Genomic DNA, 56,116 nt, shown 5'->3' on the forward strand with positions numbered 1-56,116 from the left:
CGGAGGCCGTGGAGCAGATGATCGAGGTGCAGCGCATCGCCCAGGATTCGCAGCGGGAGGTGCGAGAGGTCGTACGCGGCTACCGGGAGGCGGACCTCGCCGTCGAACTCGCCGGTGCGCAGGGCGTGCTGGCGGCCGCCGGGATCGACTGCGAGGTCCGCGCGGAGGCCGCGGGGCTGCCTGCCGAGGTGCAGTCCGCGCTCGGCTGGGTGGTGCGGGAGGCCACCACGAACGTGCTGCGGCACGGGGATGCCGGGCGGTGCACCGTGGCACTGCAGGTGCTTGAGAGGCATGTGGTGCTCACGGTGGAGAACGACGGGGCGTCCGGAACCCCCGACGGGGGTGGGGGTTCCGGACTCGCCGGACTGCGGGAGCGGCTGGCCGCGGTCGACGGCACGCTGAAGGCGGGGACCGTCGGGGAGGACGGGTTCCGGTTGGTGGCGGAGGTGCCCTTGACGAGTGTGAGTGGAGTGACGCGATGAGATCGCCGGTACGGCTGTTGCTCGCCGACGACGAGCATCTGATCCGGGGCGCACTGGCCGCCCTGCTGTCCCTCGAGGATGACCTGCTGGTCGTCGCGGAGGCGGCGAGCGGGCCCGAAGCTTTGGCCATGGCCCGCTCGCACGCGCCCGATGTGGCCGTCCTCGATCTCCAGATGCCCGGCGCCGACGGTGTGAAGGTCGCCACATCTCTGCGCGCCGAACTGCCCGGCTGTCAGGTGCTGATCGTCACCGGTCACGGGCGGCCCGGGCATCTGAAACGGGCGCTCGCGGCGGGCGTGCGGGGGTTCGTCCCGAAGACGGTCAGCGCCCAGCGGCTCGCCGAGATCATCCGGACCGTGCATGCGGGAAACCGTTACGTCGACCCGGAGTTGGCCGCCGACGCGATCTCCGCCGGGGACTCCCCGCTGACCGCGCGGGAGGCCGAGGTGCTGGAGCTGGCGGCCGACGGCGCACCGGTCGCGGAGATCGCCGAGCGGGCCGCGCTGTCGCCGGGAACCGTGCGGAACTACCTCTCCTCGGCCGTCACGAAGCTCGGCGCGGAGAACCGTCATGCGGCAGTGCGTCTCGCACGCGAGCGAGGTTGGGTATAGTTGCTCTCGCGCCACGGCGCAACGCGGACGTAGCTCAGTTGGTAGAGCGCAACCTTGCCAAGGTTGAGGTCGCGAGTTCGAGCCTCGTCGTCCGCTCCAGCAAGGCCCCCGGTTCCCCGGGGGCCTTTTGCGTTACGCCCAGCTGGTGCCGGTCAGACGCTCGTACGCCTCCACGTACTTCTGCCGGGTCGCCTCCACGACCTGCTGCGGCAGCGGCGGCGGGGGCTGCTCGCTCTTCCTGTCCCAGCCGGACTCCGCCGAGGTCAGCCAGTCACGGACGTACTGCTTGTCGTACGACGGCTGCGCGCGGCCCGGCTGCCACTGGTCGGCCGGCCAGAAGCGGGAGGAGTCCGGGGTGAGGACCTCGTCGGCGAGGACGAGCGTGTCACCGTCGTAGCCGAACTCGAACTTGGTGTCGGCCAGGATGATCCCCCGGTCGCGGGCGATGTCCCGGGCGCGGGAGTACACGGCGAGGGTGGTCTGGCGCAGCTGGGCCGCGGTCTCGGCACCGACCTGGCGGGCGACCTCCTCGTAGGAGACGTTCTCGTCGTGCTCGCCGACCGCGGCCTTGGTGGCCGGGGTGAAGATCGGGCCGGGCAGTTCCGAGCCGTCGACCAGGCCTTCGGGGAGGGCGAGGCCGCAGACCGTCCGGGACTCGTTGTACTCGACCAGGCCCGAGCCGGTGAGGTAGCCGCGGGCCACGCACTCGACCGGGACCATCTGCAGGGACTTGCAGACCAGCGTGCGGCCCGCCCAGTCGGCGGGGGCGCCCTCGGGCAGCTCGGTGCTGATCACGTGGTGGGGGGCGAGGTCGCGCAGCTGGTCGAACCACCACAGCGAGAGCTGGGTGAGGACGCGGCCCTTGTCGGGGATCTCCGTGGGCAGCACCCAGTCGTAGGCGGACATGCGGTCGCTGGCGACCATCACGAGGTCGCCCGCCTCGTTCTGGTACAGCTCGCGCACCTTTCCGGTGTGCAGGTGCACCAGGCCCGGAACCTGGATCGGCTCGGGCTTTTCTACGAATCCGGACACGGTTCCTCCCCGTGGTTCTGTCCAAGTGCCTCGATTCTCCCTTATGCGGGCGATCGGTTTCGGCCAGGGGGGCGGTGGCGGTCTGCCGGAGGGCGGTGCCGGGCTGCCGGGCGTCAGTCGCGTTTGCAGATGCGGTCCAGCAGGTTCGCCGTGGCCCGCTGGATGCGGGGGTCCACATGGCCGGGGCGGTCCAGGGACGGGGACCAGGCGAAGGTGCCGGAGGCGAACACCCAGGCGCCGGAGGGGGCGCGGTACAGGGAGGTCTCCTGGTGGCGCAGGGCGCCGTCGTTGTCGGTGTAGGGGGAGTGGGCGAGCAGGATGCGCTCCTCGTGCTCGGGCAGCGGGGTGCGCGGGAAGTAGCGGTCCGCCTCGCCTGCGACCAGGCCTTCGATCTCGTCGCCCTCGTGGGCGCCGGTCGCGTCCCACAGCCAGTGCCCCGCGTTGCGGACGATCAGCGGGTGCGGCTCCGGGACCCGGCCCGCGTACTGGATGCCGACCAGCTGCTGCTCGGGGCGGTCGATCTCGCGCCACAGCACCGGACGGCCGGGGCCCTTGCGCTTGCGGCAGGTCAGCAGCCGGTCGGGGACGCCGGACGGGGAGGGGCCCAGCTCCACCTGCCAGTACATGGTGTTGGCGGAGAGGAAGACCAGCGAGGTGCCGCGGTCGCGGGCGTCCTCGACGGCGCGGCGCATCGACACCGACCAGTACTCGTCGTGGCCCGGGAAGACCAGGCCCCGGTAGCGGGTGGGGTCGATGCGGCCGGCGTGCAGATCGCGGGCGTCGGCGTAGGCGAGGTCGTAGCCGTAGCGCTCGGCCCAGCGGATGACGTCGTAGGCGTGACCGACGTGCAGGGGCAGGCCCGCGCCCGCGTACGGGCGGTCGAAGGAGACCGTCGTTGCCGCGTCCGCCTCGCCGAGCAGCCGGCCCTTCTCGTCCCAGGCGTGGTAGAGGCTGGCGCCGGTGCGGCCGTCCTCCGGGTAGAGGTTGTACGCCTGCCAGGTGATGTCCGGCAGCAGCAGGAGCAGGTCGGCGGGGCGGTCGTCGCGGACCGTGAAGGGCACGTGGGAGCGGTAGCCGTCGACGGTGGTGAGGACGGCCACATAGGCGCCGACGTTCCAGTAGGAGGGCACCTGGAGGCGCCAGGACAGCCACCAGTGGTGACAGGAGACCGTACGGTCGGCGGCCAGCGGCGGGGGCTGCACGATGCCGGACAGCCGGGGACTCGTGGTGATCTTGGCGGCGCCGTCGCCGCCGTAGTGGCCGATCCGGTAGACGTCCACGCTGAACTGCTGCGGCGGGTCGACCGTGATGTGGAAGTCGATCGCCTCGCCGGGCGCGACCGCCCCGGTGGCGGTGAAGCCCTTGATCTGGCGGTGCACGTCGTCGGCCGCGCGGGGGCCGGTGCCGGACGCACGCGGCGCGGGCACCCGCGGCCGCTCGCCCGCCGGCTGCTGCGGGGCCGGGTCGACGTACCAGGGCACGACGTGTCCCGTGTCGTCGAAGTAGGTCTCACTGCCGCGCAGCCAGGGGACAGGGCCCTGGCCGAAGGGGTCCGTGACGGCGTGCGCGAGTGCTCCGGACTCCCAGCGGCGGATGTGGTCCGAGGCCATGGTCGCTCCCCTCCCTCATACCCCCGTGTCGCTCTGGCGGTGGTGCTCGGTCGTGCTGTCGTATGTCGCATGCCTTTGCCATGTGCGCGGTCGGTCCCAGCACATCACATAACGCACGGGCTCGGTCACTATTCGTTGCGAATTGACCTGAACTGGAAGACGGTTCTCCGCTACGACGCCCAGGGCCACGGCGCGTGGAGGTGGCCGGTCTCAGACGAGCCGCACCGGCTTCTCCGGTCGTATCCCTGACGCGGCCAGCCAGTCGCGCAGCGGGCCCGGGTCTCCCTCCTCGATCAGGCTGAGCACCTTCGGCGAGAGGTCGGCGGCCCGCTCGCCGCCCAGCAGCAGGGAGGGGCCGTCCAGCCAGTCGAGGGCCGGGGCCGCGCCCGCCGTGTCGACGGCCGCGCAGCACACCATCGCCGTGACGTGGTCGACGAGCAGCTCGCGGGCGGTGCGAGGGGGTTGGAGCGGGACCAGGGGCAGCGCGCCGTCCTCCCACAGGGCGCTGTCGGGGGCCCGGCCGGCGGCGGTCGCGCCTCTCGGCGTGCGGACCTCCTCGCGGGCCAGCTCCGCGGTGAGGCTGGCCGCCAGGGCTGCGCTGCGTGCTGTGCCGGGGTCGTCGGCAGCCAGTTCCGCCTCGGCTTCGCCTTCGGCGGGTATGCCGTCCCCACCCGCACGACCCGTGCAGCTTGCGTGGTCGGGTGCGGGTGGCGCCTGGGGGGTGTTCTCACCGTCGGCGGCTTGCGTGGCTTTCGGTATGGCTGTTTCTGTGGCCGGCTCGGCGAGGTGGTCCAGGACTCGGGCCAGCGTGGGGCCGTCGGGCTCACGGGTGCCGGGGGCGGGGCGGACGCCCAGCGAGTCCAGGACGCGGTGCAGCCGGGCCGCGTCGGCGCGCCAGGTGCGGTCGACGACCTCCTCCGGATACGCCTGCCAGTCCACCGGTGCCCAGTCCGGGCCGCACTCCGCCGGGCCGCCGTGGAAGAGGCGGGCGGCGAGCAGGGAGGCGGCCTCGTCCACCACGCCGGGCTCCTCCAGAAGGTCACAGGCGGGGCGCTCGCCGAGGCGGGAGGCGAAGCCCTCGGCCAGCCGGTCGCGCCGGGACAGCTCGGTGAGCGCGGCCACGACGCCCGCGTCCAGCCGGGCGGGCCAGCGGCCCATCCGCCAGGCGGGCAGCGCCACCCTGGTCAGCAGGCGGTCCCAGCCCGCGTAGGCGAGGCCGACCTGCTCCTGGGCCACGATCCGCAGTCCGTAGTCCACGGCCTGCGCGCGCTCGGCCGCCGCCGCGGCGACCCCGCGCTCCATCTGGGTCGCGTGCTCGCGGCAGCAGCGCAGCAGCAGCCGGGCCACCCAGCCGAGGGCCGCGCACACACCCCGGGTCAGCCGGCAGCGCCCGGACGTCGAGGCCACGGCGACCGTCGCGTCCAGACCGCGCACGAAGCGGCGGGCCGCGGCTATGTCCGGCTGCGCGGAGGGCCCCGTACCGGCGACGACCGGGGCGAGGACCGCGCGCAGCTCGCCGACGCGCATCCACCACAGGAACGGGGAGCCGATGACGAGAACCGGAGCGGTGACGGCACGGCGGTGGGCGCCGAAGCCGGATCCGGGGCCCGCCAGCTCGTCGTCCGCCGGCCGCGGGGGCGGGCCGTGGGCCGGGTGGGTGCGGTCCTCCAGCCAGCTGTCGCAGTCCGGGGTGAGCGCTATGGCCGAGGGTGCGGGGACGTCCAGGCGGTCGGCGAGGTCGCGCACCAGCCGGTACAGGTCCGGGGCGGAGCCCTCCGGGATCGCGACCGTGGGGCTCACCGCGGGCCGGGCACGGGCCACGACCAGGGCGATACCGGCGGCGGCCAGCAGCACGAGCACGGCCGGCACGCCCACGACCCAGCGGGCGACGTCCCAGCCCGGGCCGGTGAGATGGCCGGTGGAACCGCCGGCCAGCAGGATCACCTCGGCGGCCGTCGGCAGCAGAGCCACGGCCAGCGCCCGGCCCCGGATACGCAGCACGGCCAAGGCCCGCGAGCGCGCTGCCTGCGCGCCCACCTCCACACCGATTCCGATCACGAGCGGACCTCACCCCCTCTGCGGATCCGTTGCTGTCCTGGCGTTGCTCACTCCCCCACTGTGGCACCCGCCACCGACATCGCAATGCCGATGGGCCAAGTGCCGGAATGCTTGCGCCGCACCCTAGTTGGGGCCCTGGCCCCCGTCAGCCGGATGGGCGATTGCTCACTCGATGGAATGGCTTTGGTCAGAGGTGGGTGACAGACAGCAAAGATCAGGCCCCGGATTGTCGTCCGGGGCCTGGGTGGGTTCGGGATGCGCGCGACCGGCGGTTCTACGCCTCCGCCGCCCCCGCGGCCGCCGCGGTGTCCGTGGCATCCGTCGCGCCCGCAACCTTCGCCGCGATGTCCGTGCGGTGCTGGGAGCCGTCGAGGCGGACACGGGCCACCGCCCGGTACGCCCGCGCGCGGGCCTCGGCCAGGTCCGTGCCGGTCGCCGTGACGGACAGCACCCGGCCGCCCGCGCTGACGATCGCATCGCCGTCCCGCTTGGTCCCGGCGTGCAGGACGTAGGCGTGCGGGGCGTCCTCGGCGGCCACCTCGTCCAGACCGGTGATGGGGTCGCCGGTGCGCGGGGTGCCGGGGTAGTTGTGCGAGGCCACGACCACGGTGACGGCCGCGTCCTCGCTCCAGCGCAGGGGCTCCAGGTCGTCGAGGGTGCCGTTCGCCGCGGCGAGCAGGACACCGGCCAGCGGGGTCGTCAGGCGGGCCAGCACGACCTGGGTCTCGGGGTCGCCGAAGCGGGCGTTGAACTCGATGACCCGGACACCGCGCGAGGTGATCGCGAGCCCGGCGTAGAGCAGGCCGGAGAAGGGCGCCCCCCGGCGGAGCATCTCGTCGACGGTCGGCTGGAGCACCGTCTCCAGCACCTCGTCGACCAGCTTCGGGTCGGCCCAGGGCAGCGGCGAGTACGCGCCCATGCCGCCCGTGTTCGGGCCCTCGTCGCCGTCCAGGGCGCGCTTGAAGTCCTGGGCGGGCTGGAGCGGGACGACGGTACGGCCGTCGGTGACGGCGAACAGGGACACCTCGGGCCCGTCGAGGAACTCCTCGATGACCACGCGCTCGCACCCGGCCGCGTGCGCCTTGGCGGCCTCCAGGTCGCGCGTGACGACGACACCCTTGCCGGCGGCCAGGCCGTCGTCCTTGACGACGTAGGGGGCACCGAAGGCGTCGAGGGCCTCGGCGACCTCTTCCTCCGTGGTGCAGACGTACGACCGCGCGGTCGGCACACCGGCCGCCGCCATCACGTCCTTGGCGAAGGCCTTGGACCCCTCCAGTTGCGCGGCCTCCCGGGAGGGGCCGAACACCGGGATGCCCGCCTCGCGCACGACGTCGGCCACACCGGCGACCAGCGGGGCCTCCGGACCGACGACGACGAGGTCGGCACCGAGGTCGCGGGCCAGCCCGGCCACGGCCGTGCCGTCGAGCGCGTCGACCTGGTGCAGCTCGGCGACCTCGGCGATGCCGGCGTTGCCGGGGGCGCAGTGGAGCGCGGTGACGTCGGGGTCGAGGGACAGGGAGCGGCACAGGGCGTGTTCGCGGGCGCCGCTGCCGATGACGAGGACCTTCACGGGGTTCAGCCTACTGGCAAGGTCGCCGAAGGTCGGGAGCCGGGGAAGCTGTGCGTTCCTACGAAGCGCGGGTGCGGGGTGTTGTGGGTGCGGGGTGCTGGTGCGGGCGGGCACTGGGGGCTGCCGCCCCCGGGCCCTCGCCATCGGCCCTGGACGGGCCTTGTCCTCAAACGCCGGACGGGCTGGTTCTACCGGCCGAGCTGATGTGGCTGACCGGGCTGGTTCGGCCGGCGGACGTCACTCGTTGGAGAACTCCTCCACCACCGTCGCGCCCAGCTCCCGCACGATCAGTTCGTGGCCGGACAGGGCCGACTCGTCCAGATCCGGGTCGTCGTCCTCGGGGATGTCGTCCTCGGGGGCGACGGGGGGCGGCTCGGGCGCACGGGTGGCGGGCTGCGGGGCAGCGGTGGCCGGTACCGCGGCAGCCGGTGCGCCGCCCTGGGAGGCAGCGGGTGCGGGAGTCTGCTGGGGTGCGGCCGGACGAGGGGCCGCGGGGGCGCCGTAGCCACCGCCGGCGGGCGCACCGCCGTAACCCGCGCCGCCGGCTCCGCTTGCGCCCACGCTTCCGGTTCCGCCTCCACCGAAGCCCGGGGAGCCGCCGGACGGCGGGAGCGCGGAGCCGCCCGAGGGGTCGACGATCGCCTCGATCTTCCACTGCACGTTGAACTGCTCGGCCAGCGCCTGCCGCAGCACGTCCTCGCTGCCGCTGCTCGCGAAGTTGTCGCGGGCACCGGCGTTGACGAAACCGAGCTGGAGGGTGGTGCCGTCGAATCCGGCCACCTGGGCGTTCTGGCTGAGCAGGATCCAGGTGAAGCGGCGGCGGTTCTTGACGGCCTCCAGGATGTTCGGCCAGAGCATGCGGGGGTCGAGACCGCCGGCGGGGGCGGCCGGTGCCTGGGCCGTGGCCGGGGGTGCCGCGGAGGCAGGGGCTGCCTGGGGCTGGGGCTGGGGCTGGGCCGGAGCCGGGCCCGGCTGGGCGCCCCCCGGAGCACCCGCGGCCGTGGGCCAGCCACCGGGGCGGCGACCGCCGCCGGCGGGGGCTGCGGTGGGCCAGGCGCCGGGGGCGGGGGCTTGGGCTGCGGGGGTTGCAGGGGTTGCCGGGGTTGCCGGGGCAGGGGGCACCGGAGTCGGCGCAGGGGCCGGAGCCGGCGCAGGGGCCGGAGTCGGCGTAGGAGCAGGCTCAGGAGCCGTAGGCACCCCGATAGGCGCAGGAGCCGTAGGCACCCCGCCAGCAGCACCACCAGCGCTGCCAGGACCACCCGGACCACCCGGGCCGCTCTGCGCACCCGAGGCTCGTACGGCCGCACGAGCGGCGGCAGGCCCGCCACCAGGCGCGACCGGCGCACCCGCCTGGGCCATGCCCGCGTGAGCCTCGGGCCCGGGTACGTACCCCATGGCGGGCGCACCGCCCCCGCCCGCGAAGTTGACGCCGCGCTCGAGACGGTCGAGGCGGGCCATGACGGACCGCTCGTCTCGGTAGGCGGCGGGGAGCAGGACGCGTGCGCAGATGAGTTCGAGCTGGAGGCGGGGCGAGGTGGCGCCGCGCATCTCGGTGAGGCCCCCGTTGACGAGGTCGGCGGCGCGGCTGAGCTCGGCGGCGCCGAAGGTGCCGGCCTGGGCCTGCATCCGCTCCAGGACGTCGGCCGGGGCGTCGATGAGCCCCTTCTCCACCGCGTCGGGCACGGCGGCGAGGATCACCAGGTCCCGCAGCCGCTCCAGCAGATCGGCGACGAAGCGACGCGGGTCGTTGCCGCCCTCGATGACCCGGTCGACGACCTCGAAGGCGGCGGCCCCGTCACCGGTGGCGAAGGCCTCCACGACGGAGTCGAGCAGGGACCCGTCGGTGTACCCGAGGAGGGAGGTGGCCATGGCATAGGTCACACCCTCTTCCCGCGCACCGGCGAGGAGCTGGTCCATGACGGACATGGAGTCACGCACGGAGCCGGCGCCGGCCCGCACGACGAGCGGAAGCACACCCTCCTCGACAGGGATGTTCTCCCGCCCGCACACCTCGGCGAGGTAGTCGCGCAGCGTCCCCGGAGGCACGAGCCGGAACGGATAGTGATGGGTACGCGACCGGATGGTCCCGATGACCTTCTCGGGCTCGGTGGTGGCGAAGATGAACTTGAGGTGCTCCGGCGGCTCCTCGACGACCTTCAGCAGCGCGTTGAAGCCGGCCGACGTGACCATGTGGGCCTCGTCGATGATGTAGATCTTGTAGCGGCTGCCGGCGGGGCCGAAGAAGGCCTTCTCGCGCAGCTCACGGGCGTCGTCCACACCACCGTGGGAGGCCGCGTCGATCTCGATGACGTCGATGGACCCAGGCCCGTTCCTGGCGAGGTCCCGGCACGACTGGCACTCCCCGCAGGGCGTCGGGGTGGGACCTTGCTCACAGTTCAGGCATCGCGCCAGAATCCGCGCGCTGGTCGTCTTGCCACACCCGCGCGGCCCGCTGAACAGGTACGCGTGATTGACCCGGTTGTTCCGCAGCGCCTGCTGCAGCGGGTCGGTGACATGCTCCTGCCCGATGACCTCGGCAAAGGTCTCCGGGCGATAGCGGCGGTACAGCGCGAGAGACGACACGCATACGAGGTTATAGGCGCCCACTGACAACGGGCTCCGCCCGCAGCCCCCGGGAAACACAAGGGCCCCCCACGCACCCGCCAGAGCCGACCTACCCTTGCTGCCTTCCGGCCCTGGGGGAGTTCAGTCAGATAGCGCCGCGTGAGGGGCTGCGCCCAACAGTACCCGATCGCGACCCGCGGGCTGCACCCGATGCAGGCCTGCGGGAACGAGTTCGCGAGCACTCCCCTCGGTCATGTAATGTTTCCGGCGGAGGATTCGCCTAGAGGCCTAGGGCGCACGCTTGGAAAGCGTGTTGGGGGCAACCCCTCACGAGTTCGAATCTCGTATCCTCCGCAGCCGCCTGAACAGGCGAAACCAGGACCCCGGACCGCTTAGGCGGCCGGGGTTCTTGGCATGCCTTGGCCTCAGTTGCAGTCTCATTTATTACGGAATCCGCCCTACCAGCCCGTTCCATGTCGGACGCGGGCGCAGATGCGCGGCCCGGCCCCTCTGACGTTGCGCTCAGCTACTGGCGACCGGTCGTCAGTCCCATCGCCTCGCGAACTCGGCTCCGGCCAGCAGGTCGCCGGTCCGCACGATCGGATCATCGATCCCCATGGCCACCATCACATCGGCAGGAAAGGCTACGTACTTTCCCTTCACCTTCGTGACACGGCAGGGGAAACGGCCCGCCCTCACCAGCCCAGACGCCTTCGCCGCATCGACGCCGAGGAGATCTGCCACCTTTCGTAGGGGCATGGGCTCGGCCAGCCACTGCGACAGTCGCCATGCGCGCGCCCTCGGGCACCAGCTCCGAACCCGAGGCAACGACACCGGGTGACCGAGTGAAACGATGTGGCCCAGCGATCAACGGTGGGGAGGACTGCGGGATCAACCTTCCGCATCCTGAGCCCGACTGGTTCAACGATCCCGGTAAGGGTGCTTACACCAGGAGTATGGTCCCTTGTATGGCGACGAAAAAAGTCACGGTGACGATCCCCGAAGATCTCCTCGACGAGATCCGCGCCGACGCGGCTGAGCGGGGCCTTTCGGCGTATGTAGCCGAAGCGCTGCGGTTCAAGCGCGATCGGGACCGGCTACTGGAGCTGGTCGACTGGCTGCAGGAGGAACACGGACCGGTTACCGAGGACGAGCGCGCGGCAGCCCTCGCGGAACTGGACGATCTCGACGCCGAGCACGAACGCCGCCGCACCGCCGGAGGACCCGATGCCGGAGAGGCGGCGTGAAGAAGCGCGCCGGTGAGCACAGGCAGCAGCCACTGCGCGTCTTCGTACTCGACTGCGAAGCCCTGTCCCTGGCCGTGCGCGGCGACCGCAAGATGATCGCCTGGCTCGACCTCGCGGCCGGGGGTGAGGCCGAGGTGGTGACATCTCCCATGACGCTCGTCGAGGCGTACGACGGCAGAACCACCGAACAGCGCTGGGACTGGGTGCTCTCCCGGCTCAAGGTCGCCGACATCGGAAAGGACGAGGCCCGCCAGGCCCGGCGTCTCCTGGCCGACGCCAAACTGCACGGTCACACGTACGCGATCGATGCCGTGCTCGCTGTCATCGCACGCCAGCAGAAGGGGCAGGTCACCGTCTTCACCTCGGACGTAGACGATCTGGAGAAGCTCCTACCGGACACCATCGTCGTCAAGAAGGTATGACCCGGCGCCCTAGTCTCGGTTCTGGTCTCATTCATGGGAAGAAAGATCGAGCCGGCCCTCCACCACTGGCCCTTACGGGCCTGGACAACCGCGGAGGCCGACGCGACCTGTATGCCTACTTGTCGTCTCCGTCCCGGCCATCTTCGAAGACGAAGAGTGGCTTGCCGCCATGAGCGGGTGTTTCGGCGAACGAGATGGCTTCCGTGAAGCGTTCGAGCGGGAACGGCCGGCCTTGGGGGATGCTCAGCACGTCATCAGCGACGAGGCTGCGAACCTCGGACAGCGTGCGCAGCGCATCCGCGGGTGAGGCCGTGCCGAACCAGCGGTTCAGCCAGAAGCCACGGACCACTTTGGTCTCGTAGATGACCGAGCGCGCCTGCAGCGGAATCGTCAGTGCCGCCGGGTCGGTCTGCCGGTGGGTGGAGAGCGCGCCGTAGACCACGACCTCTCCACCCGGAGCCAATGCCTGGGACACCTGTGCGCCTACGTGGCCCGCGACACAGTCGAGGGCCTTGCGCACGCCGGCCGGTCCTGCAATCTCAGCCACACGCTGCACCAGGTCCTCGTCCTCAGTGCAGATGACCTCATCGCCACCGAGCGCCTTGATCTCCTCAACGGCATCGCGCCGCCGCACCACATTGATCGTGCGCATACCCAGATGCCTGGCCAGCTGAATGACGAGCCGGCCGACGGTGGAGCCCGCCGCCGTCTGCACCAACCAATCTCCCGGCTGTACGTCGAGTTCGCGAGTCACCAGGAGCAGCGCGGTCAACGGATTGACAGCGAGTTGGCAGGCGCTGGAGTCGCTCAGACGATCGGGGACCGGCAGAAGCCTGTGTGTATCGGCGACAAGGTATTCCTGCCAGGTGCCGGCCACACGCGGCCCGGGTACCGCCGGGACAGCGACGGCCACCACGCGCTCGCCGATCTTCAGTCCCTCGGTATCCGGGCCCAGGGCCTGAATACGGCCCACGCATTCCATGTGGCCCCCGACAGTGGGGAACTCGGGGGAGAAACCGTAGCGGCCGCGCAGCACGTGCAGGTCGCTGGCGTGAATCGGAGTCGCCTTCACACGGATCAACGCCTGGCCGGCTTCCGGCGTGGGAACAGGCCGGGATTCCAGCCGCAGGACATCGTTCGGCTCGCCGACCTTTCCGGCTACGAGCGCGCGCATGGATTGCGGCATGAGTGACCTTTCGTCTCTCAGCACCCGACCAAGCTCGCCTCGCCTGATCGATCGCCAGGTGTCACGCCTCCACTCCTCCCAGCTTGCGCTCGTTCGCGAGCGCTGTCCTGTCGTAAGCACCCGCGGATCACGGGGATACGCCATCCTGGAACCGGGCGCCGGGGCTCCGGCCCCGCTGCGATGCTCCCTAGTCTCGTCTCACGAGGTGCCCCCGCATGAAGTCCCCATCGACGCTGGCGACATGGCTGGGCAGCCTCGACGGCTCTCGTCTGGCACGCGTACTCGGGACGCGGCATGACGCCGTGTCCTCTCCCGAGCCGCGCTCGGTGGGGGAACTGGCGGACCGTCTTCAGCGCCCGGGATCGGTGGCACTGGTCCTGCCGCGGCTCGCGCTGCCGCACCTCCAGGTGGCCGAGGCGCTGGCGGCGTCGGGTGCGCCCGCATCGCGCGATGCCCTGGCGGAACTGCTGGGAGCGGCGGACGACGAAGCCATCCGCGAACTGGAGGCCGTGCTGGAGGCACTGGCCGATCATGCTCTGGTCTGGCCGGACGGCGCGGACAGGCTCCGCATGGCCGAACCGCTGCGGCAGGCGTGGGACTCGCCCCTGGGGCTGGATGCACCGCTGGAGGATCTTCTCGCGGGCACGACCTCCGACGAACTGCGCGGCATGCTGGCGGCACTGGGCGTCAAGCCGCCGGGCACCAAGGCGCAGCGCCTGTCCGCACTGGTGAATCACCACAGCCACCCTGAGCAGATCGCCTCGGTGGTCGCCAAGGCCCCTGCGGCGACCCGGGAGCTGCTCGAACGCCTGGCAGGGGCTGCGCGGGGAGAGCCCTCGCGGTCCCTCATGTTCGGGCATCCGGGCCCAGGCCTCGATCCGGGCGCTCCATGGGCACTGGAACGGGGACTTCTGATCCAGGACCGTCACCGCTACGGTCCGGCCCGTATGCCTGCCGAGGTGGCACTCGCGCTGCGCGGGCCCGGCTGGCACGCCCCGTTCCAACCCGCCCCGCCTTCCACGGGATTGGCGTCCGTCACCGCGAGGGAGGTGGACCGCGAGGCATCGGCCGCGGCCGCTGCGTTCGCCGCCCGTGCCGCCTCGGTCCTGTCGGCCTGCTCGACGGCTGCGCCGGCCCGGCTGAAGTCCGGCGGGGTCGGTGCGCGTGAACTGGCCCGGATCGGCAAGGCCGCCCAGGCCGACGACGCCGTCGTACGCCTCACCCTGGAGACCGCGTACGCCGTCGGCCTGCTGGGGCGGGACGGCGATCGCGTGGTGCCTACCGAGGCGTACGACGCCTGGGCGGAACAGGAACCCCCGGAGCAGTTCGCCGTACTGCTCCAGGCATGGCGGAACCTGTCGCTCACCCCCACCCGGGCGCGCGACGAGGACGACAAGGCGCTCCCCGCCCTCGTCGGCGCACCGCCCTGCAACGGCTGCGTGCAGGCCCGCCACGGGCTGCTCGCCGCAGCCGCACACCTCCCGCCAGGCCAGGGCGTGAGGGTCACGTCGGATCTGGGGCCCCTGATCGCCTGGCACCGCCCGCTCGCCGACTCATGGCCCCAGGACGGAACGCCGTTCGCCGCCGTGATCCGTGAGGCCGAACTCCTCGGCGTACTTGCGCGCGGTGCCCTGTCCGCCCTCGGCATCCACCTGCGGACCGGCGACACGGAGGCGCTGGACATCGAGTGCCGGCGACTGCTGCCCTCGGCGACCGCCACGGCCCGGATCGGCGCCGACCTCACCGCCGTCGTCACCGGCACACCGTCCGCGCGACTGGCCTCGCTCCTGGGCTCCGTCGCCGACCGGGAGACCAGCGGCACGGCATCGGTGTGGCGGTTCAGCGCCGGCAGCATCCGCCGGGCTCTGGACGCCGGGCGTATCCCCGAGGAGATCACAGCCGATCTGGCCGCTGTCGCCGCCGGGCCACTGCCACAGCCGCTGTCGTACCTGATCGCCGACACCGCACGCGGCCACGGGCGCGTGCGCCTGGCCCCCGCCGCCTGCGTCCTCCACGGCGACGAGCCCGCCCTCCTGGCCGAACTCGCCGCCCACCGCAGGCTGGCCGAGCTAGGACTGCGACAACTGGCGCCAACCGTGCTGATCAGCCGCAGCCCGCTCGACACGACTCTCGCCGCACTCCGGGCAGAGGGATACGCCCCTGTCGCCGAGACGGCCGAGGGCACGGTACGCATCGAAAAGGCCCGGCCGCGGCGGGCGGCCGCTCCCGTGCCGGCTCCGCGCGGCTCCGGCGTGAGGGATGGCGGCCGGATCGCTGCCAGGAACGCGGCGACGGCGCCCGTCGCCGTCGACCCGCACACCTTGGCGACCCGACTGCTGGCCGCCCCGCCGACGTCCGAACCAGCGCCATTCGATGGAGGAGTGCCCTTCGCCACGGACACCGAGGAGATCGTCGCAGGGTGGGCGAAGCGCCTGCCGTACAGCGACGTCAGCCAGCTCGCCCATGCCATCGATGCCGGTCAGGCCATCACCGTCGAGTACGTCGCCAGCTCGGGCAACCGGACCGTGCGCACCCTCAGCCGTCTCATGCTCGACCCGCCGTACCTCGAAGCCTGGTGCCACCTTCGGGACGCCGAGCGGGTTTTCACCCTCTCCCGCATCCACAGCGTCATGCCTGCATGAGAATGCGCCCATGGTCGTACAGTTCCTCGCTGCAGCCGGTGTGCTTGCCGTGCTGACCATGGTTCCCGGGCCGGACATGGCTGTCGTGACGAAGCGGGCCGTTGCGTGCGGGTGGCGGGATGGTCGGCGCACACCGGTATGGCACTCCTGATTCTGCTGCACGCGGCGCTCACCGTCGTCTGGCTCGGGAGCTAGGTGATGGTGCTGGCCAAGGCGCGCGCGTTCTTCGAGAGGCCCGGTGTGCGCCGCGCCATGGACCGGGTGACCGGGGTCGTACTGATCGGGTTCGGCGCCAAGGTCGCCGCCACCTAGCTGCCCTGATCGACGGAGTCTCAGTCTCGTCCGGCGCCGCCCGGTTCGGCGCTGTGCCAGGACGCGTCCGGCCGGTCAGGTGCGGGATGCGGCAGCATCGCCCCGGGCCCGGTCCACCGGGGCCACAACGCCGCGACCCGCCCCGCAGGGGTTGGCGTGAGGCCGTCGTTCATGCGAAGTCCCCGGCGTCTACGGGCAGTTCGGCCAGGCGCCACTCCAGCATGCCGTCGTCGAGGCGGATCGCCCGGCGTCCGCGGTCGGTCAGCAGCCGTACGGCGTCGTAGGCGAGCACGCAGTACTCGCCGCGGCAGTACACGACGATCTCCGTCTCCTCGGGCAACTCGTCGATCCGGTCGGCCAGTTCCTCGACGGGGATCGAGACCGCGCCCGGGATGTGCCCGGCCCGGTACTCCTCCGCGGGCCGTACGTCCAGCACCACCACGTCCCCGGCCGCCACCCGGGCGCGCAGTTCCTCACGGCCGACCTCCGTCGCGCCGTCCTCGCCGAGGTAGGCGTCCCGGGCCGCGGGTACGGCGGCCTGGTGGGCCTCGGCGACCTTGCGCAGCAGCGCGAACAGCTGGGCGACGTCCTCGCCGGCGAGCCGGTAGTGGATGCGCACGCCCTCGCGGCGGGTGGCGACGAAACCGGCCTGCTTGAGGGTCTGCAGATGCGCCGAGGCCGTCGTCAGGTTCAGCCCCGACGCCTTGGCCAGGGCGTCGACCGTGCGCTCGCCCTGGGCCAGCAGATCGAGCAGTTCCAGCCGCTTTCCGCTGGCCAGCGCCTTGCCGCTGGCCGCGAACGCGTCGTACAGCTGCGCCTTCGTGCCGGCAGTGCCGTGTCCCGCCATGGCTTCCTCCATAAATCCATGGAATAGTGTAGAGGAAGGCGGGCGCCGCGACCACAGCCCCGCCTCGCATCCGCACCCTGGAGGTCCCGATGGGCTTCGCCGACGACCACCTCATACCCCTGGTCGATGCCGGGCTCGGCAACAGCGCCTACCTCGTCGACCTGGGCGACGGCCGTGCCCTGGCCGTGGACGCGAGCCGCGACCTGCGGGCGCTGCGGGCGGCCGCCGGGCGGCGCGGTCTGGTCGTGGCGTACGCGGCGGACACGCATCTGCACGCCGACTTCCTCTCCGGTGCCGTCCAGCTCGGTCACGACGACGGGGCCACCGTGCTGGCCTCCGCCGCCGGACACCGTGCCTTCGCGCACCGCGCTCTGGCCGACGGCGACGAGGTCGATCTGGGCGGCCTGCGGCTGCGGGCGCTCGCCACCCCCGGCCACACCGACGAGCACCTGTCCTTCCTGCTCCTGGACGGCGACCGCGAACTCGGCGTCTTCACCGGCGGCTCGATGATCGTGGACTCCGCCGCCCGCACCGACCTCCTCGGCGCCGACCGCACCGAGGAGCTGGCCCGCGCCCAGTACCGCTCGCTGCAGCGGCTGGCCACCCTCCCGGACGACACCGCGGTCTGGCCCACGCACGGCGCCGGATCCTTCTGCTCGGCCCCGCCGGGCAGCGAGCGCACCTCCACCATCGGCACGCAGAAGCGGACCAATCCGCTGCTGGCCGCCCCGGACGAGGACACCTTCGTACGACGACTCGTGGCCGGCCTCGGCAGCTACCCCGCCTACTTCGACCGGCTCGCCGAGGCCAACCGGCGCGGCCCCGGCGTCCTGACCGGGGAACCCCTGCTGCCCGCCCTCGACGCCGCACAGGTCGTGTCCCTGCTCGCCGCCGGCGCTCTGGTGGTCGACGTGCGCCCGGCGGCCGACTACGCGGCCGGCCACATCCCCGGCTCGCTGTCCATCCCCTTGCGCGGCCAGTTCGCCACCTGGCTGGGCTGGCTACTGCCCGACACCGTCCCGCTCGTCGTCGTCCTCGGCGAGGAGCAGGATCGGGGGGAGATCGTCTGGCAGGCGTACAAGATCGGTTACGAGCGTCTCACCGGGCAGCTGAGCGGTGGCACGGCCGCCTGGGCGGCCGCCGGCAACCGGCTGGCCGTCACCGAGTTCGTCACCGCCGAGCGTGCCGCGGACCGCCCCTACGTGGACGTACGGCAGGAGGCGGAGTTCGCCGCCGGGCATGTCCCCGGAGCCGTGCACATCGAACTGGGCGGTCTGGCCGCACGCGCCGTCGAGGCGCCCCAGGGGCCGGTCGTGGCCTGCGGCCACGGCGAGCGGGCGATGACCGCAGCCAGCCTCCTCGAACGGGCGGGCCGCACCGACATCGCCGTCCTCGACGGCGGACCGGCCGAGTACGCGGCGGCGCACGGGGAGCCCCTCACCGAAGGCGGCGCCCGGTGACGCTCACCGCCGCGCCCGTCCGGCTGGGCCTCAGGGAGAACTGGCTCCAGTTCACCCTGCTGGTCGTGGTCAACGTCTGCGTCGGCGGCCTGGTCGGCCTGGAACGCACCACCGTCCCGCTCATCGGCGCCCACGTCTTCGGTCTGACCAGCGACCTGGCCGTCTTCTCCTTCATCATCGCCTTCGGCGTCACCAAGGCGCTGACCAACCTCGCCGCCGGCGCGCTGACCGCCCGCTTCCACCGTAAGCAACTCCTCGTCACCGGCTGGCTGATCGGCATCCCCGTCCCCTTCGCCCTCGCCTGGGCGCCGTCCTGGGGCTGGATCGTCGCCGCGAACGTCCTGCTCGGCCTCAACCAGGGCCTGACCTGGTCGATGACCGTCAACATGAAGATCGACCTGGTCGGTCCCGCACGCCGCGGCCTGGCCACGGGTCTCAACGAGGCCGCCGGCTACACCGCCGTCGGCGCCACCGCCCTGCTCACCGGCTATCTCGCCACCACGCACGGGCTGCGCCCCACCCCCGAGCTCATCGGGGTCGTCTTCGTCGTCGCCGGGCTCGCCCTGTCCCTCGTCGTCCGCGACACCGCGGCCCACGTCGCCCTCGAACTCGCCCAGCACACCGGGCCCGTGGCGACTGTCGAGGACACCGGCCTCAAAGCCACCTTCGCCCGCACGTCCTGGCACCACCGCTCCCTGCGCGGCGCCAGCCAGGCCGGCCTGGTCAACAACCTCAACGACGGCCTGACCTGGGGCGTCTTCCCCCTCCTCTTCACCGACCACGGTCTCGGCCTCGCCGCGGTCGGCCTGATCAAGGGCCTCTACCCCATCCTGTGGGGCCTCGGCCAGATCCCCACCGGCCACCTCGCCGACCGCATCGGCCGCAAACCCCTCATCGTGGGCGGCATGCTCGTCCAGGCCGCCGGTTTCGTCCTCGCCCTCGCGCTGCTGGAGCGCCCCCTGCTCGCCGGGATCCTCTCCGCGGTCCTCCTCGGCATCGGCACCGCCATGGTCTACCCGGCGCTGATCGCCTCGGTCTCCGACCACGCCCACCCGGCCTGGCGCGCGAACGCCCTCGGGACCTACCGCTTCTGGCGCGACATCGGCTACGCGGTCGGCGCCCTGGTGGCCGGCGTCCTCGCCGACGCCCTCGGCCTGAACGCCACGGTCGTCGCGGCGGCCGCCCTCACCGCGGCCTCCGGCCTGCTCGCCGCACGCTGGATCAGCCCGTCGAAGACTCCTCGAGGCGCTCGACACCGGCCGTGAGCGCCGCCGTCACCGCAGGCGGAGGCGTGTCCGGCGGTCCCGGGGCGCTGCGGGGCCCCTGAGTCCGGGCGGCCAGGGGCAGTTCGACCTGGACTCCTCCCGCCGGAGTCAGGTTGACCGGGTTGCGGGGGTGCAGGCCGCGCAGGCCGGCCGGAATGCGGGGGAGGTCGGTCACCGCCTCGAAGGCGGGGGCCAGCAGGGTGAGGCTCCGGGCCAGGGTGTCGGCGGCGGGGCGGTTGCCGCCGCCCAGGAAGATCGCCTGAGGGGCATCGGGCCGGAGGTGGCCGTGGAGGGAAACCACCAGCGCCACCGACGCCAGGAACTCCTGCAGGGTCGCGCAGGGAGGTGTGGCCATCCGGTGGGACGGGATGTGGACGGGGTCACCGGCCGGCTGGGTGAAGACCAGGGCGGTGGCTCCCGTGCGGGCCGCCACCTCGTGGGCCAGCTCCGCCGTGCCGCCCTCCTTGCTGCCGTGCAGGGCCAGCAGCCCGACGCCGGACGACCGGACCGTCAGGGTGGCGAGGAACTCCACTCCCTCGATCACCACGCGCTCGCTGCGCACCATCTCGCCCTCTCCCCCGGACCCGCTACGCCTACCGCACCAGCCGCACCGGCTTCGACACGGTCACCTGGTCCACCTCGGACACCCGCACTGTCACCTTCATGGTCCACGTCCCCGGGATCGGCACGTTGAACGCGTCGGCGGCCCAGTAGCCGCCCCGGTCGGTGACCTTGGTGTCCAGGGGGCCGATCCGCTGGGCGGGGAGGGTGAGCGTGATGCGGAGTTCCGGGACCGAGGAGAGGCCGCCGTCGGGGCCGTAGACCACCGCCTGGACGGAGTCGTTGCCGACCCTGCCGGGGTCCAGGGTGATCTGGACCTTGCCGTGGCCGCCGGGGGTGCCGACGTCGAAGGGGATCGTGGTGACCGACGCCGCCGGGATGCCCGTTGTCGTCGTCGCGGAGTCCGCCGCCTCTGCCGCCGCCCGGCCCGGGAGCGTGCTCGTCAGGAGGGTCGTCAGGACGAGGACCACGACACCCACGGCCATCTCTGCCAGCACCCAGCGGCGGAGGTGATGCGGGAAGGGGGCGGGTGAAGGCGGCGGCTCAGGGGGGAGCGGAGGGCCCCCGGACGGTTCGGGCACGCGGTCGCGCAGGGGTGCGGGCGACAGGGTCGCCAGGCGGGTTGTCCAGCGGCGGGAGCGGGAGGCCGCCGCGAGCAGGAGGGTGACCGCTGCCAGCTTGGCCAGGAGGAGGCGGCCGTACGTCGTGTCGGTGAGCGCCTGCCAGGAGCCCAGGCCCCGCCAGGACTGGTAGACGCCGGTGGCCACCAGGACCGTCACCGAGGCGAAGGCCAGGCGGGAGAAGCGGGTGACGGCCCTGGCCGGCAGTGCGGCCGGGTCCGGTGCGGTGCGGCGCAGCGTCAGCAGCAGGGCCATCAGACCGCCCAGCCAGGCCGCCGTCGCCAGCAGGTGGAGCGTGGCCGAGGCGATCGCCAGGGGAACCTGGAGGCCCGCCGAGGCGTGCTCCGCGGCCGCCCAGGTCAGACAGAGGGCGAGGGAGAGGGGCGCGGCCGTCGTCAGGGCCGCCCGGCGGGGGATCCTGCGGCGCCATCGCCGTACGGACAGTGCGCAGACTCCCGCGAGGAGCAGCAGGGCCAGACGGGCGAGGAGGAGTTCGCCGGGGCGGGTCGTCGCCGTGCGGGTGAGGGAGGAGAGGGCGAGCGCCCGGTCCGGGGAGGTGCCCTCCTCGTAGGGGGCGCGGAGGAGGAAGAGGGCGATCGTCGACGCGAACAGGGTCCACCAGGCGGCCAGGGCCGGCCGGCGCAGATGGGACCACATCGGCGGACGGCAGTACGCCACGAACGCGGCCGTGCCGAGCAGGAGCGCCACGGACAGGTAGGCGGCGTAGCGCGCGATGGTGGAGAGGCTGGTCGTCGCCCGGTTCTCCGCGCGGTCCGGGAGCAGGCTCGTGGTCGTCGCCGTGCGCTTGCCCACCGAGAAGGTGAGCGCGCCGGACACCGGGTGACTGTCGGCCGACACCACCCGCCAGGCCACCGTGTAGGTGCCGGTGCCCAGCCTGGCGGGCAGGGAGACACGGGCCGTGTCGGAGCGGCCCGGGGCGTGGTCCGCCTCGCCGGTGCGGACGCGGTGGTTCCCGGGGTCGTAGACGCGCAGCGAGTCGGTCAGCAGGCCGACCGACTCCGTGAAGGTCAACGTCACCCGGCGGGGCGCCGACTTGAGGACGGTCCCGTCGGCGGGGTCCGTCTCGCGCAGGGCCGCGTGGGCCGAGGCGGGGGCTGTCGTGCCGAGGAGGAGCAGGAACAGGCTCGCGCCGAGGACGGTCAGCCGTCGCAGCCACCGGTGTTGGTCGCGCACCTCACCCCTCCGTCCACTGGTGCTCTGTACGGGTACGGAGAGATCGGCCGTCGTACTCACCACGTCGGCCGCAGCTCCTCAGACGTGGTCGCCCGGGAAGGCTGTCTCCCGTGTCAGGAAGGCCAGTTGGGCGTTCTTCTCGGGCAGGTACACGTCCGGGATGTCGACCTCGGGCAGGACGACCGCGGGTCCCTGCCGGAACCCCTGGCGTTCGAAGCGGGCGATGGCCTTGGCGTTGCGCACGTCCGGGTCGACCACGACCCGTCGGCGGTCCAGCACCAGCAGGACGTACGACGTCATCGCGATCAGCAGGGCCGAGGTCCAGCCGGGGTGCCGGCCGTCCGGTCCGGCGGGGGCGAGCAGGAGGTGGACGCCGATGTCGCCGGGGCGGACCTCGTAAGTCTCGCCGACCCGGTCGGCCGCGGGCTCGTAGGTCTGGAGCAGGGCGGCCGGTTCGCCGTCCTTGGTGACGAAGTGGGCGTGGTGGGTGTCCAGGGTGGCCATGTGGGCGTAGACGTCCGCGACCTGGTCCCTGGTCAGGCCGGTCATGCCCCAGAACGCGGCGCGTTCCTCGCTCACCCAGGCGTGGATCACGTCCGCGTCGGCCGCCGGGTCGAGGGGGCGGATGCGGACGGTGCCGTAGCCGTCGATGTGCTGCTCGTGGACGGGGGTGGAGGTGTCAGCCATGGGTCGCCTCGGAGTCGTCGGTTTCTTCGCCGGTGTCGGGGTCGGTGCGGTCGAGGGTGAGGAGGGCCCAGTCGGTGACGACGGGTGCCAGTTCTCCCTCGAGCCACAGGGGGAGTTGGTCGCGGTGGTGCGGTGAGTCCGGCACGCCGTCGGCGCCGAAGGGGACCACCCAGCGGCTGTCCTCGCGGCGGGCCAGGTCCCACACGTAGCGGGCGGCCGGGCCGCGGGCCGAGAGGTCGGTGAGGCCGGGGACGGCCGAGGTGCACAGCACGCAGTCGTGGTCACCGGCGAGGCCCGGTTCCTCGTACGGCTCCCCCGGCAGCGCCCGCCAGGGGGCGAGCCGGTGGGTGTCGCCCCAGGTGCCGGCCGGTGGTGCGGCGGCGACCTCCTCCAGGGCTTCGCGTACGGCGGCGGCGCGGTCGATGCCGTACACCTCCCCGGCCCGCAGCAGGTGTTCGAGGGCGAAGGCGATGCGTGGGGCGAGGGCCAGCCACGGGAGCAGGACCTCGGGGTAGGCCGGTGGTTCGGTCAGGGCGGCGAAGGCCGGCTGTGCGGCGAGCCGGCGTACGACCGCGCTGCGCACCGCCGCGTAGGCCGCGGCCTCGGTGCTGTCGGCGTCCATGCGGCGGTTCCAGGACAGCAGGCGGTCGCGGAGGCGGGCGGCCTCGGGGGTGAGGACGTCGAGGGCGGCGAGGTGGTCGAGGAGGGGGCCGGCGGAGGCGAGGTGGGTGTCGGTGTGGATCGCGTGCAGGTCGGCGGCGGACCAGGTGCGGCGCTCCTGGAGGAGGGCGCGGATGCGGTCGGCGCGGTGCGGTGGGGCGAACTCGACGCCGAGGGGGGTGGCGGGGCCGCGCTGGTTGGCCATCACGGCGATGCCGTCGGCGAGGCCGGCGTACGGCGTCTCGTGCCAGCCCTGCCATTCGTGGCCGGGCTGCCAGGCGGGGACCAGCCGGGTCCGGTTGGGCTCCGCCCGGAGCGGGACCCTGCCGGCCACCCGGTGCAGGAGACCGCCCTCGGTGTCGGCCGCCTGCACGACGTTCACGGGCTCGGCCCAGGTGTCGAAGGCGGCGTCGACGTCCTCGACCCGGCGGGCCCGCAGGAGGGGGAGGAGGGTGCTGAAGCCGAGGTCTTCCGTTACTCGGGGTGGGTAGCGGAGGGCGAGGGCCGCGGGTTCCGCCTCGGCTTCGCCTTCGGCGGATTGCGGGGTGGGAGCGGGCTGTACGGCGGCCTGCCCGGCGGGTGCCGATCCCGGCTGTCCGGCCGCCGGTGCCTTCACCCCCTGCGAACCCCCGGCGACCAGCCCCGAGTCCAGGCCTTCCGGCCCCCCGGCGATCACCGGGCCCCGCTCTGTCTCGATCACCTCGATCTCGACGGGGTCCTCGCCCGCGACCTCCACCGTCTCCGTGTGGCGGCGGGCGCGGTGCCAGGTGCCGTCGGGGCCCAACGCCTCCACGCCGGCGCCGGTGCGGCGGAGGCGTTCTCGGTAGAGGTCCTGGTAGTCGGCCATGGCGTTGGTGATGGCCCAGGCGACCGTGCCGGTGTGGCCGAAGTGGGCGATGCCGGGGACGCCGGGGACCGCGAGGCCGACGACGTCGAACTCGGGGCAGGAGAGGCGGATCTGCTGGTAGACGCCGGGGGCCTCGATGAAGCGGTGGGGGTCGCCGGCGATCAGGGGCCGGCCGGTGACGCTGCGGGCGCCGGAGAGGAGCCAGCCGTTGCTGCCGGACGTGCCGGGGCCGTCGGTGGCGAACAGGGCGACCGCCTCGGGGCCGAGGTGCCGTATCGCCTCCTCGCGCCACAGCTTGGCCGGGAAGCCCGCGAAGAGGATGTGCGTGCCGAGCCAGATGCCGAGCGGGGTCCAGGGCTGCCAGGGGGTGGGGGTGAGGCCGGTGCGAGTGAACTCGGGGGCGCGGCGGGCCCCCTCTGCCAGGCCCTCGTTCACGCCGTCCACGTACGCCCGGACCCAGTCCGCCGTCTGCGGGTCCTGTTTCTCCAGCGCGGTGAAGCAGCGTCTCGCGGTGTCGTCGAGGCGGGCGCGGCGGGCGAAGACGTCCCAGGCGAGGGCGCTCGCGCCGAGGAAGGAGGCCGAGGTGCCCTGCGCGCGATGCCGCTCGACCTCGATCTGCCAGGCGCGGTCCAGGGCGGTGACACGGCCCTGGGCGCGGGCGAGGGCGAGGGTGCTGGGGGCGCGCAGGTGGGGGATGCCCCAGGCGTCGCGGTAGGTCTCGGTGGTCACCCTGGGACTCCCCCTTGTTTTAGGTTAGCCTTGCCTAAGTCGCTGGTGCAGGAATCGTACGCGAGGGGTGGAGGCGCGATGGGGCAGGGGCGCGGATGGGAGGGCGCGGTCCTGAAACTGCTGCGCGCGAAGGATTTCGTGTGCACGGTCACCGAGGCCGAGGACGTCACCCCGCACTACCGGCGGCTGCGGCTGAGCGACGGCGGACTGCTCGCCGCGACCGGCGTCCACCCGACCCTCTGGATCCGGCTGTGGTTCTCCGACGGCGGCCGCCCGCACCAGCGGGCCTTCACGCTGGTCGACCCGGACCCGGAGACCGGCACCTTCGGGCTGGAGTTCGCCCTGCACGAGGGGTGCGCGGCCGACTGGGCGCGGGCGGCGCGGCCCGGCGACACCATCGAGGCGACCGTCCAGGGCACCGGTTTCCAGCGCCCCGAGCCCGTCCCCTCGCACGTCGTGGCCATCGGCGACCCCGCCTCGCTGCCGGCGATCAACTCCCTGCTCGACGCCCTGGGTCCGGCCCCGGCGACGATCTGGTTCGAGGGCACGCTGGACGGGCTGCCCTGCCGGGCCGATCCCTCCCGCCACGAGATCCGCGAGGTGCCCCGCCGCGACGCGGGCGCCCACCTCGCCGCGCGGGTCCGGGCCGAACTGCCCGCCGTCCTCGACGGCACGCCGGACCCGTACGTCTGGATCGCCTGCGACACCGCCACGACCCGCACGCTGGCGTCGTACATGCGCAAGGAGCTGGGCCTGCCGAAGAACCGGGTGCACGCCCTGGGGTACTGGCGCGCGTCCTGACGCGCGAGGCGCGATCATCGACCCATGGACGTCACCCTGCACCTCGCCCAGGACCCCGAGGCCGATGCCCTGCTCGGGCGCAGTCCGCTCGCCGCGCTGACCGGAATGCTGCTGGACCAGCAGGTTCCGATGGAGTGGGCGTTCAAGGGACCGTCGACCATCGCCGGCCGGCTGGGCGCCGAGGACCTGGACGCGCACGACATCGCGGCCATGGACCCGGAGGCGTTCGCCGCGGTGCTCTCCGAGAAGCCTGCAGTGCACCGCTACCCGGGCTCGATGGCCAAGCGCATCCAGCAGCTGTGCCAGTACCTCGTCGAGCACTACGACGGAGACGCCGAGCGGATCTGGGAGGGCGTCGCGGACGGGCAGGAACTGCTGAAGCGGCTCCAGGACCTGCCCGGCTTCGGCAAGCAGAAGGCACAGATCTTCCTCGCCCTGCTCGGCAAGCAGCTGGGCGTCCAGCCCAAGGGCTGGCGGGAGGCCGCCGGCGCCTACGGCGAGGCGAAGTCCTTCCGCTCCGTCGCCGACATCACCGGCCCCGAGTCCCTGACCAAGGTCCGCGCCCACAAACAGGAGATGAAGGCGGCAGCCAAGGCCGCGAAGTCCACGGGGAAGTGAGCGACGGCCGGACGACACGCCCGGCGTCGGGGCCCGGCGTCGGGGCCCGGCGGCACGCCCCGGTGGCACGCCCCGGCGGCGGGCCCGTGCGGGTGGCGGGCCTTGCCCGGGCGGACGGCTCAGCCGGAGGGCCCACCCCGGCGACGGGGCTCACGCGGCCAGCGGTGCTCACACGGGCGGAGCCCCGCCGGACGGGCCACCGCGGCGGCGACGCTAGCGCGGACGGTTGAGCCGAACAGCCCACCCCGGCAGCGTGCCTCACCCGGCCAGCGGGCCTCACCCGGGCGACGGCGCACACACGGGCAGGCGGCTCAGCCGCACGGACCACCCAGGCGGGCGGACTCGCGCGGGCGGCGGGGCCCAGCCGTACCGATCACCCCGGCGACGGGACTTACGCGGACGGAGACGCTGACCCAGGCGGACAGCCCGGCCGGACAGCCCACCCCGCGGACAGGGCTCACGCGGCCAGCGGTGCTCACGCGGCCGGCGGGGTCCAGTCGTACGGACCACCCCGGCTGCGACGCCAGCGCGGGCAGGCGGCTCAACCGAACGGACCACCCAGGCGGGCGGACTCGCGCGGGCGGCGGGGCCCAGCCGTACCGATCACCCCGGCGACGGGACGCGGGCGGAGACGCTGCCCCAGGCGGACAGCCCGGCCGGACAGCCCAGCCGGACAGCCCACCCCGGCAGCGGGACTTGCCCGGGTGGCGGCGCCTCCCGGGCGGACAGCTCAGCCCACCCCGCCCGGCCGGCGGCGCACGCACGGGCAGGCGGCTCAACCGGACGGTCCACCCAGGCGGGCGGACTCGCGCGGGCGGACGGCTGAGCCGGACGGACCACCCCGGCGACGGGACTTACGCGGGCGGCGACACTGGCCCGGGCGGACAGCCCCGCCGGAGGGCCCACCCCGGCAGCGGGCCTCACCCGGGCGACGGCGCACACACGGGCAGGCGGCTCAGCCGGACGGACCACCCAGGCGGGCGGACTCGCGCGGGCGGACGGCTGAGCCGGACGGACCACCCCGACGACGGGACTTACGCGGGCGGCGACACTGGCCCGGGCCGACAGCCCAACCGGACGGACCACCCCGGCGGCGACCCCAGCGCGGGCGGCGGGGCTCAGCCGTACGGACCACCCCGGTGGTCCGTCGTGGCCGGGCGGTCCAAGCATGGAGCATGAGCGAGCCACCCAGCGGTGACCCCTCCTGGGGTCGCGAGTACGACGACCGGAACGTCCACGCGGGACAGGCCCCGCAGGCCCACCATGAGCCCGAGCCGCCCTTCGAGGGCCCCCTGCACGCCCTGTCCCGGGCGGCCTGGCAGGTCGTCCTGCTCACCGGCGTCTCCTCGCTGGTGCTCGGCGTGCTGGTGCTGATCTGGCCGGGCCCCTCCCTGCTCGCTGCGGGCGTGCTGTTCGGCGTCTACCTCGTCGTCAGCGGCATCTTCCAGCTGGTCGCCGCGTTCGGCACCCACAAGACCACCTCGCTGCGCGTGCTCGCGTTCATCAGCGGCGCCCTGTCGATCCTGCTGGGCCTGTTCTGCTTCCGCGGGCCCATGCAGTCGATCCTGCTGCTCGCCCTGTGGATCGGCATCGGCTGGCTGATCCGCGGGATCACCCAGACGCTGGCCGCCGCCTCCGACAGCCGCATGCCCGCCCGGGGCTGGCAGATCTTCCTCGGGGTCGTCACCTTCATCGCCGGGATCGTGCTGATCGACTCGCCGTTCGAGTCGATCGCCGTACTGACCCTCGTCGGCGGCTGGTGGCTGGTGGTCGTCGGCGTCGTGGAGATCATCACCGCGTTCCGCATCCGGGGCCGCGCCCAGCAGGTTCCGCATACGGTGTGACCGGCGTCAACGGCATGACCTCCCAGGTACGCCGAGCGGGCGGATCTCGCGCCCCGCGGGATGCCGTACGGGTACGAGGCGGGCACAGACCTGCCATGAGCGGGACCCGGGGCCGTACCCGCAGCCGTACCTGGCTGCGGGTGCTCGTGCTGCTCCTCGCCCTGTGGGTGCCCGGCGCCCATGCGCAGGCCCAGGCGGCGCCCGCCCTCGCCGCGTCGGCCGAGACCGCCGAGCACGACACCTTCGACACGCTGCTGCGGCCGCCCGTCCGCGCCCTCCACCAGGCCGACGTAGCCGAACGCGCCGCACCGCTGCCCGACCCGGCGGCGCCCGCCCGTCCGGCGCTGCGCCCCTGCCCCGCCACACCGCTGCCCCCGTACACCGTGCCCCTGCTGAGGACGGTGGTCCTGCGCTGCTGACCGTGCCGTGCCCTTCCCGCCAGGCCAGTCAGCACGACGCAAGGAACAACCATGCCCACAGACCCGTACGCGGTCCTGCGCGCCCTGCTGCGCGCAGAGGCGGCGCGCAGTGCGCGCAAGCCGCAGGCCCAGGAACAGAAAGCACAGCAGCCCGCGCAGGAGCAGCGGGACAGCTGAACCACGTCGGCGGAGGCGGCCTACCGCCTCCGCCATCAGGTCGGCCGAGACTCTGTCGCGCATACCCCACAGCCATACCTCACAGCCATACCTCACAGCCGTCTTTCGATCATCCATAGGGGAATGTGCCATCAACCAGGTCACGCCCACCCCCTTTGACCGATATCGGATACAAAAGCCGCGCGCTTGCTCAACGCGAGCCGAGCCGGAAGGCTGCGCCCGGAACGTCTTGACCGGTAGGCTTTCCGTGTGATCTTCAAGCGCATCGGAAACGGCCGGCCGTACCCCGACCACGGCCGGGAAAGCACCCGGCAGTGGGCGGACGTCGCGCCGCGCCCGGTCCGCCTCGATCAGCTCGTGACGACCAAGGGGCAGCTCGACCTGGAGACCCTGCTGGCCGAGGACTCGACGTTCTACGGCGACCTCTTCGCGCACGTCGTGAAGTGGCAGGGCGACCTGTACCTGGAGGACGGCCTGCACCGTGCGGTCCGCGCCGCCCTCCAGCAGCGCCAGGTGCTGCACGCGCGCGTACTCGAGCTCGACTGACCCGGGCGCGACACGGCTGTTGGCCCTTTCGGGTTCCGCTGAGCGGCGTCGACTGATCATCTAATAGGCATCGTCGCTCGCGCGCACTACGCTGCGCCCATGAGCATGCTGACTCCCCCGGGCATGGGCGGCCAGTACCGGATCACGGGGGACAAATATCCTCGGATGCGCCCTCCCCGGCGGCGCGGCAGGCTCGTGTCGGCCGTGCTGGCGTCCGTCACCGCGCTCGGCCTGATCGGCTGGGGCACGCTGCAGCTCATCGACGTCTTCACCGGCGGCGGCAAGAAGACCTCGGCGGCGGGCGCCACGGCGAACTGCCGCACCAAGGCGAGCCCCGCCGCACGGACCAGGGCACTGCCCAGGCCCGGCGAGATCACCGTGAACGTCTACAACGCCACCACGCGCAGCGGGCTCGCCAAGACCACCGCGGACGAGCTGAAGAAGCGCGGCTTCAAGGTCGGTGCCGTGGGCAACGCGTCCAAGGAGTTCGACAAGAAGGTCAAGGGCACCGGGATACTCCTCGGCCCCGCCTCGGCGCGGAACACCTCGCTGCCGGTGCTCGCCACCCAGCTGACCGGCGCCGAGCACCGCACCGACGCCGCCCGCAAGGGCACCGGCCTCGACCTGATCCTCGGCGACGGCTTCAAGGCCCTCACCAGCCGCCCGGACGCAACCAAGGCCCTGACGGCCCTGACCGCACCCCAGCCGGCGAAAACCACACAAAAGGCCTGCTGAGGCGGGCGCCCTGAGGGCAGGGCGCCCCGCCCCTACTCCGCGGCGCCGTACAGCCGATCGCCCGCATCCCCGAGCCCGGGAACGATGTACCCGTGCTCATTGAGGTGATCGTCGACAGCCGCCGTAACGACCGTCACCGGCGTCCCCGCCAACTCGCGCTCCATGACCTCGACGCCCTCGGGGGCGGCGAGCAGGACCACAGCGGTCACATCATCGGCCCCACGCTTGATCAGCTCCCGAATCGCCGCGACCAGCGTGCCGCCCGTGGCCAGCATCGGGTCCAGCACGTACACCTGGCGGCCCGAGAGGTCCTCCGGCATGCGCGAGGCGTACGTGGAGGCCTGCAGCGTCTCCTCGTTGCGGATCATGCCCAGGAAGCCCACCTCGGCCGTCGGCAGCAGCCGGACCATGCCGTCCAGCATGCCGAGACCGGCCCGCAGGATCGGCACGACCAGCGGGCGGGGGCGGGCCAGCTTGACGCCGGTGGTCTGCGCGACCGGTGTCCGGATGTCGACCTGCTCGGTGCGCACGTCCCGCGTGGCCTCGTAGGCGAGCAGGGTGACCAGTTCGTCGGCGAGCCGCCGGAAGGTCGCGGAGTCGGTGCGCTGGTCGCGCAGCGTGGTGAGCTTGTGGGCGACCAGGGGATGGTCGACGACGTGGAGACGCATGCCCATAACAGTAGCCGCGCTCGGCAGCCCCTCGCTCTGGCATCAAACCCCCCGTCCGAGGGAAAGTGGGAGGGACGGACCGGGGTGGTGTGACTGTGCCTGACCTGCCTGACCGTAAGACCGAGAGCGCCGAGGGCGCCGGCGAACCCGAGCAGCCCGAGACCGAAGCCGAGCGCCGACGGCGACGCGCCCGGTTCCTGCGCGAACTCGCCGAGGCCCGCGCGCTGCGCGAGCGTGTCCAGCCCCGGCGCGCCAAGGCGGCGCGACTGCGGCACGCCATGCGGATGCGGACGTTCCGCTGGTAGGGAGGGCCGTTGGGGCCGCCCGCGGGAAAATTCCCGGCACGAAAGATCAACACGCGTGGCGGTGTTCACGTGGCGGGGGTGCGTGAGCGCCTGGAAAAGCCGCGTACGATCCGCAGGTGGCGGCAACAAGCGCGCTGGTGGGTGGTTTGCCCTCCTGTCCGGACGCACGATCAAAACAGCCAGACACAGGGAGCCGAAGACGTCCCCTGAACGCCTAGTTTCTGCCACGATTCCGAGTGGGTGGGGCTCGGAGCACAGCTCTGCCCGCCCAAGAACCTCCGCCGGGGGGACCCCCAACCGGCACGCCTATGACCAGTGGGAGAGTCACGGTGTACTTCGCCGCACTGCTCGCGCGCACCGAAGACGGGTGGGAAGCGAGCGACACAGAGCTCGACGATGTGGAGACCCTGTCGGATCTGGCCGACCTGGCCCGGGAAGCCTCTCCCGACGAGGACACGGTGTTCGTCCTGATCGAGCAGGAGGACGCCTGGTTCGGTCTCGTCCGCGTGGACGGCGAGGAGGACCCTCGCATCTTCGTCTCGGACGCGGCCGCCGCCGCCCGCAGCGCCTACGGGGAGCTGCTGCTCACGGACGAGCTGCTCGGCCGTGAGCCCGGCGCCGACGACGGCCCCGACCTGGACTCCCTGGACCTCGACGGCACCGAGGACGGCGAGTCCGAGGAGGAGGACGACGAGGAGCCCACCGCCGCCGGCGCGGTTCCGCACGGCCCGGTGGGCGACGGCCGGATCCTCGACGACCTGGGCGTCAGCGAGAAGGAGCTGCTGGGCCTGGACCCGAACGAGGCGCTGGCCGAGATCGCCGAGGCCCTGGGCGCCTCGGAGGTGCTGGAGACCGTCCGCTGACCGCTCAGGACCCGCAGGGCGCGCTGGACCCGGTACGCGACCGCTGGCGGGCCGCGATGCGGCTCGCCCTGGACGAGGCCGAACGGGCCGTCCGGGGCGGGGACGTCCCCGTCGGCGCCGTCGTGCTGTCCCCGGACGGTACGACGGTGCTCGCGACAGGCCACAACGAGCGCGAGGCCACCGGCGACCCCACGGCCCACGCGGAGATACTCGCGATCCGGCGGGCTGCATCACGGCTCGGCGAATGGCGTCTGACCGACTGCACGCTGGTCGTCACGCTCGAACCCTGCACGATGTGCGCGGGCGCGCTCGTGCAGTCCCGGGTGGAGCGGGTGGTCTACGGCGCCCGCGACGACAAGGCGGGGGCGGCCGGTTCCCTCTGGGACGTCGTACGGGACCGGCGGCTCAACCACCGGCCCGAGGTCATCGAGGGCGTGCTGGCCGAGGACTGTGCCCGGCTTCTCACCGAGTTTTTCCGGGACCGCTGAATACCGATTTCAGAGCATGCCCCACCGTGCTGTAAGGTCTCCCTCGGTAGCGTGTCCGAGCGGCCGAAGGAGCTCGCCTCGAAAGCGAGTGTGGCGCAAGTCACCGAGGGTTCAAATCCCTCCGCTACCGCTGAAGAAGGGCCCCGTCGTGAGACGGGGCCCTTCGTGCTGGGACCGAACCCTCACGTGGCAAAAGCCCTCGACGGGCGGGCCGTTGGTCCTTGAAGAAGGCGTGAAGGTTACACTCGCCGCCGGCAACAGGGGGCCCACAGGGCACACAGGCACAGGGAGGCCGCGGTGACGGTGAACGCCAAGAAGATCGCCGTGTACGTGCTCGTGGTCTTCGCGCTGTACGTGATCATCACGGACCCGGCCAAGGCGGCCGACTACGTACAGATAGGCTTCGAGGGCATATCGGACGCGGCCAAGGCCATAGGCGACTTCATGACCTGGGTCGCCAACGGAGGAAAGAGCTGAGGTACACCCCATGATCCGCCACCTGGTCCTCTTCAAGCTCAACGAGGGCGTCGAGCGCGACGATCCGCGGGTCGTCGAGGGCGTGGCGGCCTTCCGGGCGCTCGGCGGCCAGATCGAGGAGCTGCGCTTCTGGGAGTGCGCCTGGAACATCAGCGACCGGCCGATCGCCTACGACTTCGCGATCAACTCCGCGGTCGAGGACACCGACGCGCTCAAGCGCTATCTGGAGCACCCGGCCCATCAGGCGGGTGTCGCACTGTGGCGGGAGTTCGCCACGTGGGTGATCGCCGACTACGAGTTCTGAGCCCTTCACCCCAGAAGCCCCCTGCCGGAACGGCGGGGGGCTTTCATGCGTCCTACGACCCAACTTGGCGCAGTTTGACCACAACACGGCGTTATCCGGTGCTTGCACACAGTGCACATGTCTTGTGATGCTATGACCGCTTTTGACGGATGATTGACCGATGAAGAGGTGGCGTTGACCGTGTCGGCCAGTACTGCGCCGCCCCAGCACGAGGCGCCCGCCCCTGCCCCCGCCTCCGCCTCCGCTCCCCCCGACCCCACCGCCGCCCCGTCCGCCGACACTGCCCCCGCCGCCCCCGAGAAGCGCCGCGGCGCCGACACCCGCGCCCTGACCCAGGTGCTCTTCGCCCAGCTCAAGGACCTCAGGCCGGGGACGCCGGAGCACAACCGGGTGCGCGGGGCGCTCATCGAGGCCAACCTCCCGCTCGTACGCTACGCGGCCGCCCGCTTCCGTTCCCGCAATGAGCCGATGGAGGACGTGGTGCAGGTCGGCACCATCGGCCTGATCAACGCCATCGACCGCTTCGACCCCGACCGGGGGGTGCAGTTCCCGACCTTCGCGATGCCGACCGTCGTCGGCGAGATCAAGCGGTACTTCCGGGACAACGTCCGCACGGTCCACGTACCGCGCCGGCTGCACGAGCTGTGGGTGCAGGTCAACAGCGCCACCGAGGACCTCACCACGGCCTTCGGGCGCTCGCCGTCGACCGCCGAGATCGCCGAGCGGCTCAGGATCAGCGAGGACGAGGTGCTCTCCTGCATCGAGGCGGGTCGGTCGTACCACGCCACCTCGCTGGAGGCCGCACAGGAGGGCGACGGGCTGCCGGGCCTGCTGGACCGGATCGGCTACGAGGACCCGGCCCTGGACGGCGTGGAGCACCGCGATCTGGTCCGTCATCTCCTCGTCCAACTCCCCGAACGAGAACAGAGAATCCTTCTCCTGCGCTACTACAGCAATCTCACCCAGTCTCAGATCAGCGCGGAACTCGGTGTGTCCCAGATGCACGTCTCACGGCTACTCGCGCGTAGCTTCCAGCGGCTGCGTTCCGCGAATCGGATCGAGGCATAACCGGCGCACAGAAGCACGGCCCGGAACACACCAGATCGCACCGGATCGCAAGCAGGATCGAGCGGTAACCGGTGCGAGCGAATCGCTCACCAGGGCGGTTCCCGACAGTTGTGCGCCGAAAGGCCGTCAGACCCCTTCTTTCCAGGGCCGATTCACAGCAGATGTGTCGACATGTCTCTACAGCGCGTTGCCGACATGTGACATTCTGCGGGAAGCGCGTTTGCCGGGCCTCCGGCGCCGGTATTCAGGTGAAGGCTGCGTTGCTCGAAAGACTTCGCACCGCGACCGTCCCGCGACCCAAAGGGGGTGGCATGTCCGCAGACCAGGGCAGCTCGAAGGTGCTCACGCCCACGAGCGAGGCAGCACCCAAGGAGCTCGACGCAATCGACGTGCTCGATGACGTCACGCCCCTCGAAGCCGTGCAGGCCCCGCCCGTCGAGGCCCCTGATGCCGTCCCGGCCCTGCCGGCCTCGACGGACATCGACACCCGCACCCTGTCCCGCTCCCTGTTCCTGCGGCTCGCCGCACTCGACGAGGACAGTCCCGAGCGCGCCTACGTCCGGGACACCCTGATCGAGCTGAACCTCCCCCTCGTGCGCTACGCGGCGGCCCGCTTCCGCTCGCGCAACGAGCCGATGGAGGACATCGTCCAGGTCGGCACCATCGGCCTGATCAAGGCGATCGACCGCTTCGACTGCGAACGGGGCGTGGAGTTCCCGACGTTCGCGATGCCGACGGTGGTCGGCGAGATCAAGCGCTTCTTCCGCGACACGTCCTGGTCGGTCCGCGTCCCGCGCCGCCTCCAGGAGCTGCGCCTGGCCCTCACCAAGGCCAGCGACGAGCTGTCCCAGAAGCTGGACCGCTCCCCGACGGTGACGGAACTGGCCGCGGTCCTCGGCGTCTCCGAGGAGGACGTGGTCGACGGCCTCGCGGTCGGCAACGCCTACACCGCCTCCTCGCTCGACTCCCCGGCCCCCGAGGACGACGGCGGCGAGGGCTCCCTCGCGGACCGCCTGGGCTACGAGGACACCGCCCTGGAGGGCGTGGAGTACCGCGAGTCCCTGAAGCCGCTGCTGGCCAAGCTCCCGCCGCGCGAACGCCGGATCATCATGCTCCGCTTCTTCGCGAACATGACCCAGTCGCAGATCGGCGAGGAGGTCGGCATCTCGCAGATGCACGTCTCCCGGCTGCTGACCCGGACGCTGGCCCAGCTGCGGGAGGGGCTCATCTCCGACTGAGGATCCGACGAAGGGTTCCTATCTGACGGAGTGTCAGCCACCATGGCCGGATGCTTCGCAGCGGATCGCACCGTACGACGACATGGACGCATGGCCGCCGGGGCGCCGTCATGGCAGCGTCGGCGGCCGTCGTGTGTCTGGGCGTGACCCTGGCCGCGTGCGGGGGCGGCGGGGGCAGCGACGGTTACGTGGCGGTGGGCGGTGTCCCGAGCCCGGCGGGCCCGGCGGGGGCACCGACGGGAGCGGTACGGATCGTCCCGCTGGACGGGCCGACGCCTGGCACCAACTCCCCGTCGATAGCGGCCACTTCCGATCCGCCCTCCGTGAGCGCCCCGTCACGGACTCCGTCGGCCGACGAAGGCTCCGTACCCGGCCCGGCAGATGCCTCACCGAGCACCACCGAAGAAGGCCCGACCACGCCACAGCGGCCGTCGCCCACACCAACTCCCCCTCGTACGACACCTCCCGCGCCCGCCGACCTCGGCTGGGGCGACCCCTCGCGCAAGGACACGGACAAGCGCTGGTGCGAGAAGGTGACCGTCGCCTTCCACAACTCGGGCGGCACGGCGGTGCGTTCGGGCACGGTGACGTTCGGGACGCACATCATCGGCGCGCTCGGCATCGACTGGGGGACGGTCGAGTCGACCGTGGACCTTCCCGTGCCGATCGGTCCGGGCGCGCGCCGAAGCCCCACCTGGACGGTGTGCGTCGACGCCTGGCGCGTGCCGCTGGGCATGCACATCGAGACGCGGGACGTGTCCGTCCGGTGGAGCGAGTGACCCCCTCCAGGGGGGTACGTCCTACATGAAGGCAATGGCCACCGCGGCGACGACCGCCACGGCCACGACGATGCCGACGATCAGGCCGATGCGCGGGCCGGAGGAGGAGGCGGCCGCCTGCTGCCGGCCCCCCTGCGGAGCCTCGTCGACGAACGCGCGGAACATCTGGGTGCTGCCGGCGGGGTCGTAGTTGCCCTGGGGGCCCTGGGTGTTAGCCATGGCCCGAGACACTAGCGAATCCAGGTGACCGGCCCAAGTGCGGGGCCACCGGGACAGACGGGGGCACCTCACCCACCCTCACCTGCGTGTTTACGTTCGCAATACTTGCCTTTGCCAAGTTTTTGCACCCCTGCGCTCCCCGTTTATTTGCCTGCGGCAACCAACATTCATTACGGTTGCCCCAAGCAACGAATACGGGAGGTGTGGGATGGCCGAGCAGGCGCAGTACGAAGAGCTGGCGCGTCAGCTCAGTGCCGTCGGAGCCGTGAAACGGGACCTGGGGCGGATCCTGCCGCTCGACTGCCCGGCCGGGTCGGCCGCCGTGCTGACGCTCCTGGGCCGCCACGGCGACATGCGCATGAGCAAGCTCGCCGAGCTGCTCGCCGTGGACATGTCGGTCACCAGCCGGCATGTCGCGCACGTCGCCGCGCGCGGCTGGATCGAGCGGTCACCGGACCCGGCGGACAAGCGCTCGCGGATTCTGCGCCTGACTCCCGCGGGTCTGGAGCAGCTCGACGAGCTGTCCCGGCGGACCACCCGGCTGCTCGCCGACCGGCTGAGCGACTGGACCGACGAGGAGGTCGGCCAGCTCATCCGGCTGATGACGCGGCTGCGCGCCAGCTTCGGCGACTGCCGGTCCGCCCCGCCGCGGCCCTCCGCACCCGTATTCGAAGAGACCACCCGTACACCCGCAAGCACATAGGAAAAGGAAGCCCATGGCAACGACCACACCAGCCGGTGTGCGGGCTCACGCCAAGCACGGGGGAGGTCCCTCGGCGGGCCACGCCCCGATGTCGCACCGGCAGATCATGGAGGCGCTCTCCGGGCTGCTGCTCGGCATGTTCGCCGCCATCCTGTCCTCCACCATCGTCTCCAACGCCCTGCCCGAGATCATCAAGGACCTCGGCGGCGGCCAGAGCGCCTACACGTGGGTCGTCACGGCCGCGCTGCTGGCGATGACCGCCTCGACCCCGCTGTGGGGCAAGCTCGCCGACCTGGTCAGCAAGAAGGCGCTCGTCCAGATAGCCCTGGTCATCTACATCGCGGGCTCGGTCGTCGCCGGTCTCGCACAGAACCCCGGCATGCTGATCGGCGCCCGGGTCATCCAGGGCCTCGGCGCCGGCGGTCTGACCGCGCTGGCCCAGATCATCATGGCCGCGATGATCTCCCCGCGGGAGCGCGGCCGGTACTCCGGCTACCTCGGCGCGACCTTCGCCGTCGCCACCGTCGGCGGCCCGCTCGTCGGCGGTGTCATCACCGACACCGACTGGCTCGGCTGGCGCTGGTGCCTGTACGTCGGTATCCCCTTCGCGCTGATCGCGCTGGTCGTGCTGCAGAAGACCCTGCACCTGCCGGAGCACAAGCGTGAGGTCAAGGTCGACTGGGCCGGTGCCTTCTTCATCACCGCCGCCGTCAGCCTGCTGCTGATCTGGGTCACCTTCGCCGACGACAAGTACGACTGGCTGTCCTGGCAGACCTACACGATGGTCGGCGGCGCGCTCGTCCTCGCCCTGATCTTCCTCCTCGTCGAGACGAAGGCCAGCGAGCCGATCATCCCGCTGCGCCTCTTCAGGAACCGCACGATCGCGCTGGCCTCGCTCGCCTCGCTCTTCGTCGGCGTCGCGATGTTCGCCGGCACGGTCTTCTTCAGCCAGTACTTCCAGCTGGCGCGCGACAAGTCCCCGACGATGTCGGGTGTCATGACGATCCCGATGATCGCGGGCCTGTTCGTGTCCTCCACGGTCTCCGGCCAGGTCATCACCAAGACCGGCAAGTGGAAGGCCTGGCTGGTCACCGGCGGTGTGCTGCTGACGGCGGGGCTGGGTCTGCTCGGCACCATGCGCTACGACACCGACTACTGGAAGATCGCGATCTTCATGGCGGTCATGGGCCTCGGCATCGGCATGATGATGCAGAACCTGGTCCTGTCCACCCAGAACCAGGTCGCCCCGCACGAACTCGGCGCCGCCAGCTCGGTCGTCACCTTCTTCCGGTCCCTCGGCGGCGCAGTGGGCGTCTCGGCGCTCGGCTCCGTGATGTCGACCCGGATCACCCACTACGCCAAGGACACGATCGGCCAGCTGAGCCCCAAGGAGCAGCTGGCGGCCGCCAAGGCCTCCGGCAGCGGTCAGCTGCCCGACATGGACCTGCTGCCCGCGCACATCCGCACCTGGCTGGAGGGCGCGTACGGGCACGGCATCGCCGACATCTTCCTGTACGTCGCGCCGATCGCCTTCCTCGCCTTCCTGGTCACGCTGTTCATCAAGGAGGTCCCGCTGCGGACGTCCGGCGCGCTGGCCCAGGCCGCGCAGGAGAAGGCGGGGGCGCTCGCGGAAGCCGCCGCCCCCGTGGAGACCGCTGTGGAGACCGCTGTGGAGAACACCGTGCAGGAACCCGCGCAGGCGAAGGTGCCCGGCTGGGCCGAGCCCGTCGTCGCGACGGACCGCTTCCAGGAGGCGCCGGCCGCCGCCCGGCAGATGACCGCCGTCGCCACGATCGCCGAGCCCGGCACCGGCGGCACTCCGGTCCACGGCTTCGTCCGCGGCGCCGAGAGCGCCCCGGTCCCGCAGGCCGCGGTCACGCTGATCTCCCTCGGCGGCCGCCAGCTGGGCCGCTCGGTCGCCCAGGCCGACGGTTCCTACGGGCTGGACGCGCCGGGCACGGGCTCGTACGTGCTGATCGCCTCCGCCGACGGCTACCAGCCGCAGGCCTCCACGATCGTGGTGGGCGAGGAGCCGCTGGCGTACGACATCCTGCTCAGCGGCACCAGCGGGCTGGCCGGTGTGGTCCGGGCGACCGGGAGCGCGCTGCCGGTCAAGGACGCGATGGTGATCGTCACCGATGTGCGCGGGGACCTGCTGGCCACCGCGGCCAGCGGTGAGCAGGGCGAGTTCGCCTTCACCGAGCTGGTGCCGGGCGTGGTGACCGTCGCGGTGAACGCGGCCGGGTACCGTCCGCGCGCCCTGCCGGTCGAGATCGGCGCCACCGGCGTCACCCGGATCGAGGTCGACCTCGACGCGGGCGCCCAGCTGCAGGGTGTCGTACGGGCTCCGCACGGCCCGCTGGCCGACGCCCGCGTGACCCTCGTGGACGCGGCGGGCAACGTGGTCGGCACGGCCACCACCGGGACGGACGGGGCGTACGCCTTCACCGACCTGGACAGCGGCGAGTACACCGTCATCGCGACGGGCTACCCGCCGGCGGCCACCGCGCTGACCGTCTCCGGCCCCGGAGTCGACGGCCACGACATCGAACTCGCCCACCCCGGCGAGTAGTTCACCTCCGGCCCGTGGTGCCGCGCACCGCCATGCGCGCACCACGGGCCGGATTCCTTACGACCAATTTCTTAGCTTTTGTCATTCTTGCAGGGAGAAAACGGGATGGGACTGACCGCGAGGATCCGTACCCGGGACGGATGGGCCGTGTCGCACGCGGTCGTCACGGTGACCGACATGACCGGTACGCAGGTGCTGCGGGCCGAGGCGGACGCCGAGGGGGCCGTACGGGACGCCACCGAGCTGGCGCCGGGGGCGTACACGGTCATCGTGACCGCCGTCGGATACGCGCCCGCCGCCTCCAGCGCGATCGTCACCGCCGGCGGGCGGGCCGAGGTCGGCACGGTGACGCTGGCCCGGCAGGGCGGCACCGAACTGCCGCCGCCCGGCCCCTGGACCATCGACCCGGTGCACTCCTCGGTCGCCGCCGTCGCCCAGCACCTGGGGATCTCCAGCGTGCACGGCCGGTTCACGGAGTTCGGCGGGACGATCGAGATCGCCCCGGACGACGTCACCAAGTCCCGTGTGGAGGCGGTGATCCGGGCCGCGTCCGTCGACACCGGCAACGGGATGCGGGACACGCACCTGAAGTCCGCGGACTTCCTGGACGTCGAACGGCACCCGGAGATCACCTTCCGCTCGACCGGCCTGAGCCAGGCCGGCCCGGACCGCTGGACGGTCCACGGCGAGCTGGCGATGCACGGGGTGCTGCGGCCGGTCGACCTGGACCTGGCCTACCTCGGCAGCGGGGCCGACCCGTGGGGCGGCACCCGCGCCGCCTTCCGCGCGACCACCGAACTGCACCGCGAGGACTTCGCGATGAACTACAACCAGGTCCTCCAGGCGGGCATCGCCGCCATCGGTACGACCCTCAGGGTCGAGCTGGACATCCAGGCGGTGCAGGGCGCTTCACTGCCCCAGGCGTAGGCACAGCAGGGTCAGCCACAGCGGGCCCCACGGCCCCGACGAAGACCCGCAACGCCTGGGGATACCTCCCGGGCCCTTGAGGCAGTGGTCAGCCGCGCTCGACCATCGCCTCGATCCCGGCGACCAGCAGGTCCAGGGCGAAGGCGAAGTCGCGGTCGAGCATCTCCTGGACCGTGTCGCCGCCGCGGGCCGCCATGATGTCCTCGGTCTCCTTCACGACCTCGGCGGTCTGCGGAGCCTCGGACACCGCGCTCATGACGGTGCGGAAGTACTCGTCCGCGGTCATGCCGGCGGCCGTGAACCGCTCGGCGAAATGACCCTGGATCGTGCCGTAGCCGTAGACGAACTGGAAGACGGCCGAGATGGCGCCCGTGATGCCGTGTGCGGGCAGCCCCGAGTGGCGGATGACCTGCTGCACGCGCCGCGAGAAGGCGAGCGAGTTGGGTCCGATGTTGAGATACCGGCCGACGAGCGGCGACAGCCATGGGTGACGGACGAGGAGCGCGCGGTATTCGGTGGCCAGGCTGCGCAGTTCGTCGCGCCAGTCCTCGACGTCGGCCTCCGGGGCGGGCAGCCGCAGCTCGCCGAAGGCCGCGTCCAGGGCGAGTTCGAGCAGGTCGTCCTTGGTGTCGACGTACCAGTACAGGGACATCGCGGTGACGTTCAGCTCGCCGGCCAGCCGCCGCATGGAGAACTTCGCCAGCCCCTCGGCATCCAGCAGCCGCACGCTCACCGCAGTGATCCGCTCCCGGTCCAGCCCCGAGGGCTGCCCACTGCGCCCACCCCGCCGCGCCTTCCCCTCCAGCCACACGCTGTTCCGCGCCGACCGCCCGGCTTCCTTCACCATCGGCGCACCTTCCTCGATTCCGCTCACGGTCCCAACCTAAGGGGCGCGGTCCGTGTCGATATGCGGCTACCGCCGCGTGGGCCCGATCAGCCACGAACAACCCGCAGCCGCACGATTACCCATCCCCCCGAGCTCTTAGGCGACCTGCCGCTCCGCCCGCCGCAAAAGCCCCGCCGCAACAAACCCGCCCGCCAGCACGGCACCAGCTCCCACCAGCTGACCTGCCCCCAGCCCGGCCGACAACGACTCCCCCGAGGCAACAGAAGAGCTGAGAACAGCCCCCAGAACGGCAACCCCGAGCCCGTTGCCGAACTCGGCCAGCGTGCCGTTGATCCCGGCCCCCACCCCCGCCTTCTCCGGAGGAATCGCACTCATGATGGCGTGCGCCATGGCCGGATTGGCGACCGCACACCCCGCACCGATCAGGACCAGCCCGAGCAGCGTCCCCGCGTAACCGCCGGAGGCGAACTCCGCAATGGACACCAGCCCCAGCGACATCAGCACCATCCCGACCGCGATCGACACCGGCGTCCCCAGCCGCTGAACCCACTTCGCCGACAGCCCGCTGAAGTTGAGCAGCACGACCGACAGCGCGAGCGGAGCCGTCCGCAGTCCCGCCTCCAGGGGGCCGTACCCGAGGACGAACTGAAGGTGCTGGGTCAGCAGGAACAGCGCCCCGCCCATCCCGAACGTGATGAGCACGGCCCCGGCGACCGCCCCCGTGAATCGCCGGTCCCGGAAGAAGTGCAGGTCGAGCATCGGCTCGTCGACGCGGCTCTCCCAGTACGCGAACACGCCGAGCACCACGACCGCGGCGGCCGCCGTACCGAGCACCCGTGGCGAGGTCCAGCCGTGCACGGGAGCGGAGATGATCGCGAACACGAGCGCGGCCATGCCGATGGTGGACAGCAGCGCGCCGAGCAGGTCCGGACGGTCGCCCCGGGGGTTCTTGGACTCGGGTACGAGGGCCACGACCGCGACCAGCCCCAGCGCCGCGACCGGAATGTTGATCAGGAAGATCGCGCCCCACCAGAAGTGGTTCAGCACGAACCCCCCGATGAGCGGACCCCCGGCGAAGCCGAGCGCGGCGACCGCGCTCCAGATGCCGATCGCCTTCGGCTGCTCCTCGGGCGTGAAGATCTGCATCGCCACGGCGAGGGTGGTGGTGAGCAGCAGGGCGCCGCCGATGCCCATGCCGGCCCGCGCGGCGATCAACTGGCCGGTGGAGCCGGCGAGTCCGGCCGTCACGGAGCCGATGCCGAACAGGGCGAGACCCGCGATCAGCATCTTCTTGCGGCCGTAGCGGTCGGCGGCGCTGCCCGCGGTGAGCAGCAGGCCGGACTGCACCAGTGAGTAGGCGTTGATCATCCACTGGATGTCGGAGGTGGCGGCGTGCAGCTCGCGGGTGAGCGAGGGGATGGCCACGTTCAGGACGGTGTTGTCGAGCAGCACGGTGAGCTGGGCGAGACAGATGACACCGAGGATCAGCCAGCGCTGGGGATGACCTTGGGAGGCAGACATGCCGTACACCGTATAGCGATCGCTATACGGTGTACAACCGATTATTCGTCCGTCCGGATGTCTGTCTGTCAGCTGCTCTTCTGCGTGAGGTCGTAGAAGGTGGCCGAACCGACCGTGACCTTCTTGAAGGTGCTCTGGACCCAGGACGAGATCTGCGCCCCGGTGCCGCTGTTGCCGCCACCGCCCCCGCCGAAGCCGCCGCCGGCGATGAAGTAGTGGATCTTTCCTTCCGCCACGTACTTCTTGAACTCGGCCAGCGTCGGGGACGGGTCGGTGCCGTTGAACCCGCCGATCGCCATCACCGGGTCACCGGTGGCCAGCTGGTAGCTCGCGGCGTTCTGGGAACCGACGGAGGCGGCGACCCAGGTGTACTTCCCCGCGTCCTTCTCCAGCAGCTTCTTGGCCTCGGAGCTGACGTTCGCGCCGTTCACCAGGCCGCCGACGCCACCGCCGCCGCCCATCCCGCCGCCTTCGCCCATCCGGCCGCCGCCCGGGAAGCCGTTGCCGTTCTGCTGGTTCTGCCCATGGCCCTGCTGGTTCTGCCGACCCTGGCCCGGCAGGCCGCCGCCCGGGAAGCCCTGGCCCCCACCCGGCATGGTCCCGTTGCCGTTCTGCTGCCCCTGGTTCTGCCGGCCCTGGCCCGGCATGCCGCCGCCGAAGCCGCCACGCATACCGCCTCCGTCGCCGCCCGGACGGCCGCCGCCGAAGCCCATCATGCTCGCGCCCGCCGGTCCCGCCGTCGGGATGGAGCCCGTGTGCGCGGAGGTCACCGTGCTGAGCGTGTAGGCCGTCGGGCCGGCCAGCGCGGCCACCAGACCCACCGCCGCCGCGCCGAGGGCGAGCTGCCGCGCGACACGGCCAGCGAAGATCAGGCCGAACGCGGCCGCGAGCCCGCCGATCAGGACCAGCCACTTGAGCCAGGGCAGATAGCCGGCGGTGCGGTTGAGCAGGACGTAGCCCCAGGCGGCCGCGGCCACCACCGACGCGGCGAGCATGAGCGACGCCCCGGTCTCCTTCCGCTTCTCCCACAGCAGCCCGGCGCCCATGCCGGTGACGGCCGCGATGTAGGGGGCGAGGGCGATGGTGTAGTACTGGTGGAAGATGCCCGCCATGTAGCTGAAGACCACCATGGTGATCAGCAGCGAGCCACCCCACACCAGGAACGAGGCGCGCGTGACGGACGTACGCCGTGCCTTCCTGGTCGCCCACAGGCCCGCGGCCAGCAGGATCAGCGCGGCCGGGATCAGCCAGGAGATCTGGCTGCCGATCTCGGAGTTGAACATCCGGTCCCAGCCGGTCTCGCCCCACTGCCCGCCGCCGTTGCCGCCGCCACCGGGGACGACGCTGCCGGTCTCGTCGCCGTTGATCCGGCCGAGGCCGTTGTAGCCGAAGGTCAGCTCCAGGAAGCTGTTGTTCTGCGAACCGCCGATGTAGGGGCGCGAGGAGGCCGGCCACAGCTCGACGATCGCGACCCACCAGCCGCCGGCCACGACGAGCGCGACGGTCCCCAGGCCCAACTGCACCAGCCGCTTCCTCAGCTTCACCGGACCGCAGACGGCGTAGACGATCGCCAGCGGCGGCAGGATCAGGAACGCCTGCAGCGTCTTGGCGAGGAACGCGAAACCGATCGCGACACCGGCCCAGAGCAGCCACTTCGTCCGCCCGTCCTCCACGGCACGCATGACGAAGTAGCAGGCCAGCGCCATCAGCAGGGCCAGCAGCGCGTCCGGGTTGTTGAACCGGAACATCAGCGCGGCCACGGGAGTCAGCGCGAGCACCGCGCCCGCGATCAGACCGGCCGCGGGGCTGAACCGGCGCCGCACCCCCGCGTACACGACCGCCACCGTGCCGACGCCCATCAGGACCTCGGGCATGAGGATCGCCCACGAGTTCAGGCCGAAGACCCTGACCGACAGCTCCATCGGCCACAGGAACGCCGAGGGCTTGTCGACGGTGATGGCGTTGCCGGCGTCCAGCGAGCCGAAGAAGAACGCCTTCCAGGACGTGCTGCCCGCCTGGACGGCCGCCGAGTAGAAGGAGTTGGCGTAGCCGGAGGCGCTCAGGTCGTACAGGTAGGTGACGAGGGTGAGGGCCAGCAGGCCGAGGAAGGCCGGGCGTGCCCAGCGCGGGTCCTCGGGGCGGCCGCGCCACAGTCTCCGTACGAGGGGCTGCCGCGGCTCACGGGCTTGCGGGGGAGCGGTCGGCGGCGGGCCCCAGGCGGTGGGACCGTCCTGCTGGGTGGTCGGCCGGTCGTAGTGGGTGGTCATCGGGGGTCCCCCGGGTCGGTGTCGTGAGGGCGCACCGGCTGCAGGCGCATGGTGGCGTCCCTCCAGCTGCCGTCCGCGGCTTCACCGGCGCGGACCTGGGTGGTGGTCGGGTAGGGGTCGTACGAGGGGTACGGCACCGGGCCCTGCGGGAGCGGTGCGTACGGAGCCGTCGTGCTGTAGGTGGGCGAGGACGGGTGGTGCTCGGCGACCACCGTCGATGCCTGGCCGGACTCCCGGCGGTCCGGGAACACCCAGGCGCGGAAGAGCAGGAACCGCAGGACGGTCGCCGCGAGGTTGGCGGCAATCAGCACCGCCAGCTCCGTGGAGTGCGCCGGATTGCCGGTGGCCGCGTTCAGAGCGGCCAGGGAGCCGCTGGTCAGGGCGAGTCCGATACCGAAGACGACCAGGCCCTGCGCCTGGTGCCGGACGGCTCCGCCCCGGCCGCGCACCCCGAAGGTCAGCCGGCGGTTCGCGGCCGTGTTGGCGATCGCCGAGACGAGCAGGGCGAGCGCGTTGGCGACCTGCGAGCCGGAGAACTGCCTGAAGACGCTGTAGAGGAGGAGGTAGAAGAGGGTCGACAGGCCGCCGACCACGCAGAACCCGACGAGCTGGCGGGCGAGCCCCCTGGGCACGTCCTGGATCTCGCGGTCGCGCGGGTCGTCGCCGAAGGGCCGGGTGAGCCGGTCCAGCGGCAGCGAGCCGCCGGCCAGGGCCTTGCCGATGCGCCACACGCCCTTGAGGTCGTCGGTCGCGGTCTTCACGATGTGCACGGTCGAGTCCGGGTCGTCGACCCAGTCGACCGGCACCTCGTGGATCCTGAGGCCCGCCCGCTCGGCGAGCACCAGCATCTCGGTGTCGAAGAACCAGCCGGTGTCCTCCACGAGGGGCAGCAGCACCTGAGCCACATCCCGTCGTATGGCCTTGAAGCCGCACTGCGCGTCCGAGAAGCGGGCCTGCAGCGAGCCGCGCAGGATCAGGTTGTAGGCCCGGCTGATGAACTCCCGCTTGGGGCCGCGCACGACCCGGGAGCTACGGGCGAGCCGGGAGCCGATCGCGAGGTCCGAGTGGCCGGAGATCAGCGGTGCCACCAGCGGCAGCAGGGCGTTGAGGTCGGTGGACAGGTCGACGTCCATGTACGCGAGGATCGGCGCCTCGGACGCGGACCACACGGTCCTGAGGGCACGCCCGCGGCCCTTCTGCTCCAGCCGGAAGGTGGCGGCCTCGGGGATCTCCGCCTCCAGCCGTGCCGCCACCAGCGGAGTGCTGTCCGTGGACGCGTTGTCCGCGATCGTGATGCGGAAGGCGTACGGGAAGGTGCGCCTGAGGTGATCGTGCAGTCTGAGCACGCATGGCCGGAGGTCCTTCTCCTCGTTGTAGACGGGGATCACTACGTCCAGGACAGGCGTACCGGCGTTTCCGGCCGGGAGGTGCTCCCGCGCCGGCAGGGTGCCGGGAGAAGAGTCGGTTCGCATGGAACCGACTTTCGTCAGGCGCCCTGTTGCACCCATGTGGTGGCACTGTGCTGTGCCTGTGAGTGCTGTTGCCAGTTCATTTCCGACTGCGGCTGCGGGGCGAGCGCCGGCAGATGCACCGTGAACACGGTCCGTCCGGGCACGCTGTCCACGGTCACGGCACCGCCGTGCGCGGCGGCGACGGCCTGCACGATGGCGAGGCCGAGCCCGGTGGATCCGGTGGCGCGGGAGCGTGCGGAGTCCCCGCGCGCGAACCGCTCGAAGACGTGCGGCAACAGGTCCGGGGGGATCCCCTGCCCGTTGTCCTCGACGTCGACGCACATCCACGGCCCGCGCCGCTGCACGCGTGCGGTGACGGTCGTACCGGGCGGGGTGTGGTTGCGGGCGTTGCCCAGCAGGTTGACGAGCACCTGGTGCAGGCGTGCCGCGTCCGCGGAGACGAGGGCGGGCGCGTCGGGCAGGTCGAGCCGCCAGTTGTGGTCCATGCCGGCCGCGCGGGCGTCGCTGATGGTGTCCACGACCAGCGGGATGAGGTCGGTCTGCTCGAACTGCAGCGGCCGTCCGGCGTCCAGCCGGGCGAGCAGCAGCAGGTCCTCCACGAGGAGGGTCATCCGGCCGGCCTCGGACTCGATCCGCCCCAGGGCGTGCCGGGTGTCGGGCCCGACCTGCTCCCGGCCGCGCCGGGTCAGCTCGGCGTACCCCCGGATGGAGGCGAGCGGCGTCCTCAGCTCATGACTCGCGTCCGCGACGAACTGCCGTACCCGCGTCTCGCTCTGCTGCCGGGCGTGCAGGGCGCCGTGCACGTGGTCGAGCATCCGGTTGAGCGCGGAGCCGACCTGGCCGACCTCGGTGTGCGGGTCGCACTCGGACTCCGGGACCCGCTCGCTGAGGTTCACCTCGCCGGAGTGCAGCGGGAGTTCGGAGACGCGGGTGGCGGTGTGGGCGACCTTGCGGAGGGGGCGGGTGGCTACGCCGACGAGTACGTAGCCGGCGATGACCGCGGCGCCCAGGCCGGCGGCGGTGACGCTCACCTCGACGAGGATGAGGGTGTTGATCGTGTCGCTGACCGTCTCGGTCGGCAGGGCGACGTAGTAGCTGCCCTCGGCTCCGGGTACGTACCGCACGAGGTACTCACCCAGGTCCGGGATGTCGACGGTGTGCGTGCCCCTGGTGGGCACCTTGTTCAGAGCAGCCTTCTGCCGGTCGCTGAGGGCGACGGCGTCGTTCCGCTGGAAGGGGCCGTTGTCGTCGGGGGCCTTCCTGGCGATGACCGCCCGGGTGACCGTGCCGTCGGTGCCGACCTCGGCGGCGATGGTCTTCGGCTGCGTCGGTCCCTTGACGAAGCCTGTGAGCCTGTCCGTCAGCCCGGAGTCGTTCATACCGCCGGGCTTCATGGGCCCCGACAGGCGCTTGCCGACCTCCCCGACCTGCCCGTCCAACTGGTTGTACAGATACGACCGCAGCGCCAGCGTCGTCACCGTCCCGATCACCGCACACACGACGGCGATCAGCACCACGGAAGCGACGACGAGCCGCGCCCGCAGGGTGCGCGGCTGTCCTGCTCGTCGCTTCTGCGGACGCGGCCGTCGTCGTCTGCTCATGACGCGGCGGGCTTGATCAGGTAACCGGCCCCGCGCCGGGTGTGGATCATCGGCTCCCGGCCGGCGTCTATCTTCCGCCGCAGATACGAGATGTACAGCTCGACGACATTGGCCTGCCCGCCGAAGTCGTACGACCACACGCGGTCCAGGATCTGCGCCTTGCTGAGCACGCGCCGCGGATTGCGCATGAGGAAGCGCAGCAGCTCGAACTCGGTGGCGGTGAGGTGGATGGACTCCCCGGCCCGCGAGACCTCGTGGCTGTCCTCGTCCAGGGTCAGGTCGCCCACGACGAGCACGGAGTCGGAGCGCCGGTCGGCAGCCCCGGACCGGCGGATGAGTCCCCGCAGCCGCGCCACGACCTCCTCGAGGCTGAACGGCTTCGTGACGTAGTCGTCGCCGCCGGCGGTGAGGCCGGCTATACGGTCCTCGACGGCGTCCTTGGCGGTGAGGAAGAGGACGGGCACGTCCGGCAGTTCGCGGCGCAGCCGCCCCAGCACGGCCAGGCCGTCCATGTCGGGCAGCATCATGTCCAGGACGACGGCGTCGGGCCGGAACTCGCGAGCCGTCGATACGGCTCCCTGCCCGTCCCCCGCACTCCTGATCTGCCAGCCCTCGTAACGAAGAGCCATGCTCAGCAGTTCGGTGATCGACAGCTCGTCGTCCACCACAAGCACTCGGACGGGGCTCCCGTCCGGCCTCAGCAGTTCGGTGCGCCCCTGGGGCGAGGTCGTGGTCATGGTGGACACCTTGTCGGGGACCTCTGAGAAGAGGCTTTCCCTTGTCTGTGATTTCCCTGAGAAACGCACAGGCGCCGCTCAGGGAACCCCTGGGAACCCCTCACGTGCGCGCGAACCCGTGACTGTGCTCGACCCGGGCGATGTGGATCACGTACCGCTCGTACCACCGCTCCCGTCCGCGCCGCTTGGCGTCGAGGTGCTCGGGGTGCCGGCGCCACTCCTCGATGCCCGCGAGGTGCTGGAAGTAGGCGACGGAGATGGCGAGTCCGCCGGGGGTGTGGGCGAAGTCCTCGCCGAGGAAGCCGGGTATCTCGCGCACGAGACGGGAGAGGCGGGCGGCGGTGTCGGTGTAGTCGTCGGGGTCGGGGTCGCGGTCGGTGCGGTGGGACGCGAACACGACGGCGTAATAAGGGGGTTCGAAGGCAGGGGCAGGGATGACAGAGGCAATGGACTGACCACTCATGTCGGCCACGATGGCCGTGGGCGGGGGTGCGGTCCATGGACCTTGCCCAAAGGGATCCGTACGGGATCCAAGTCTTGACCTTCGAGTCGACCTTTGAGTCGGCGTTCGAGTCGGCCTTTGAGTCGGCCTTCGAGCCGAGGTCAGAAGAGACCGTCCTGCTCCCTCCTGAACTCCCTTACGGGGACGGTGAAAGAGCCGGCCGCCGAGGGCGGCGGTGCCAGCTCCCACCCGGTCATCAGCCGGGTGTCGAGGACGACGGCCCCGCGCCCGTCGACCGCCAGATGCAGATCGGGCCCGGCGGCAGCGACCAGCTCACCGCTCACGGCTCCGCCCGGGACGAGCTCGACGACATCGCCGACGGCTTCGGCTACGCCGTCGAGCCCGAAGTGCGCGACGTGATCGACCGGTTGACACCGCTCCCGGGTCAACGACTCGGGCCACCCGTCGAGTACGACGGCCCGCGCGTGCAACTCCCTCACCTCGGCGGCCCGCTCGCCCTCCATCCGCGGCAGCCTTGCCCGCACCGCCCGCTTCTCGGCGTACGGGATCCGGTCCGGGACCTGGAGGGCGGCGCGCAGCAGCTCCTCGGTGCGGCGGGCGGCCATCAGGGGGCCGGTGCCCAGCCAGCTGAAGCAGACGGCGCCCTGTTCGAGCAGCCGGGCCGAGCCCCGCTCCGCCGCGGTGATGCCGACCTTGACCATGCCGGGTCCGAACCAGGCCAGATAGACGCGGTACGGCCGCGGATCGTCGGCGATCGTGTCGGCGGCCACGGAGTGGGCCCGGTCCAGGCGGGCGCACTCCTCGCACCGGGCCCCCCTACTCCGCCCCGGCACCGTGGCCCGCACCGGGCAGGCATGCCCCCGCGCCCCGGCACACCGCCGCGCCGAGCCGTCCGCGACGGCGAACGCAACCCGCTTCCCCCACGGCAGCGCACTGCGCCGCCCGCCGTCCCACACCAGCACGGGGCCGTCCGGCGTCCAGCGCAGTCCCGCGCATGTCCATACGTGTGCCATCACTGGTGAGGGTAGAAGGCGGGTCTGACAATGCCCTGCGGACGGCCGGGAGGTCGTCGGCGACCAGGGTCGACGATCACCAACTGCCGTTCGCGGACATCACCTTCAGTCGACGGGCGACAGCGACATCGATTCGCCGCGAACCTCGCCCGACGCCACGGGCACCGGCGCCGCGCCCGCCGCAGGCCGCCCCCGCCCCGCCAGCCGGCAAGCGACGCACCCGGGGTGCCCCTCCCGGGCCTGCGCGTCCCGGGTCCGCATCCCCCACTGCCCACGCGGCCGCACCCCCGGCGGCTTGCCCCAGCCGGACAGGTGCAACACCCAGGTGACCAGGACGCTCACGCCCACGATCGCCAGCCCGCCCACGAGGGCCGGTACGGAGACCGTGCACACACCCAGACCCACCACAGCGCTTCCGACGGTCGCGATACCGGCGCCGGTCCAGCCGGCGATCGTGTGACCCTCGTCGTACAGACTCATGGAGCCGCCTCCAGGGACGAGATTCCCTCACGGACTAAGCAATTTAATCAACCGAATATCTCACGAGCTAAGGGATTTGAACAGATGGACGGCACGCACCGACCGCCCGCCACCCCGGCACGGGCACTGTCGGCGATGGACCACCTCATCGCCGCCCACGTGATCGGACAGCAGGAGCTGGCCCGGCGGCTGGGAGTGAACGTCACCGACCTCACCTGTTTCGCCTTCGTCCTGGAGGCGGGCGAGAACCTGCTCACGGCCGGGGACCTCGCGGCCCGCGCGCATGTGACCACGGGCGCGGTGACCGGCATCCTCAACCGCCTGGAACGCGCCGGCTACGTCACCCGCCGCCCCGACCCCGCGGACCGCCGCCGGGTGCGCGTGGCTGCCGTACCGGCCGCGGTGGCCAGGGTCGAGGCGGTGTATGCGGGCCACTACAAGCGCCTCACCGCCCTGTTCGCCGATTACTCCCCCGAGGAGCTGGCGATCATCACGGACTGGTTCACCCGCGCGACGGCGCTGGCCCACGAGTACTTGGAGAAGCTGAACAGGAACGACCCGGAGGAGGAGTGCTGAGACGAAGAGGAGTGCTGAGACGCACGTCGCCTTGGTCCGGGTCTTGACTCAAAATCATCCTTAGGTGAGCCTTACCTAAACTAAGCTGTGCATGTCCTAGGAGTCGTCTGTGTCCGTGTTGCCCTCGGAGTCGCCCACATTCTCCCCCGAGGCGGCGCCCATCCGGCGACTGGGCCTGTACGACACATGGTGGACGGTCTCGGCCGCCGCACTCGCCACCGTCCTGGCACTCTCGGCCTGCGCCTGGATATCCCTGCACCTGCACGTGGACGCCGCCCTCCACACCGTGGCGCTCTTCGCCCACCTGGCCTCGCTCGTCCTCGGCTTCGGCGCCGTCCTGGTGGCCGACTACTACGCACTGCTGTGCCTGACGGGCCGTTGCACCCTGCGCGACGCCCTGGACACCACGGCCCGCCTCCACGCCCCGATCTGGGCCGGCCTCGCCGGTCTCGTGGTCACCGGCGTGATGCTGCACCCGGACCTCGACGCCCCGCTCACCCGCATCAAGCTGGGTCTCGTCCTCGTCCTCACCCTCAACGGCCTGCAGGCCGGGCTCCTGAACAGACGCCTGACGCAGCCGGACACCCCCACGCTCGCACCGCGCCTCCTCGCCTGGGGAGCAGCGACGGCCCTGGTCTCCCAGGTCTGCTGGTGGGGCGCCGTGATCATCGGCTTCCGCAACAGTCAGCACTGACTGCGAACTCCCGCACATTGCCTCATTCGGAAGGTGCCGACTAGTCCGATTTATTGATCTGCGGGCGTGTTTCCTTTTCATTGCACCGGTGCTCCGGACTGCCCAGGTCAAGCTCGCACTCAGGCTCGGGAACGCCCGAGACCCGAAGGGACAAGGAGCACCCACATGAGTCCTGAGCACAGGACGAATGCGCACCTCGGGCCGGTGGCTCAAGGCGGATTCAACAGGGTTCGCAGGCTCGCGGCGATCGCGGCGGCGTTGACGGTCGGGGTGGCGACCCCCGCGGCGGCGGTAGCCGTCGGCATGGCCTCACAGACGGGCGTGGCCTACGCCGTCGATCCCCACTGCGACTACGACAAGCCCGGCCCGCGGGCAGGTGGCGACGGCGACGACTGCGACACCACGCATCCGAAACCCACCGTCACGGTGACGAAGACGGCGACGGCGACCGCGACGGTGACGGCAACCACAACCGCGACGGCGACCGCGACGGTGACGGCGACCACAACGGCGACCGCCACCGTAACCGCGACCGCCACGGCGTGCGGCACCGGTGTCGACTCCTCAGACCCGAACGGCATGGAGCAGTTTCTCGCCGCACTCGTCAATGGGGTGCCCTTTGCCGGCAGGCGACCCGGCATCAACACCACCCCGGACAGCCCGAACATCGTGTCGGGCCCGACGAACGCTCCCGGCTGGATCGACCTCAGCACCATCGCCGGCTTCCCCACGAATTCCCCGGTCTGCGACGTCTCGGTCGACGCCCAGGGCAGTGACGCGTTCTACAAGATCATCACTCAGGCCGGCTCGGTCTACACCCTTCACTGCGCGGCCAACGGCACCTCCCTCGTGTGCCCCGCCCCGACGCAGGGGATGACGCCTCCGTCCCGGTGGATCGCGGTGACACCGCAGCCCTGACCGAGACTCCCGAAGCCCTGCATGCGGCTCATTCCGCAAAGCAAAAGCCAGAGGCCCTGCGGATCACTCCGCAGGGCCTCTGATCTGTTGTGCACTCGGCAGGATTCGAACCTGCAACCTTCTGATCCGTAGTCAGATGCTCTATCCGTTAAGCTACGAGTGCTTGTTCTTTTGTTTTTGCCCTTCGCTCCCGGCCCTTCCGGCCCGCTCGCGGCGACAGGAAGAACATTACATGACTGCCGCCGTCATGTGAAATCCGATCCGCATACCCCTTGTGACCTGCGAAAACGTGGATCGAAGTGTCGAAGTGTGGGCAGGGAACACCGAAGCCCCGGTCCTTGAGGACCGGGGCTTCGGGATCAGGTGCGGAGGCGGAGGGATTTGAACCCTCGATGGGCTGTAAGGCCCAAACCGCATTAGCAGTGCGGCGCCATAGACCGGACTAGGCGACGCCTCCAGCACAACCACTCACGCGAGCGCGCGACTGGTGCGTGCAGATGATGACACAGTCGAGCGTGCTGTCACCAATCGGCTCCCACGGTACTAGGAGCAAGGGCCGCAGGGCAAAGGGCTTCGCCCGGCGGGGCGGCAGGTGAGGGGCCCGCGCAACATCCGGGGGGCGCGAGCGTTGGGCAGGGCATGGTCTCTGTCATGTCGGTGCTCCCGCGGGGCGTCCTGGTGACGTCGCTCGCCGCCGCCGTCTCGGTCTCGCCCCTGGTCGCCCTCGCCGCCGTACCCGCCGCCGCGGCTGCGCCCGCCGCACCCGCCACGCCCCCGCCCGTGCGGCCCGAGGACCGGGCCGGTGATCACCTCACCGTGGTCGTGGCGCACGCCGGCGCGGGGCGGGACGGCACGTACGAGGTGTCCTGTCACCCCGGAGCCGGGAGTCACCCGGACGTGGGAGGGGCCTGCCGGGCGCTCGACTCGAACACCCGCTGGGGGCGGGACACCTTCGCTCCGGTGGAACCCGACAGCATCTGCACCATGCAGTACGGCGGCCCGGCCACCGCCCAAATCACCGGCACCTGGGCCGGACGCCCGGTCGACGCCTCGTACGACCGCAGCGACGGATGCGAGATCGGGCGGTGGGACCGGATGGTGCCCCTGCTGCCCAGGGTCGGGGCGGCTTCGTAGGTGCTTCACGCCTGTTTCCCGGCGGAATCACGGGGTCGTAAAGGTCCCGCGAAGGTCTTGCGGAGCCGGGGCCCGGGCGAGGCCGGAAGCAGGGCCGGAGGCGGGGGGCCGGCCGGGCATACGGTCACATGTTCGCCGTCACTTCCTCGTGCGACCTCCCTCTCAACCGGCGTCGCGAGCGCAACCCGTGCCCTTAGACTCCCTCGCGTGACACGGTGCGGGCCGGTTGGCAAGATGGCCCGAGCGGTCGGCAAGGTGCGGTAACAGGGAGGAAGCGTCTCGTGAGCAGCAGGCCATCCCGAGGCGCTGCTCGCCTCGCAGCCATACTCGACGCGCTGCCCGACGCGTTGGTGCTGGTCAACGCCAACGGAACCGTCGTCAACGCCAACACCATCGCCCTGGAGGCCTTCGAGGCGCCCGGCACCGCGCTCGTCGGGCGCGGGCTGCTCGATCTGCTGCCGCAGTTCGACTCCCGGCTCATCCCCGGCTCCATGCGGCGGCCCGATCACATGGACCCGCAGGGGCGGACCAAGCCCGCGCGGATGATCGCGCGGCGCACCGACGGCTCCGAGTTCCCGGTCGAGGTCACGAGCGCGAATCTGGAGAACGGACAGCAGGCGTACGACGGTTACGGCTACACCGGCGACGAGCTGCTCATGATCGTCGTGCGGGACCTGTCCGGGACCGTGGACACCGAGGCCGAGCTGGCCCGCTCGCAGCGGCAGACCGAGATGATTCTGCGGGCTGCGGCGGAAGGGGTCGTCGGCACCGACACCGACGGGCGGATCGTGCTCGTCAACCCCGCCGCCGCTCAGATACTGGGTTACCGGGCCGGTGAGCTGGGCGGCAAGGAGCTGCACACCCTCGTGCTGCACTCCCGCGCCGACGGCTCCCCCTTCCCGTACGAGGAGTCGCCGCTCGCCGACACCCTGCGCTCCGGGCGCAAGCACCGGGTGCGCGGGCAGGTGCTGTGGTCCAAGGGCGACCAGAAGGTGGCGGTCGATCTGACGACCGCGCCCGTGCGCGATGGCGACCAGCTCGTCGGCGCCGTCATGACCTTCACCGACCGGCGGCCGTACGACGCCCTCGCCGAGGAGAAGGCGGCCCTGGAGCAGGCGCACGCCGAGGAGCTGGAGCGGCTCTCCGAGGAGCACGCCTCCGACCTGACCGCGCTGCGCCAGCAGCACGTCACCGAGGTCGACGAGCTGCGCGAGACGCACCAGGAGGAGGTGGCGTCCGCCGAGGAGCGCTACGCCGCGCTCGCCGAGCGGGAGAAGGACCGGTACGAGGCCCTCTCCGGGCGGCACGAGCAGCTGCTGACGCTGCTCGCGCAGTCCCTGCGCGGACCGCTGGACGAGCTGCGGCGCGAGCTGTCCGCCCTGGCCGCGGACGACGCCGGACAGTTGTGGCCCGAGGCCAACCAGGTGCTGCACCACCTCTCGGCCGGCTACTCGCGCATCACCACCCTCATCGACAACGTCCTCGGCTACCAGCGGCTGGACGCGGGCACGGAGGACATCACCCGTACGAAGGTGATGCTCGACGCCGTCGTCGCCGCCGGTGTGGACGGGGCCGTCGAACTGATCGGCCCGGGCCGCGTGCAGTTCGCCGTACACGCTCCGCCCATCGAGGCCGAGGTCGACCCGCAGCGGCTCGCCACCGCGCTCGCGCATCTCGTCGCGGACGTGGCGGGCGTCGACGCCACCGGCAACACGCCCGTGTCCGCAGGCGGTTACCTGGACAACACCGTCGTCGTCGCGGCCGCGCAGCGCGGTGAGGTCGCGCGGATCGAGGTGCGCGGGCCGTATCCCGGGGGAGACCCGGTGCACGAGCCGATGGTCCGCGGGATCGTGCGGGCCCACGGCGGAGTGCTGCAGACGCACGAGGTGCCGGGCATGAGCGGCAGCGCGTACGTCCTCGAAGTGCCGCTCGGCGGTGGGGCCGGGGCGGTCGCCGCCCGGGTTCCGGACGCCGAGGACGCAGGTGCCGAGGGCGGCATGCCCGCCGAGCTGGGCTCCGGCGGTGGGCGGCGGCG

Annotated in this window: 53 protein-coding genes, 5 tRNA genes and 1 other RNA gene (2 of these 59 running past the window's edge); 33 read left to right on the forward strand and 26 right to left on the reverse strand. The window is 71.8% G+C overall.

What is annotated here, in order from left to right:
- The 3 genes from ACZ5DS_RS27000 to ACZ5DS_RS27010 form a co-directional block, all read left to right on the forward strand.
- Window positions 1–482, forward strand: the 3' portion of a protein-coding gene (locus ACZ5DS_RS27000; RefSeq protein WP_468243230.1) for a sensor histidine kinase. The gene continues 760 nt to the left of window position 1, outside the view; the window shows 482 of its 1,242 coding nt (coding positions 761–1,242); its start codon lies off the left edge, out of view; its stop codon occupies window positions 480–482.
- Window positions 479–1,093: a response regulator gene (locus ACZ5DS_RS27005; RefSeq protein WP_468243233.1), complete on the forward strand. Its 615-nt coding sequence runs from the start codon at window positions 479–481 to the stop codon at window positions 1,091–1,093. Before ACZ5DS_RS27000 ends, ACZ5DS_RS27005 begins: the two co-directional genes overlap by 4 nt.
- 23 nt (window positions 1,094–1,116) lie before the next feature.
- Window positions 1,117–1,192, forward strand: a tRNA-Gly gene (locus ACZ5DS_RS27010).
- A 33-nt stretch (window positions 1,193–1,225) separates the two neighbouring features.
- On the opposite strand, the gene ACZ5DS_RS27015 is transcribed toward ACZ5DS_RS27010, so the two are convergent.
- The 6 genes from ACZ5DS_RS27015 to ffs form a co-directional block, all read right to left on the reverse strand.
- Complete coding sequence (locus tag ACZ5DS_RS27015; protein ID WP_468243236.1) at window positions 1,226–2,125, reverse strand: phosphoribosylaminoimidazolesuccinocarboxamide synthase; 900 nt, start codon at window positions 2,123–2,125, stop codon at window positions 1,226–1,228.
- 113 nt (window positions 2,126–2,238) lie between these two features.
- A complete protein-coding gene (locus ACZ5DS_RS27020) occupies window positions 2,239–3,735 on the reverse strand; it encodes a N,N-dimethylformamidase beta subunit family domain-containing protein (RefSeq protein WP_468243238.1) in 1,497 nt (498 codons plus the stop codon).
- A 210-nt stretch (window positions 3,736–3,945) separates the two neighbouring features.
- Window positions 3,946–5,793, reverse strand: a complete 1,848-nt coding sequence (locus ACZ5DS_RS27025) for a hypothetical protein (protein WP_468243241.1) — start codon at window positions 5,791–5,793, stop codon at window positions 3,946–3,948.
- A 274-nt stretch (window positions 5,794–6,067) separates the two neighbouring features.
- On the reverse strand, window positions 6,068–7,363 hold the full coding sequence (gene purD / locus ACZ5DS_RS27030; RefSeq protein WP_468243243.1) for a phosphoribosylamine--glycine ligase: 1,296 nt from the start codon (window positions 7,361–7,363) through the stop codon (window positions 6,068–6,070).
- A 237-nt stretch (window positions 7,364–7,600) separates the two neighbouring features.
- Window positions 7,601–9,946 carry a DNA polymerase III subunit gamma and tau gene (locus ACZ5DS_RS27035; RefSeq protein ID WP_468243245.1) on the reverse strand — a complete coding sequence of 782 codons (2,346 nt, stop codon included), beginning with the start codon at window positions 9,944–9,946 and terminating at the stop codon, window positions 7,601–7,603.
- 58 nt (window positions 9,947–10,004) lie between these two features.
- Window positions 10,005–10,099: signal recognition particle sRNA small type (gene ffs / locus ACZ5DS_RS27040), an RNA gene on the reverse strand.
- 98 nt (window positions 10,100–10,197) lie between these two features.
- Between ffs and ACZ5DS_RS27045 the strand changes: the two genes are divergently transcribed.
- Window positions 10,198–10,282 (forward strand) — tRNA-Ser (locus ACZ5DS_RS27045).
- Window positions 10,283–10,471: 189 nt separating this feature from the next.
- On the opposite strand, the gene ACZ5DS_RS27050 is transcribed toward ACZ5DS_RS27045, so the two are convergent.
- Entirely contained in the window at window positions 10,472–10,672 is a 201-nt protein-coding gene (locus tag ACZ5DS_RS27050) for a hypothetical protein (protein ID WP_468243248.1), read from the reverse strand.
- 224 nt (window positions 10,673–10,896) lie between these two features.
- Between ACZ5DS_RS27050 and ACZ5DS_RS27055 the strand changes: the two genes are divergently transcribed.
- A complete protein-coding gene (locus tag ACZ5DS_RS27055; protein WP_468243250.1) occupies window positions 10,897–11,175 on the forward strand; it encodes a ribbon-helix-helix domain-containing protein in 279 nt (92 codons plus the stop codon).
- A complete protein-coding gene (locus tag ACZ5DS_RS27060) occupies window positions 11,172–11,597 on the forward strand; it encodes a hypothetical protein (RefSeq protein ID WP_468243253.1) in 426 nt (141 codons plus the stop codon). Before ACZ5DS_RS27055 ends, ACZ5DS_RS27060 begins: the two co-directional genes overlap by 4 nt.
- A gap of 115 nt (window positions 11,598–11,712) precedes the next feature.
- Here the strand turns inward: ACZ5DS_RS27060 and ACZ5DS_RS27065 are convergent, their stop codons facing one another.
- Window positions 11,713–12,771, reverse strand: a complete 1,059-nt coding sequence (locus tag ACZ5DS_RS27065; RefSeq protein WP_468243255.1) for a zinc-dependent alcohol dehydrogenase family protein — start codon at window positions 12,769–12,771, stop codon at window positions 11,713–11,715.
- A gap of 227 nt (window positions 12,772–12,998) precedes the next feature.
- On the opposite strand from ACZ5DS_RS27065, the gene ACZ5DS_RS27070 reads away from it, so the two are divergent.
- Window positions 12,999–15,425 (forward strand): helicase-associated domain-containing protein, encoded by a 2,427-nt coding sequence (locus ACZ5DS_RS27070; RefSeq protein WP_468243258.1) that lies wholly within the window; start codon window positions 12,999–13,001, stop codon window positions 15,423–15,425.
- A gap of 481 nt (window positions 15,426–15,906) precedes the next feature.
- On the opposite strand, the gene ACZ5DS_RS27075 is transcribed toward ACZ5DS_RS27070, so the two are convergent.
- Complete coding sequence (locus ACZ5DS_RS27075) at window positions 15,907–16,584, reverse strand: ArsR/SmtB family transcription factor (RefSeq protein WP_468243260.1); 678 nt, start codon at window positions 16,582–16,584, stop codon at window positions 15,907–15,909.
- A gap of 89 nt (window positions 16,585–16,673) precedes the next feature.
- Between ACZ5DS_RS27075 and ACZ5DS_RS27080 the strand changes: the two genes are divergently transcribed.
- A complete protein-coding gene (locus ACZ5DS_RS27080) occupies window positions 16,674–18,044 on the forward strand; it encodes an MBL fold metallo-hydrolase (protein ID WP_468243263.1) in 1,371 nt (456 codons plus the stop codon).
- Window positions 18,041–19,309 (forward strand): MFS transporter, encoded by a 1,269-nt coding sequence (locus tag ACZ5DS_RS27085; protein WP_468243266.1) that lies wholly within the window; start codon window positions 18,041–18,043, stop codon window positions 19,307–19,309. The genes ACZ5DS_RS27080 and ACZ5DS_RS27085 overlap by 4 nt, the downstream gene beginning before the upstream one ends.
- Here the strand turns inward: ACZ5DS_RS27085 and ACZ5DS_RS27090 are convergent.
- From ACZ5DS_RS27090 to ACZ5DS_RS27105, 4 genes are all read right to left on the reverse strand, one after another.
- Entirely contained in the window at window positions 19,266–19,874 is a 609-nt protein-coding gene (locus ACZ5DS_RS27090) for a poly-gamma-glutamate hydrolase family protein (RefSeq protein WP_468243268.1), read from the reverse strand. The genes ACZ5DS_RS27085 and ACZ5DS_RS27090 overlap by 44 nt on opposite strands.
- A gap of 28 nt (window positions 19,875–19,902) precedes the next feature.
- A complete protein-coding gene (locus tag ACZ5DS_RS27095) occupies window positions 19,903–21,684 on the reverse strand; it encodes a copper resistance CopC/CopD family protein (RefSeq protein WP_468243270.1) in 1,782 nt (593 codons plus the stop codon).
- A 78-nt stretch (window positions 21,685–21,762) separates the two neighbouring features.
- Window positions 21,763–22,371 (reverse strand): GNAT family N-acetyltransferase, encoded by a 609-nt coding sequence (locus ACZ5DS_RS27100; protein WP_468243273.1) that lies wholly within the window; start codon window positions 22,369–22,371, stop codon window positions 21,763–21,765.
- A complete protein-coding gene (locus tag ACZ5DS_RS27105) occupies window positions 22,364–24,607 on the reverse strand; it encodes a penicillin acylase family protein (protein WP_468243275.1) in 2,244 nt (747 codons plus the stop codon). The genes ACZ5DS_RS27100 and ACZ5DS_RS27105 overlap by 8 nt, the downstream gene beginning before the upstream one ends.
- A gap of 78 nt (window positions 24,608–24,685) precedes the next feature.
- On the opposite strand from ACZ5DS_RS27105, the gene ACZ5DS_RS27110 reads away from it, so the two are divergent.
- From ACZ5DS_RS27110 to ACZ5DS_RS27140, 7 genes are all read left to right on the forward strand, one after another.
- Window positions 24,686–25,408, forward strand: coding sequence for a siderophore-interacting protein (locus ACZ5DS_RS27110; protein ID WP_468243278.1), 723 nt, complete (start codon window positions 24,686–24,688; stop codon window positions 25,406–25,408).
- 24 nt (window positions 25,409–25,432) lie between these two features.
- Window positions 25,433–26,026: an HhH-GPD-type base excision DNA repair protein gene (locus tag ACZ5DS_RS27115; protein ID WP_468243280.1), complete on the forward strand. Its 594-nt coding sequence runs from the start codon at window positions 25,433–25,435 to the stop codon at window positions 26,024–26,026.
- A gap of 1,175 nt (window positions 26,027–27,201) precedes the next feature.
- Window positions 27,202–27,870 (forward strand): HdeD family acid-resistance protein, encoded by a 669-nt coding sequence (locus tag ACZ5DS_RS27120; protein ID WP_468243283.1) that lies wholly within the window; start codon window positions 27,202–27,204, stop codon window positions 27,868–27,870.
- Between the two features lie 95 nt (window positions 27,871–27,965).
- Window positions 27,966–28,289, forward strand: a complete 324-nt coding sequence (locus tag ACZ5DS_RS27125) for a hypothetical protein (RefSeq protein ID WP_468243285.1) — start codon at window positions 27,966–27,968, stop codon at window positions 28,287–28,289.
- Between the two features lie 51 nt (window positions 28,290–28,340).
- Complete coding sequence (locus ACZ5DS_RS27130; RefSeq protein WP_468243288.1) at window positions 28,341–28,466, forward strand: hypothetical protein; 126 nt, start codon at window positions 28,341–28,343, stop codon at window positions 28,464–28,466.
- 249 nt (window positions 28,467–28,715) lie between these two features.
- The gene (locus tag ACZ5DS_RS27135; RefSeq protein WP_003999914.1) at window positions 28,716–29,012 is read left to right on the forward strand and encodes a type II toxin-antitoxin system VapB family antitoxin; all 297 of its coding nucleotides are present in this window, start codon (window positions 28,716–28,718) and stop codon (window positions 29,010–29,012) included.
- 99 nt (window positions 29,013–29,111) lie between these two features.
- Window positions 29,112–29,747, forward strand: coding sequence for a LytR C-terminal domain-containing protein (locus tag ACZ5DS_RS27140; protein WP_468243290.1), 636 nt, complete (start codon window positions 29,112–29,114; stop codon window positions 29,745–29,747).
- A gap of 32 nt (window positions 29,748–29,779) precedes the next feature.
- On the opposite strand, the gene upp is transcribed toward ACZ5DS_RS27140, so the two are convergent.
- Window positions 29,780–30,415: a uracil phosphoribosyltransferase gene (gene upp / locus ACZ5DS_RS27145; protein WP_468243292.1), complete on the reverse strand. Its 636-nt coding sequence runs from the start codon at window positions 30,413–30,415 to the stop codon at window positions 29,780–29,782.
- 104 nt (window positions 30,416–30,519) lie between these two features.
- Between upp and ACZ5DS_RS27150 the strand changes: the two genes are divergently transcribed.
- From ACZ5DS_RS27150 to ACZ5DS_RS27190, 9 genes are all read left to right on the forward strand, one after another.
- Window positions 30,520–30,720, forward strand: coding sequence for a hypothetical protein (locus ACZ5DS_RS27150; RefSeq protein WP_468243783.1), 201 nt, complete (start codon window positions 30,520–30,522; stop codon window positions 30,718–30,720).
- Between the two features lie 329 nt (window positions 30,721–31,049).
- Window positions 31,050–31,583: a tRNA adenosine deaminase-associated protein gene (locus ACZ5DS_RS27155; protein ID WP_468243786.1), complete on the forward strand. Its 534-nt coding sequence runs from the start codon at window positions 31,050–31,052 to the stop codon at window positions 31,581–31,583.
- A 56-nt stretch (window positions 31,584–31,639) separates the two neighbouring features.
- Window positions 31,640–32,071 carry a tRNA adenosine(34) deaminase TadA gene (gene tadA, locus ACZ5DS_RS27160; RefSeq protein WP_468243295.1) on the forward strand — a complete coding sequence of 144 codons (432 nt, stop codon included), beginning with the start codon at window positions 31,640–31,642 and terminating at the stop codon, window positions 32,069–32,071.
- Between the two features lie 45 nt (window positions 32,072–32,116).
- Window positions 32,117–32,201: transfer RNA gene (locus tag ACZ5DS_RS27165), tRNA-Ser, on the forward strand.
- A gap of 167 nt (window positions 32,202–32,368) precedes the next feature.
- Window positions 32,369–32,548 carry a hypothetical protein gene (locus tag ACZ5DS_RS27170; protein ID WP_468243297.1) on the forward strand — a complete coding sequence of 60 codons (180 nt, stop codon included), beginning with the start codon at window positions 32,369–32,371 and terminating at the stop codon, window positions 32,546–32,548.
- Window positions 32,549–32,558: 10 nt separating this feature from the next.
- Window positions 32,559–32,852, forward strand: coding sequence for a Dabb family protein (locus ACZ5DS_RS27175; RefSeq protein WP_386580338.1), 294 nt, complete (start codon window positions 32,559–32,561; stop codon window positions 32,850–32,852).
- A gap of 174 nt (window positions 32,853–33,026) precedes the next feature.
- On the forward strand, window positions 33,027–33,920 hold the full coding sequence (locus tag ACZ5DS_RS27180; protein ID WP_468243789.1) for an RNA polymerase sigma factor SigF: 894 nt from the start codon (window positions 33,027–33,029) through the stop codon (window positions 33,918–33,920).
- Window positions 33,921–34,231: 311 nt separating this feature from the next.
- Window positions 34,232–35,158 carry an RNA polymerase sigma factor SigF gene (locus tag ACZ5DS_RS27185; RefSeq protein WP_468243300.1) on the forward strand — a complete coding sequence of 309 codons (927 nt, stop codon included), beginning with the start codon at window positions 34,232–34,234 and terminating at the stop codon, window positions 35,156–35,158.
- A 110-nt stretch (window positions 35,159–35,268) separates the two neighbouring features.
- A complete protein-coding gene (locus ACZ5DS_RS27190; protein ID WP_468243302.1) occupies window positions 35,269–35,937 on the forward strand; it encodes a hypothetical protein in 669 nt (222 codons plus the stop codon).
- A 21-nt stretch (window positions 35,938–35,958) separates the two neighbouring features.
- Here the strand turns inward: ACZ5DS_RS27190 and ACZ5DS_RS27195 are convergent, their stop codons facing one another.
- Window positions 35,959–36,156: a hypothetical protein gene (locus ACZ5DS_RS27195; RefSeq protein WP_468243305.1), complete on the reverse strand. Its 198-nt coding sequence runs from the start codon at window positions 36,154–36,156 to the stop codon at window positions 35,959–35,961.
- Window positions 36,157–36,364: 208 nt separating this feature from the next.
- On the opposite strand from ACZ5DS_RS27195, the gene ACZ5DS_RS27200 reads away from it, so the two are divergent.
- From ACZ5DS_RS27200 to ACZ5DS_RS27210, 3 genes are all read left to right on the forward strand, one after another.
- Complete coding sequence (locus ACZ5DS_RS27200; protein ID WP_468243307.1) at window positions 36,365–36,859, forward strand: MarR family winged helix-turn-helix transcriptional regulator; 495 nt, start codon at window positions 36,365–36,367, stop codon at window positions 36,857–36,859.
- A gap of 88 nt (window positions 36,860–36,947) precedes the next feature.
- Window positions 36,948–39,431, forward strand: coding sequence for an MFS transporter (locus tag ACZ5DS_RS27205; RefSeq protein ID WP_468243792.1), 2,484 nt, complete (start codon window positions 36,948–36,950; stop codon window positions 39,429–39,431).
- 105 nt (window positions 39,432–39,536) lie between these two features.
- Window positions 39,537–40,358 carry a YceI family protein gene (locus ACZ5DS_RS27210; protein WP_468243309.1) on the forward strand — a complete coding sequence of 274 codons (822 nt, stop codon included), beginning with the start codon at window positions 39,537–39,539 and terminating at the stop codon, window positions 40,356–40,358.
- A gap of 88 nt (window positions 40,359–40,446) precedes the next feature.
- Here ACZ5DS_RS27210 and ACZ5DS_RS27215 read toward each other — a convergent pair whose 3' ends face one another.
- From ACZ5DS_RS27215 to ACZ5DS_RS27255, 9 genes are all read right to left on the reverse strand, one after another.
- Window positions 40,447–41,205: a TetR/AcrR family transcriptional regulator gene (locus ACZ5DS_RS27215; protein WP_468243794.1), complete on the reverse strand. Its 759-nt coding sequence runs from the start codon at window positions 41,203–41,205 to the stop codon at window positions 40,447–40,449.
- Window positions 41,206–41,340: 135 nt separating this feature from the next.
- Window positions 41,341–42,726, reverse strand: coding sequence for an MFS transporter (locus ACZ5DS_RS27220; protein WP_468243312.1), 1,386 nt, complete (start codon window positions 42,724–42,726; stop codon window positions 41,341–41,343).
- Window positions 42,727–42,794: 68 nt separating this feature from the next.
- Entirely contained in the window at window positions 42,795–44,993 is a 2,199-nt protein-coding gene (locus ACZ5DS_RS27225; protein WP_468243314.1) for an ArnT family glycosyltransferase, read from the reverse strand.
- A complete protein-coding gene (locus ACZ5DS_RS27230) occupies window positions 44,990–46,465 on the reverse strand; it encodes a bifunctional glycosyltransferase family 2/GtrA family protein (protein ID WP_468243316.1) in 1,476 nt (491 codons plus the stop codon). Before ACZ5DS_RS27230 ends, ACZ5DS_RS27225 begins: the two co-directional genes overlap by 4 nt.
- Before the next feature lie 14 nt (window positions 46,466–46,479).
- A complete protein-coding gene (locus tag ACZ5DS_RS27235) occupies window positions 46,480–48,066 on the reverse strand; it encodes an ATP-binding protein (RefSeq protein ID WP_468243319.1) in 1,587 nt (528 codons plus the stop codon).
- Complete coding sequence (locus ACZ5DS_RS27240) at window positions 48,063–48,803, reverse strand: response regulator transcription factor (protein ID WP_468243321.1); 741 nt, start codon at window positions 48,801–48,803, stop codon at window positions 48,063–48,065. Before ACZ5DS_RS27240 ends, ACZ5DS_RS27235 begins: the two co-directional genes overlap by 4 nt.
- 100 nt (window positions 48,804–48,903) lie before the next feature.
- Window positions 48,904–49,266 carry an antibiotic biosynthesis monooxygenase family protein gene (locus ACZ5DS_RS27245; protein WP_468243323.1) on the reverse strand — a complete coding sequence of 121 codons (363 nt, stop codon included), beginning with the start codon at window positions 49,264–49,266 and terminating at the stop codon, window positions 48,904–48,906.
- A gap of 140 nt (window positions 49,267–49,406) precedes the next feature.
- Window positions 49,407–50,279 (reverse strand): DUF2797 domain-containing protein, encoded by an 873-nt coding sequence (locus tag ACZ5DS_RS27250; protein WP_468243326.1) that lies wholly within the window; start codon window positions 50,277–50,279, stop codon window positions 49,407–49,409.
- Window positions 50,280–50,384: 105 nt separating this feature from the next.
- Window positions 50,385–50,759: an HGxxPAAW family protein gene (locus ACZ5DS_RS27255; RefSeq protein WP_468243328.1), complete on the reverse strand. Its 375-nt coding sequence runs from the start codon at window positions 50,757–50,759 to the stop codon at window positions 50,385–50,387.
- 84 nt (window positions 50,760–50,843) lie between these two features.
- Here ACZ5DS_RS27255 and ACZ5DS_RS27260 point away from each other — a divergent pair, with 84 nt between their 5' ends.
- The 3 genes from ACZ5DS_RS27260 (at window position 50,844) to ACZ5DS_RS27270 (ending at window position 52,947) form a co-directional block, all read left to right on the forward strand.
- On the forward strand, window positions 50,844–51,335 hold the full coding sequence (locus ACZ5DS_RS27260; RefSeq protein WP_468243330.1) for a MarR family transcriptional regulator: 492 nt from the start codon (window positions 50,844–50,846) through the stop codon (window positions 51,333–51,335).
- Between the two features lie 109 nt (window positions 51,336–51,444).
- Window positions 51,445–52,029, forward strand: coding sequence for a hypothetical protein (locus tag ACZ5DS_RS27265; RefSeq protein ID WP_468243332.1), 585 nt, complete (start codon window positions 51,445–51,447; stop codon window positions 52,027–52,029).
- 165 nt (window positions 52,030–52,194) lie between these two features.
- Window positions 52,195–52,947, forward strand: coding sequence for a hypothetical protein (locus tag ACZ5DS_RS27270; protein WP_468243334.1), 753 nt, complete (start codon window positions 52,195–52,197; stop codon window positions 52,945–52,947).
- 90 nt (window positions 52,948–53,037) lie between these two features.
- Here ACZ5DS_RS27270 and ACZ5DS_RS27275 read toward each other — a convergent pair.
- Window positions 53,038–53,110 (reverse strand) — tRNA-Arg (locus ACZ5DS_RS27275).
- Window positions 53,111–53,313: 203 nt separating this feature from the next.
- A tRNA-Ser gene (locus ACZ5DS_RS27280) sits at window positions 53,314–53,404 on the reverse strand.
- Between the two features lie 194 nt (window positions 53,405–53,598).
- Here ACZ5DS_RS27280 and ACZ5DS_RS27285 point away from each other — a divergent pair.
- Together ACZ5DS_RS27285 and ACZ5DS_RS27290 are read left to right on the forward strand one after the other, a co-directional pair.
- Window positions 53,599–54,081, forward strand: coding sequence for an SSI family serine proteinase inhibitor (locus ACZ5DS_RS27285; protein ID WP_468243336.1), 483 nt, complete (start codon window positions 53,599–53,601; stop codon window positions 54,079–54,081).
- A 281-nt stretch (window positions 54,082–54,362) separates the two neighbouring features.
- Window positions 54,363–56,116, forward strand: the beginning of a protein-coding gene (locus ACZ5DS_RS27290; protein ID WP_468243338.1) for a hybrid sensor histidine kinase/response regulator. Its footprint extends 2,761 nt past the window's final position; 1,754 of the gene's 4,515 nt are visible here — the first part of the coding sequence; it begins with the start codon at window positions 54,363–54,365; the stop codon falls past the right edge of the window.

The sequence above is a fragment of the Streptomyces sp. NPDC031100 genome, assembly GCF_055570785.1.

Coding starts and splice junctions, on each gene's coding strand:
- ACZ5DS_RS27005 (WP_468243233.1), top strand. CDS start 479: ATGAGATCGCCGGTACGGCTGTTGCTCGCCGACGACGAGCATCTGATC.
- ACZ5DS_RS27020 (WP_468243238.1), bottom strand. CDS start 3,735: ATGGCCTCGGACCACATCCGCCGCTGGGAGTCCGGAGCACTCGCGCAC.
- ACZ5DS_RS27055 (WP_468243250.1), top strand. CDS start 10,897: ATGGCGACGAAAAAAGTCACGGTGACGATCCCCGAAGATCTCCTCGAC.
- ACZ5DS_RS27065 (WP_468243255.1), bottom strand. CDS start 12,771: ATGCGCGCGCTCGTAGCCGGAAAGGTCGGCGAGCCGAACGATGTCCTG.
- ACZ5DS_RS27070 (WP_468243258.1), top strand. CDS start 12,999: ATGAAGTCCCCATCGACGCTGGCGACATGGCTGGGCAGCCTCGACGGC.
- ACZ5DS_RS27075 (WP_468243260.1), bottom strand. CDS start 16,584: ATGGCGGGACACGGCACTGCCGGCACGAAGGCGCAGCTGTACGACGCG.
- ACZ5DS_RS27080 (WP_468243263.1), top strand. CDS start 16,674: ATGGGCTTCGCCGACGACCACCTCATACCCCTGGTCGATGCCGGGCTC.
- ACZ5DS_RS27090 (WP_468243268.1), bottom strand. CDS start 19,874: ATGGTGCGCAGCGAGCGCGTGGTGATCGAGGGAGTGGAGTTCCTCGCC.
- ACZ5DS_RS27100 (WP_468243273.1), bottom strand. CDS start 22,371: ATGGCTGACACCTCCACCCCCGTCCACGAGCAGCACATCGACGGCTAC.
- ACZ5DS_RS27110 (WP_468243278.1), top strand. CDS start 24,686: ATGGGGCAGGGGCGCGGATGGGAGGGCGCGGTCCTGAAACTGCTGCGC.
- ACZ5DS_RS27115 (WP_468243280.1), top strand. CDS start 25,433: ATGGACGTCACCCTGCACCTCGCCCAGGACCCCGAGGCCGATGCCCTG.
- ACZ5DS_RS27120 (WP_468243283.1), top strand. CDS start 27,202: ATGAGCGAGCCACCCAGCGGTGACCCCTCCTGGGGTCGCGAGTACGAC.
- ACZ5DS_RS27125 (WP_468243285.1), top strand. CDS start 27,966: ATGAGCGGGACCCGGGGCCGTACCCGCAGCCGTACCTGGCTGCGGGTG.
- ACZ5DS_RS27130 (WP_468243288.1), top strand. CDS start 28,341: ATGCCCACAGACCCGTACGCGGTCCTGCGCGCCCTGCTGCGCGCAGAG.
- ACZ5DS_RS27140 (WP_468243290.1), top strand. CDS start 29,112: ATGAGCATGCTGACTCCCCCGGGCATGGGCGGCCAGTACCGGATCACG.
- upp (WP_468243292.1), bottom strand. CDS start 30,415: ATGCGTCTCCACGTCGTCGACCATCCCCTGGTCGCCCACAAGCTCACC.
- tadA (WP_468243295.1), top strand. CDS start 31,640: ATGCGGCTCGCCCTGGACGAGGCCGAACGGGCCGTCCGGGGCGGGGAC.
- ACZ5DS_RS27175 (WP_386580338.1), top strand. CDS start 32,559: ATGATCCGCCACCTGGTCCTCTTCAAGCTCAACGAGGGCGTCGAGCGC.
- ACZ5DS_RS27185 (WP_468243300.1), top strand. CDS start 34,232: ATGTCCGCAGACCAGGGCAGCTCGAAGGTGCTCACGCCCACGAGCGAG.
- ACZ5DS_RS27190 (WP_468243302.1), top strand. CDS start 35,269: ATGGCAGCGTCGGCGGCCGTCGTGTGTCTGGGCGTGACCCTGGCCGCG.
- ACZ5DS_RS27195 (WP_468243305.1), bottom strand. CDS start 36,156: ATGGCTAACACCCAGGGCCCCCAGGGCAACTACGACCCCGCCGGCAGC.
- ACZ5DS_RS27200 (WP_468243307.1), top strand. CDS start 36,365: ATGGCCGAGCAGGCGCAGTACGAAGAGCTGGCGCGTCAGCTCAGTGCC.
- ACZ5DS_RS27205 (WP_468243792.1), top strand. CDS start 36,948: ATGTCGCACCGGCAGATCATGGAGGCGCTCTCCGGGCTGCTGCTCGGC.
- ACZ5DS_RS27210 (WP_468243309.1), top strand. CDS start 39,537: ATGGGACTGACCGCGAGGATCCGTACCCGGGACGGATGGGCCGTGTCG.
- ACZ5DS_RS27215 (WP_468243794.1), bottom strand. CDS start 41,205: ATGGTGAAGGAAGCCGGGCGGTCGGCGCGGAACAGCGTGTGGCTGGAG.
- ACZ5DS_RS27220 (WP_468243312.1), bottom strand. CDS start 42,726: ATGTCTGCCTCCCAAGGTCATCCCCAGCGCTGGCTGATCCTCGGTGTC.
- ACZ5DS_RS27225 (WP_468243314.1), bottom strand. CDS start 44,993: ATGACCACCCACTACGACCGGCCGACCACCCAGCAGGACGGTCCCACC.
- ACZ5DS_RS27230 (WP_468243316.1), bottom strand. CDS start 46,465: ATGCGAACCGACTCTTCTCCCGGCACCCTGCCGGCGCGGGAGCACCTC.
- ACZ5DS_RS27235 (WP_468243319.1), bottom strand. CDS start 48,066: ATGAGCAGACGACGACGGCCGCGTCCGCAGAAGCGACGAGCAGGACAG.
- ACZ5DS_RS27240 (WP_468243321.1), bottom strand. CDS start 48,803: ATGACCACGACCTCGCCCCAGGGGCGCACCGAACTGCTGAGGCCGGAC.
- ACZ5DS_RS27245 (WP_468243323.1), bottom strand. CDS start 49,266: ATGAGTGGTCAGTCCATTGCCTCTGTCATCCCTGCCCCTGCCTTCGAA.
- ACZ5DS_RS27250 (WP_468243326.1), bottom strand. CDS start 50,279: ATGGCACACGTATGGACATGCGCGGGACTGCGCTGGACGCCGGACGGC.
- ACZ5DS_RS27255 (WP_468243328.1), bottom strand. CDS start 50,759: ATGAGTCTGTACGACGAGGGTCACACGATCGCCGGCTGGACCGGCGCC.
- ACZ5DS_RS27260 (WP_468243330.1), top strand. CDS start 50,844: ATGGACGGCACGCACCGACCGCCCGCCACCCCGGCACGGGCACTGTCG.
- ACZ5DS_RS27270 (WP_468243334.1), top strand. CDS start 52,195: ATGAGTCCTGAGCACAGGACGAATGCGCACCTCGGGCCGGTGGCTCAA.
- ACZ5DS_RS27285 (WP_468243336.1), top strand. CDS start 53,599: ATGTCGGTGCTCCCGCGGGGCGTCCTGGTGACGTCGCTCGCCGCCGCC.